Annotated in this window: 46 protein-coding genes (2 of these 46 cut by a window edge); 16 read left to right on the top strand and 30 right to left on the bottom strand. The window is 51.8% G+C overall.

The window, feature by feature from the left end:
• On the bottom strand, positions 1-170 hold the 5' portion of the coding sequence (locus tag ACYX4J_RS08020) for a helix-turn-helix transcriptional regulator (RefSeq protein WP_476178304.1). 784 nt of this gene lie to the left of the window's left edge; only the first 170 of its 954 coding nucleotides appear in the window; it begins with the start codon at positions 168-170; its stop codon lies off the left edge, out of view.
• A gap of 1,047 nt (positions 171-1,217) precedes the next feature.
• On the opposite strand from ACYX4J_RS08020, the gene ACYX4J_RS08015 reads away from it, so the two are divergent.
• Positions 1,218-1,553 carry a hypothetical protein gene (locus ACYX4J_RS08015; protein ID WP_413662424.1) on the top strand — a complete coding sequence of 112 codons (336 nt, stop codon included), beginning with the start codon at positions 1,218-1,220 and terminating at the stop codon, positions 1,551-1,553.
• A 99-nt stretch (positions 1,554-1,652) separates the two neighbouring features.
• On the opposite strand, the gene ACYX4J_RS08010 is transcribed toward ACYX4J_RS08015, so the two are convergent.
• From ACYX4J_RS08010 to ACYX4J_RS07945, 14 genes are all read right to left on the bottom strand, one after another.
• Positions 1,653-3,236, bottom strand: coding sequence for a bifunctional AfsR/SARP family transcriptional regulator/alpha/beta hydrolase (locus ACYX4J_RS08010; RefSeq protein ID WP_476178303.1), 1,584 nt, complete (start codon positions 3,234-3,236; stop codon positions 1,653-1,655).
• 656 nt (positions 3,237-3,892) lie between these two features.
• Positions 3,893-4,594 carry a YopT-type cysteine protease domain-containing protein gene (locus ACYX4J_RS08005; RefSeq protein ID WP_444907936.1) on the bottom strand — a complete coding sequence of 234 codons (702 nt, stop codon included), beginning with the start codon at positions 4,592-4,594 and terminating at the stop codon, positions 3,893-3,895.
• A gap of 775 nt (positions 4,595-5,369) precedes the next feature.
• Positions 5,370-6,008, bottom strand: a complete 639-nt coding sequence (locus tag ACYX4J_RS08000) for a LysE family translocator (RefSeq protein ID WP_444907935.1) — start codon at positions 6,006-6,008, stop codon at positions 5,370-5,372.
• A gap of 96 nt (positions 6,009-6,104) precedes the next feature.
• Positions 6,105-6,569 carry a thioesterase family protein gene (locus tag ACYX4J_RS07995; RefSeq protein WP_282932335.1) on the bottom strand — a complete coding sequence of 155 codons (465 nt, stop codon included), beginning with the start codon at positions 6,567-6,569 and terminating at the stop codon, positions 6,105-6,107.
• Positions 6,566-7,963, bottom strand: coding sequence for a Si-specific NAD(P)(+) transhydrogenase (gene sthA, locus ACYX4J_RS07990; RefSeq protein ID WP_476178302.1), 1,398 nt, complete (start codon positions 7,961-7,963; stop codon positions 6,566-6,568). The genes ACYX4J_RS07995 and sthA overlap by 4 nt, the downstream gene beginning before the upstream one ends.
• Before the next feature lie 147 nt (positions 7,964-8,110).
• Positions 8,111-8,353, bottom strand: coding sequence for a (Na+)-NQR maturation NqrM (gene nqrM, locus ACYX4J_RS07985; protein WP_282932334.1), 243 nt, complete (start codon positions 8,351-8,353; stop codon positions 8,111-8,113).
• Positions 8,350-9,411, bottom strand: a complete 1,062-nt coding sequence (locus tag ACYX4J_RS07980) for an FAD:protein FMN transferase (RefSeq protein WP_282932333.1) — start codon at positions 9,409-9,411, stop codon at positions 8,350-8,352. Before ACYX4J_RS07980 ends, nqrM begins: the two co-directional genes overlap by 4 nt.
• Positions 9,412-9,425: 14 nt before the next feature.
• Positions 9,426-10,649, bottom strand: a complete 1,224-nt coding sequence (gene nqrF, locus ACYX4J_RS07975; RefSeq protein WP_282932332.1) for an NADH:ubiquinone reductase (Na(+)-transporting) subunit F — start codon at positions 10,647-10,649, stop codon at positions 9,426-9,428.
• Positions 10,650-10,666: 17 nt separating this feature from the next.
• Positions 10,667-11,275: an NADH:ubiquinone reductase (Na(+)-transporting) subunit E gene (gene nqrE, locus ACYX4J_RS07970; RefSeq protein ID WP_020413086.1), complete on the bottom strand. Its 609-nt coding sequence runs from the start codon at positions 11,273-11,275 to the stop codon at positions 10,667-10,669.
• A gap of 3 nt (positions 11,276-11,278) precedes the next feature.
• On the bottom strand, positions 11,279-11,935 hold the full coding sequence (locus ACYX4J_RS07965) for an NADH:ubiquinone reductase (Na(+)-transporting) subunit D (protein WP_282932331.1): 657 nt from the start codon (positions 11,933-11,935) through the stop codon (positions 11,279-11,281).
• Positions 11,936-11,937: 2 nt separating this feature from the next.
• Positions 11,938-12,720: a Na(+)-translocating NADH-quinone reductase subunit C gene (locus ACYX4J_RS07960; RefSeq protein WP_282932330.1), complete on the bottom strand. Its 783-nt coding sequence runs from the start codon at positions 12,718-12,720 to the stop codon at positions 11,938-11,940.
• Complete coding sequence (locus ACYX4J_RS07955) at positions 12,713-13,924, bottom strand: NADH:ubiquinone reductase (Na(+)-transporting) subunit B (RefSeq protein ID WP_108733655.1); 1,212 nt, start codon at positions 13,922-13,924, stop codon at positions 12,713-12,715. Before ACYX4J_RS07955 ends, ACYX4J_RS07960 begins: the two co-directional genes overlap by 8 nt.
• Before the next feature lie 2 nt (positions 13,925-13,926).
• Positions 13,927-15,267 carry a Na(+)-translocating NADH-quinone reductase subunit A gene (locus ACYX4J_RS07950; protein WP_476178301.1) on the bottom strand — a complete coding sequence of 447 codons (1,341 nt, stop codon included), beginning with the start codon at positions 15,265-15,267 and terminating at the stop codon, positions 13,927-13,929.
• Positions 15,268-15,640: 373 nt separating this feature from the next.
• Complete coding sequence (locus ACYX4J_RS07945) at positions 15,641-17,101, bottom strand: glyceraldehyde-3-phosphate dehydrogenase (RefSeq protein WP_444916215.1); 1,461 nt, start codon at positions 17,099-17,101, stop codon at positions 15,641-15,643.
• A 304-nt stretch (positions 17,102-17,405) separates the two neighbouring features.
• On the opposite strand from ACYX4J_RS07945, the gene mfd reads away from it, so the two are divergent.
• Both mfd and ACYX4J_RS07935 read left to right on the top strand, forming a co-directional pair.
• On the top strand, positions 17,406-20,885 hold the full coding sequence (mfd, locus tag ACYX4J_RS07940; protein ID WP_476178300.1) for a transcription-repair coupling factor: 3,480 nt from the start codon (positions 17,406-17,408) through the stop codon (positions 20,883-20,885).
• A 123-nt stretch (positions 20,886-21,008) separates the two neighbouring features.
• Positions 21,009-22,004 (top strand): CsiV family protein, encoded by a 996-nt coding sequence (locus ACYX4J_RS07935; protein WP_476178299.1) that lies wholly within the window; start codon positions 21,009-21,011, stop codon positions 22,002-22,004.
• A gap of 513 nt (positions 22,005-22,517) precedes the next feature.
• On the opposite strand, the gene ACYX4J_RS07930 is transcribed toward ACYX4J_RS07935, so the two are convergent.
• From ACYX4J_RS07930 to ACYX4J_RS07910, 5 genes are all read right to left on the bottom strand, one after another.
• Positions 22,518-22,733 carry a cold-shock protein gene (locus ACYX4J_RS07930; RefSeq protein ID WP_020413094.1) on the bottom strand — a complete coding sequence of 72 codons (216 nt, stop codon included), beginning with the start codon at positions 22,731-22,733 and terminating at the stop codon, positions 22,518-22,520.
• Between the two features lie 299 nt (positions 22,734-23,032).
• Positions 23,033-24,139: a mechanosensitive ion channel family protein gene (locus ACYX4J_RS07925; RefSeq protein ID WP_413662432.1), complete on the bottom strand. Its 1,107-nt coding sequence runs from the start codon at positions 24,137-24,139 to the stop codon at positions 23,033-23,035.
• A gap of 81 nt (positions 24,140-24,220) precedes the next feature.
• Positions 24,221-25,237, bottom strand: coding sequence for a beta-N-acetylhexosaminidase (gene nagZ / locus ACYX4J_RS07920; RefSeq protein ID WP_476178298.1), 1,017 nt, complete (start codon positions 25,235-25,237; stop codon positions 24,221-24,223).
• A gap of 33 nt (positions 25,238-25,270) precedes the next feature.
• Positions 25,271-25,900, bottom strand: coding sequence for a TetR/AcrR family transcriptional regulator (locus tag ACYX4J_RS07915; protein WP_282932323.1), 630 nt, complete (start codon positions 25,898-25,900; stop codon positions 25,271-25,273).
• Between the two features lie 283 nt (positions 25,901-26,183).
• Positions 26,184-26,822: an LOG family protein gene (locus ACYX4J_RS07910; protein WP_282932322.1), complete on the bottom strand. Its 639-nt coding sequence runs from the start codon at positions 26,820-26,822 to the stop codon at positions 26,184-26,186.
• A 160-nt stretch (positions 26,823-26,982) separates the two neighbouring features.
• Between ACYX4J_RS07910 and lexA the strand changes: the two genes are divergently transcribed.
• The gene (lexA, locus tag ACYX4J_RS07905; RefSeq protein ID WP_444893501.1) at positions 26,983-27,588 is read left to right on the top strand and encodes a transcriptional repressor LexA; all 606 of its coding nucleotides are present in this window, start codon (positions 26,983-26,985) and stop codon (positions 27,586-27,588) included.
• A 63-nt stretch (positions 27,589-27,651) separates the two neighbouring features.
• Here the strand turns inward: lexA and ACYX4J_RS07900 are convergent, their stop codons facing one another.
• The 4 genes from ACYX4J_RS07900 to ACYX4J_RS07885 form a co-directional block, all read right to left on the bottom strand.
• On the bottom strand, positions 27,652-27,909 hold the full coding sequence (locus ACYX4J_RS07900; RefSeq protein ID WP_282932320.1) for a hypothetical protein: 258 nt from the start codon (positions 27,907-27,909) through the stop codon (positions 27,652-27,654).
• Between the two features lie 354 nt (positions 27,910-28,263).
• Positions 28,264-28,755, bottom strand: coding sequence for a DUF6586 family protein (locus ACYX4J_RS07895; protein WP_444911030.1), 492 nt, complete (start codon positions 28,753-28,755; stop codon positions 28,264-28,266).
• Positions 28,756-28,758: 3 nt separating this feature from the next.
• Positions 28,759-31,446, bottom strand: a complete 2,688-nt coding sequence (topA, locus tag ACYX4J_RS07890; RefSeq protein WP_444917564.1) for a type I DNA topoisomerase — start codon at positions 31,444-31,446, stop codon at positions 28,759-28,761.
• 207 nt (positions 31,447-31,653) lie between these two features.
• Positions 31,654-32,184, bottom strand: coding sequence for a hypothetical protein (locus ACYX4J_RS07885; RefSeq protein WP_444907928.1), 531 nt, complete (start codon positions 32,182-32,184; stop codon positions 31,654-31,656).
• Positions 32,185-32,329: 145 nt separating this feature from the next.
• Between ACYX4J_RS07885 and ACYX4J_RS07880 the strand changes: the two genes are divergently transcribed.
• Entirely contained in the window at positions 32,330-32,773 is a 444-nt protein-coding gene (locus ACYX4J_RS07880) for a universal stress protein (protein WP_282932316.1), read from the top strand.
• A 53-nt stretch (positions 32,774-32,826) separates the two neighbouring features.
• Here ACYX4J_RS07880 and ACYX4J_RS07875 read toward each other — a convergent pair whose 3' ends face one another.
• Positions 32,827-34,692, bottom strand: coding sequence for an ATP-binding cassette domain-containing protein (locus tag ACYX4J_RS07875; RefSeq protein ID WP_476178297.1), 1,866 nt, complete (start codon positions 34,690-34,692; stop codon positions 32,827-32,829).
• 156 nt (positions 34,693-34,848) lie between these two features.
• Here ACYX4J_RS07875 and ACYX4J_RS07870 point away from each other — a divergent pair, with 156 nt between their 5' ends.
• On the top strand, positions 34,849-36,855 hold the full coding sequence (locus ACYX4J_RS07870) for a transglycosylase SLT domain-containing protein (protein WP_476178296.1): 2,007 nt from the start codon (positions 34,849-34,851) through the stop codon (positions 36,853-36,855).
• A 1-nt stretch (position 36,856) separates the two neighbouring features.
• Here ACYX4J_RS07870 and ACYX4J_RS07865 read toward each other — a convergent pair whose 3' ends face one another.
• Positions 36,857-37,111 (bottom strand): glutaredoxin family protein, encoded by a 255-nt coding sequence (locus ACYX4J_RS07865; protein WP_413662439.1) that lies wholly within the window; start codon positions 37,109-37,111, stop codon positions 36,857-36,859.
• Entirely contained in the window at positions 37,108-37,968 is an 861-nt protein-coding gene (locus ACYX4J_RS07860) for an FHA domain-containing protein (RefSeq protein ID WP_476178295.1), read from the bottom strand. Before ACYX4J_RS07860 ends, ACYX4J_RS07865 begins: the two co-directional genes overlap by 4 nt.
• 319 nt (positions 37,969-38,287) lie before the next feature.
• Here ACYX4J_RS07860 and ACYX4J_RS07855 point away from each other — a divergent pair, with 319 nt between their 5' ends.
• From ACYX4J_RS07855 to rcsF, 3 genes are read left to right on the top strand one after another with little or no spacing between them, the layout of a single operon-like run.
• Positions 38,288-39,205, top strand: coding sequence for a PP2C family protein-serine/threonine phosphatase (locus tag ACYX4J_RS07855; protein WP_476178294.1), 918 nt, complete (start codon positions 38,288-38,290; stop codon positions 39,203-39,205).
• A gap of 17 nt (positions 39,206-39,222) precedes the next feature.
• Entirely contained in the window at positions 39,223-41,613 is a 2,391-nt protein-coding gene (locus ACYX4J_RS07850) for an SUMF1/EgtB/PvdO family nonheme iron enzyme (protein WP_476178293.1), read from the top strand.
• Positions 41,614-41,638: 25 nt separating this feature from the next.
• Positions 41,639-42,055 (top strand): Rcs stress response system protein RcsF, encoded by a 417-nt coding sequence (gene rcsF, locus ACYX4J_RS07845; protein WP_476178292.1) that lies wholly within the window; start codon positions 41,639-41,641, stop codon positions 42,053-42,055.
• A 145-nt stretch (positions 42,056-42,200) separates the two neighbouring features.
• Here rcsF and rlmKL read toward each other — a convergent pair whose 3' ends face one another.
• Positions 42,201-44,399 (bottom strand): bifunctional 23S rRNA (guanine(2069)-N(7))-methyltransferase RlmK/23S rRNA (guanine(2445)-N(2))-methyltransferase RlmL, encoded by a 2,199-nt coding sequence (gene rlmKL, locus ACYX4J_RS07840; RefSeq protein ID WP_476178291.1) that lies wholly within the window; start codon positions 44,397-44,399, stop codon positions 42,201-42,203.
• A gap of 434 nt (positions 44,400-44,833) precedes the next feature.
• Between rlmKL and rmf the strand changes: the two genes are divergently transcribed.
• Positions 44,834-45,085 (top strand): ribosome modulation factor, encoded by a 252-nt coding sequence (gene rmf / locus ACYX4J_RS07835; protein WP_108733677.1) that lies wholly within the window; start codon positions 44,834-44,836, stop codon positions 45,083-45,085.
• A gap of 63 nt (positions 45,086-45,148) precedes the next feature.
• On the opposite strand, the gene ACYX4J_RS07830 is transcribed toward rmf, so the two are convergent.
• Together ACYX4J_RS07830 and ACYX4J_RS07825 are read right to left on the bottom strand one after the other, a co-directional pair.
• A complete protein-coding gene (locus ACYX4J_RS07830) occupies positions 45,149-46,186 on the bottom strand; it encodes a quinone-dependent dihydroorotate dehydrogenase (protein ID WP_413662444.1) in 1,038 nt (345 codons plus the stop codon).
• A 104-nt stretch (positions 46,187-46,290) separates the two neighbouring features.
• Complete coding sequence (locus ACYX4J_RS07825; RefSeq protein ID WP_476178290.1) at positions 46,291-51,186, bottom strand: NAD-glutamate dehydrogenase; 4,896 nt, start codon at positions 51,184-51,186, stop codon at positions 46,291-46,293.
• A gap of 309 nt (positions 51,187-51,495) precedes the next feature.
• On the opposite strand from ACYX4J_RS07825, the gene ACYX4J_RS07820 reads away from it, so the two are divergent.
• The 6 genes from ACYX4J_RS07820 to ACYX4J_RS07795 all read left to right on the top strand — a co-directional run.
• The gene (locus ACYX4J_RS07820) at positions 51,496-52,467 is read left to right on the top strand and encodes an AAA family ATPase (RefSeq protein WP_282932305.1); all 972 of its coding nucleotides are present in this window, start codon (positions 51,496-51,498) and stop codon (positions 52,465-52,467) included.
• Positions 52,467-53,444 (top strand): DUF58 domain-containing protein, encoded by a 978-nt coding sequence (locus ACYX4J_RS07815; protein WP_444907919.1) that lies wholly within the window; start codon positions 52,467-52,469, stop codon positions 53,442-53,444. Before ACYX4J_RS07820 ends, ACYX4J_RS07815 begins: the two co-directional genes overlap by 1 nt.
• Positions 53,445-53,571: 127 nt before the next feature.
• Complete coding sequence (locus ACYX4J_RS07810; protein WP_444907918.1) at positions 53,572-54,117, top strand: DUF4381 domain-containing protein; 546 nt, start codon at positions 53,572-53,574, stop codon at positions 54,115-54,117.
• Positions 54,110-55,150 (top strand): vWA domain-containing protein, encoded by a 1,041-nt coding sequence (locus ACYX4J_RS07805; protein ID WP_444914134.1) that lies wholly within the window; start codon positions 54,110-54,112, stop codon positions 55,148-55,150. Before ACYX4J_RS07810 ends, ACYX4J_RS07805 begins: the two co-directional genes overlap by 8 nt.
• A 2-nt stretch (positions 55,151-55,152) precedes the next feature.
• On the top strand, positions 55,153-57,036 hold the full coding sequence (locus ACYX4J_RS07800) for a VWA domain-containing protein (RefSeq protein ID WP_476178653.1): 1,884 nt from the start codon (positions 55,153-55,155) through the stop codon (positions 57,034-57,036).
• Positions 57,030-57,671, top strand: partial view of a BatD family protein gene (locus tag ACYX4J_RS07795; RefSeq protein WP_476178289.1) — the beginning only. 1,128 nt of this gene lie beyond the right edge of the window; only the first 642 of its 1,770 coding nucleotides appear in the window; its start codon is at positions 57,030-57,032; the stop codon falls past the right edge of the window. Before ACYX4J_RS07800 ends, ACYX4J_RS07795 begins: the two co-directional genes overlap by 7 nt.

Below are 57,671 nucleotides of genomic sequence, written 5' to 3'. Positions count from 1 at the left end.
GAAACATTTCCATTTGGAGAAACAAGTATCTTTTGAAACCGAAACAAGTCACCTAAATACTGACTTTCAAATAAGACATTTTGCCTTATGTGAGTGTCCAAATCCTTTTGGCGAGGGGCAATCATGGAATTCACCACTAAATTTACTTCTTCTGTATCTTTACGCTTCACCTGGCTCAGCTGAAGCCAAGCTCCAATCACGACACTTTTGTTTCCACTGTGCCCAGGGAGCACTCATCAAGAGATCCGTGCACGGGGTGCGTGGTCACCAAGGGGGAGACAAAGCCGCTTTCGAGTTCAGTCATTAAAACTCACAATCGTTGAATTGAGCGTTTGAAGAATCATTTGAAATGCGGATACAGTGAAACTATTTGCAGGACCAAAGTGCCAACCTCTTTAGGAAGGGCAACTTTATTAGCCAGGATAAGGGGAAGGTCTCATAAATTAACCTATAAACAGGAACATACAATCCTGCACTACTTAGCGGGCCCTTCCAAAATTCAATTATTCTTCATGCGCGACAAAGCAAGTAGACACCCCAATGCACCCTTTACATTTATTTACACTACCTTAAACGGAACAAGAGGAGTCTCTGAGAGTGAGGGATTGTGAGGTTTAAGCATCGCCTATTCTATTAGAAATAGTGTCACCATATGAAAATTACTGACTTAAAAACCCTAAGTATTCATTAGCAGCCCGGTGGTAATGAGAGACCTCAGGTATTTGGCAAAAGATATCTAAAACAGGCCCCATAACCATCTACTGGCTTTGTAAATTATGGAAAACCCAAACAATTTGCCTGATTAAGCCCCTCACTCTGGTGTAATCACCCAAAAACCGCTAGGTAATCACAAAGATACTGCCGGGTAATGCAGCTGTTAACTTAACTACCTTTAAACTTAATAAACATTTGATTTGTACCAGGTATGATTTTTTTCTAAAATGTGAGAAGATAGCTTTTAACAATATCCCTCGGCTCGTCATGACGGACTCTGCACCAAATAGGTGCCATGGAACCAAGTGGAATATTTATTGATAAATTGAGAGAAGTTTTATATATAAACTATGCAAGCGGATAAGGTCATACCCATACTTAACTTCTATTTTTCAATTATAGATTAGTATTTATTAAGATCTTTTCTGTTAACTCTTTAATTTGCCAGTATTAGTAATCAGCAAAACACCCTAAACCAATAAACTCTTAAGCCTTTGAGATTTATGTCAACTAGTTACTCTAAAGAATTAAATCGGCTTGCCCAACTTATGTGGGAGCAAGAAGCGGAGTTGGAGCTTAAGCCCCAGGAAGAGAAAGAAGCAGCCCCTGAAAAGTCCTCAGTCAACAACGCTCCTAATGACGTTTTTTGGGGCAAATGGAAAGGGCGATATATCGTGGTAATGCGCTATATATCTGGTAGAACAACCTCCAATGTTAAGCTCCCCAATATATATGCCGATGAGGCCGATGCCCGCTCTGCCGCCCTCGATATCATTCGAAAATTTCCAGAAGCATCTATTCGCTATCTTTCAGCTAAAGAACTGGCTGTTTACCTATAGCCAACCCTTAAGAGCTTTAGTTGTTGGTTTTTGAGCAGGGTGGCTGCACTGCAGAACCGCCCTCCCTCATATTATTTTTATAGGTCACACTATCGGCGATTAATGCTTTGATATAAATTGACGAACTTCCTCCACAAATACATTGGAGGCAGGCTCACGCCCCAGGAGTAAGTGACCGTCGCTATTGAGACCAACAAATCGAGCGCCAGGTATAGCAGAAGCAATTTCACAGCCCGTTTGAACAGGAATACGCTGGTCCCCTAGTGAATGGATCACTAAAGTGGGCACATTAATCTCTTTGAGCTTGTCCCGCACATCAATACTGCCAAAAACCGATAGGAAGCGAACAGCATTTTCCGGCGAAGTAGTCAGCCGCTGAAACTCATTAAACCACTCTAATTCGCTGGCATTCGCGCTTGGCATAAATGTCGTGGAAAAAATCTGCCGATAAGCAGGGTTATCCTGCCCCCAGCCCGTCGCTGTCAGGGTCATTACTGCTTCACGCTCTTTTATCGTGGCCTCACTGGCACCTATTCGCCAACCTGCGTGATAACCCCCAAACAAAATCAGCTGCCTAACACGCTCTGGGTGTCTTACTGCATATTCAATAGATACTGCCGCTCCTTGCGATATACCTAGCAAAGTAAAGTTATCAACTTCACAGGCATCGACAACTGTCTCAAGGTCTGTAACAAACGACTCAAAAGAGATATTTTCAACTTCCCAATCCGACAGGCCATTCCCACGCTCATCGTAACGAATAAACTGGTGGTCGACAGAAAGCTCCCGAAACAATGGACTCCATATGGGAGAGTCCCAGTCATGCTCTAAATGACTCAACCAGTTTGCGGCTTTAACTATAGGAAGCCCCTCTCCCATCTTGGCATAGGCAATACGCACACCATCGCTGGCCGTACAAAACTCAACCTTCTGTTGAGTTAGCAGTTTACGCCCCGTAGCTAAATCATCACCGGATTTCTGAACTACCGACTCACCAAGCCTGCAGGGCGACCATGTAATGCCTGCTTTGCGGAATCGGTCAGCAAGCCTTGTCCGTTCGAACTCCACTTCACTACTCAATCCCAATGAGCTCAACAAATGAAGTAACTGCGTTGCAGCGTTTGGGTTAAAGGGCTCCAATGCCACCCAGCTGCGGGCCCAAGTTAACTGGTCCGGTATAGGAACGCCCGGGTGAGAGGACAAGCGGGACAGCACCCTCCCTTGCAATTGAACAATCTCTTGACGTTCAGACAGCAACCACCGTTGAAATAGCTCTTGATCGGGCAGATCGATCCCATCCAGGAAAGGCTCCTGCAGCTGTCGACGGATATCTTCCAGCTCTGCTGCCAAAACGCCGGGGGAATCAAGCTTAAGTGCTATTTCGGCAACATCAATACAAATGCCTTCCGTATCCAAGCTGACACGCTCTCTATCAGCAATGAGGCGCTCTATTTCTGGGTCGTTGACAATGGATCGAATTTTACTCAAAGACCAGCGCAGGGAGGCACGCGGATCATCGGGCAGCTCCCAAAATATCTCACATAAGCGATCTCTCCTGTGAGGTCTCGCAGCCAACAGTAAGAAAGCCAAAAGTGCTCGAGTTTTTCTTGAAGGTGGTAGATTAACTGGGCTGCCATCTCGGGAGACCAGCAGGTCGCCCAGCATTTGGATTGAGATTCCCATTGATAAGTTATTAACCCCTGAAATGTAAGGTACTAGCAGTTCTCAGAGAAAGGCGCCGGTGATTTTCTCAAGGATAATTGTTAGCTGCAAACACCGCTCGCGAAAGATGTGAAACCCTCTGCCAAAACCCCTTATTCCGAGTCGCTTGGCAATGACAGTATAAACGCCGCTGTGAGGCTTATCCCTACCCCAAAAAGCGTACTCCGCTAGGTTTCTTTGAGGGCCTAGACTGAAATTGAAAGATTGGTCTAATCCGATAGCCTCTTCAAGAGATACTGAGAACGCCAAAAATAGACCCAAGAAAAGGGCTGAATACACCTGAGCCAGGCGAACATATCATCGGCAATTATAAAAAAATAAAAAGTATTGAGAGGCCAAGTGACCATATTGAAAGTGAGTTAAAAACCTATTTTTACAAACTCAAAACCATGTCACCGCAAGCCTTATAATTCAGGCCAATAGTCGGAGCTTTGACTCACAAAGGCCCTTCAAGGTTTATACTAAGACACGCCCGAAAAACGGAAGGTCAAAATAAAAACTGTATAAGCCTAAAGTAGAAGGGAGAGCGGCTCCTCTAGGTTTACAACCCGTAGACACCCTACCCAACTACCCAAAGTGCTCTTCAAATGCGCAAGCGCTAACTCACAAACCCTAATTTATCTGTCGCTATGCACAAAGATATCAAACCCCAAAGCCCTTGAAGTTCTATACAATCTAGAATCACTGTGATAATGCTCATACCACTTTCTAAATTGTGCATATTTCAGAAACTTAAACTCACCCTTATTGGGGTCAAAAAAGTAGCTTACCTTATCCGCAGATGGCTCAATGCGAAATGCCATCGCATGCCCCCACCCAGTACCTGCAGTTCTCAACATACAGTGGATGGTATTAGACTGCTGCTTGAAGCAATCTTTGGATTCAAGAGCATCAAAAGACGCAGCAAACTGATCTTTCAACGAAGGACTTTTCTTCTTCTGTGCAATACCGCTACCCGCCTGCCCAATATTGCGAAACCCCTGAGATTCCAAATATTGTTTAGTCTCCTTAATCATCTCAAAAGATGTGCTAGGCCTACCCTCAGTTCCATTTGCAAACTTAAATCGATACATAGAGGCAAATCTCTGAGCGACCACGGCTATTTTTGTATCATCAATACTGCCACCGGTAGTTAACGCATCCTGAAGCCCCGACTGAAGGGCTTTACTGACCCAGCTAACTGACAGAGCCTCACAAATCCCACCCTTGGTATGCGGATGCTTTTTGGTAATTTTTGAATAGCTTCCCTGACTGAACTTCCAGGTTAACTGCCCACCGTAATTGGACGCACTTGCATCACTATTCAGTAAACTTGGCATTTTTTATCCTCACATCACAACCGAATATTCGGCTTTATTTATATTATCCGGGCTTTATGCAAGCAATGTGCAAATTTAGTGATTAATTATTATTAGAAAAAATATCACCCGAACATTTCCTTTAAAAACCACGACAAAATTCAAAGAATGCACCTCAACCGATCAACTCATCACAAGAAAGTGACAAACAAAACACTGAGGTATCACCCACCTTTAAGAGAACCTTAAAATTAAAACGCAGCTTAGCAATGACTATATTAGTTTGAATGGTCGAAAATATAACGTTTTCAACATGCTATATTTTTACAGACTACAAGTCCACGACAAGCGATCAATGTCGCCATCAGGCAAAACAACCACAAAATAATTACTGTTATTTAAAATTCACTATAGGCAACAAGGTATTTCGGTTTACTTAAGGGGCCTCTGAATAGAGACTGGTTTTAAATATACTTATCAGTACAGCAATTTGACTAAACACCCAGTTAATTTTAAATCAACACATTGATTTAATTACCCTCGGTAAACAGGCACCAATCCGTACCTTTCGCTACACCGCATAACGTACTCAAAAGAGACATAAACAAACGATCAGAAGTAAGAATCAATGAACTTGGATCAAAAAGGCTAAAGAGCCACTACATCGTGGCTCTTTTTTGTCTCGGAGGGATATTGCTACTGTTGTGCTCCATACCCGCCAGGGGAAGTTTTAACCTAGGGCGGAAGGAGTAAATACTGGAAGCTCTGGAAGCAACATCAGTTACACGAGAGAATCTTAAGTATCCTGGCGAACCACTAAACTGCCAAAACCAATCAATAGGCCACCACTAAAACGCTGAACCCATCTTTGCATATTCCCACCAATGGAAGCCACTTTCCACTTCGACAACATAGTCGCAAGTGCCAGAAACCACAGGAATATTATTGATGCATGAAGTGAGACCAGCAGGAAAGCCTCATAGTAACTAGAGCTGCCAACTGAGATAAACTGCGGAAAGGCCGCGAGATAAAACATCGATACCTTGGGGTTAAGAATCTGGGTTAGAAAGCCCTCACCAAAATTTCGATACGAGCTCCCAGGAGCTGCTGTAATTGGTGACAATTCATCCCCGGTATCCTTCACGGACGATTTTGACAGCGTGGCTAATATCGTTTTCACACCCAAATAAACCAGGTAGGCAGCCCCAAGATATTTGATAATTGTATAAACCTCAGACGACTGCAATATAATCGCCGACAAGCCCAAAATTGAAATGGCACCATGGGCAAATGTTGCTGAAACCAGCCCAAAAATATTCTCTACTCCCGGCCTCAGCCCCCTACTAGCTACTGTTTTAAGAATCAGGACGCTGTTCGGCCCTGGTGAAATAACCAACAAAAGAGAGATTGCAGCAAATGCGAGGATTTCACTCATAACAATAAACACCTTAAAGAAAGCCAGTGGATAAGGGGTACATCTAAGGGGTATATCTAAGGAGGTCTCCGAGCCAAGGGTTGGCTTGGACTAAGGTCAATACAGGTAAGTTGCCGTACCGGTAGCAATCAATTCATCCGTGTCGTTAATCAACTCCATTCTCGTTACAACCAGCTTGTTACCGGTGCGCAGAATTGAGCCATGGCAGAGAAAGTGTTCTCCCCTGCCCGGCTTTAGGTAGTCAACACGCATGTCGACCGTACCCAGCTTTAATAGGCGGTCCACTTTTTCTTTCCAGTGCACATCTCCCAGATGCTGGTAGGCGGCGACCATTGCGGTCAAACCACCAACCGTATCCAGGGCGGTGGCAATTACGCCACCGTGCAGGATGTTCTTCCACACATTGCCGATCAACTGTGGGTTCAGTTCAAAGCCTGCGGAAAGTGTGAGCGCCTCCAGGTCCAGGTCGCGCATCTCAAGTCCAATTTGTTGATTAAAAGGAATCTGCTCAAAAAACTCCTTTACCAACGCCTGAAACTCACTGGGTGAGGGTTCTGTCATAGGCGGGCAACCCGGTTGAGCCCATCCAGCGCAGCACTGCGATATGCCTCTGCCATGGTGGGGTAGTTAAAGGTGGTATTAACGAAATAATCGATTGAATTATTCGGTGCTGGCTGTTTCATAATGGCCTGGCCAATATGCACAATCTCAGCTGCCTCTGCCCCAAAGCAGTGAATGCCCAGGATTTCGTGAGTCTCGATATGGAACAAAATCTTGAGCATGCCTACGCGCTCACCAGAAATCTGCGCCCGCGCAGTGTGCTTGAACAGTGCGCGGCCCACTTCGTAGGGTACTTTGGCTGCGGTTAGCTCTGATTCGGTTTTACCTACAGAGGAAATCTCTGGAAGGGTATAAATCCCGGTAGGCGCATCTTCAATTACTCGATGGCCACGGCCCGCAATCGCTGCTGCAACCGCACGCCCCTGGTCATAAGAGGCACTGGCAAGGCTCGGCCACCCAATCACATCACCTACCGCAAAGATATTTTCAATTTCGGTACAGTAGTGATCGTCAACGCTCAATTGTCCGCGATGGTTCGCTTCCAGGCCGACATTCTCCAGGCCGAGGGAGCTGGTGTTGCCAGTACGGCCATTACACCAGAGCAGTGCATCCGCATGAATACGTTTGCCAGACTGCATCTCCATAATTACGCCCTGCTCATTGGGCAGTACCCGCGCATACTCCTCCTGGTGGCGAACAGTCACGCCCATATCGCGCAGGTGATAGCTCAGTGCATCAGAAATCTCATCATCAAGAAATTCCAGCAGGCTGTTACGGGTATTAATCAAATCCACCTTAACGCCGAGGCCAGCGAAGATAGACGCGTATTCACAGCCGATAACACCAGCACCATAGATCATAATGGAGTGAGGGGTGTGCTGCATGTCCAGGATCATATCGCTGTCGTAGACCCGTTCGTGATCAAAGTCTACATCGGCGGGGCGATAAGGGCGTGAGCCAGTAGCAATAATAAATTTCTTCGCTGTAATAGTTTCCGCCGCACCATCGGGCATAAGCACCTCGACAGTATGTTCATCGCGGAACTTAGCTTCGCCGACGATCAGCTCAACCCGGTTGCGGGCATAAATTGAAGTGTGCATTTCCACCTGATAGGAAATGACTTTATTCACCGTCTGCATTACCTGGGGGAAAGTAAGGCGGCGGGGTTCACCCAATGCGCGAAAAACGCTCTGGGTGTTATAACGCATCAACTGTTTGACAGAGTGGCGCAGCGCCTTGGAGGGAATGGTACCTTTGTGAGTACAATTACCACCAACCACTTGGCGCTTTTCAATAACCGCAACGCGCATGCCCTTTTTTGCTGCGCTCATTGCGGCGGCCTCTCCAGCCGGGCCAGAACCAATTACTACCAGGTCAAACTTTTGCTCTGCCATGAAATGCTCTAATTCTATTTTCCAAACGGAGTCCACAGCGCGCTAACACCATTTACTCAATACTAAATATACGGTTATCGACACCACTTGTGCCAATGACATAAAACAACAAGCCCGTTGATCACGGGCTTGTTGGAGAAGGAAAGCTTACTTGCGTTTAGATGCGTCATAAGCGAGATCTTCGGCAGTCATCTGCTGCTGTCTTTGCCTCTCCTGTTCCTTTTCACACTCATCGTCATCGCCACCACAGACTGTGCAATCCTGCTTCATGCCGATATTGTTGAGCCCGCCACAAGTTCCTTTTAACGGTTTGTTCTGAACCATGGCCCCGATCGCCATACCGGCAACAACGAGCAACATGGCCACAAAGGCAAATATGAAAATTGTCACTTCTCAGACCTCTCTACATAAGGTTTAAAGCCAGAGCTAGAACGCTCTTCGAAACCTGAATCAGTTTTTACCACCATAAAGACGGCTAGATTATCTCTTTCTGCCAGCGCCATGCCGGCATCAGCACCGAGGACATTGATCGCGGTAGCCAGACCATCGGCTTCAGCACAGGTTTCCGCAATAACGGTTACCGATGCCAACTTGTGCTTGATGGACCGCCCGGAGCGTGGGTCAATGCTATGGGAGTAACGAACACCATCCCTTTCGTAGTAGTTGCGATAGTCTCCACTCGTAGCTACTGCCTTCCCACTCACCGCAATTGGCTCCTGCACCATCTGACCTGCCACGCTGGGTACTTCAATGCCAATTACCCAGGTCTTACCCTTTGGATTCACACCCTTAGTTCGCAGTTCACCGCCAATTTCGACCAAGTAGTTTCGAATACCCAGGTCTTCCAATAGCTCGGCAACCCGATCAACGCCATGGCCCTTGGCAATCGCTGAAAGATCCACCTCAACGGGGCGGCTCTTGATAACAGTGTCTGGCTTACGGGTCAGGGTTAACGCATCGGAACCGACGACGGTTAGCAGATCGGCAATGTCTTTATCTGAGGGGATATGCTCCGGTTCGGGCTGGGGACCAAAACCCCACAAGTTGACCAGAGGGCCGACCGTCACCTCGAAAGCGCCCTCACTGCGGCGATAAATATCCAGGGACATTTCCAGTACATCTGCCAAGTGTTGGCTAACCGGGATCGCCTGCCCTACCGGGCTTTGGTTAAAGCGCATTAACTCAGAGTCGTCGATATAGGTCGACATCTCCTGGTTGACCTGCTGCAACTCATCGTCGATCAACTGCTGCAACTCACCCTGCTCCAGCCCAGAGGGCACCTGAACGACGGTGATGTGATAGCTGGTTCCCATGGTGCGGCCAGCCAACTGCCAGGACTCCGGCGAAGGAGCGCAAGCCGATAAAATTACAGCCGCCCAAAGCAAAAACAGGGCCGTAAAGACGGGCCCTGTTTTTGAGTTTGTCGGGCCTGTGATTGCTTTTAGCAAGCTAAGCCCTCCAATTATCCGCCGAAGTCATCCAGCAGGATATTTTCATCTTCTACACCCAAGTCCTTGAGCATATTGATGACTGCCGCGTTCATCATGGGCGGCCCACACATGTAGTACTCACAATCTTCCGGAGCCGGGTGGTCCTTCAGGTAGTTTTCATATACCACGTTGTGGATGAATCCGGTGTAACCCGTCCAATTGTCTTCCGGCTGTGGGTCGGACAGAGCCACATGCCACTGGAAGTTATCGAACTCGGAAGCCAGACCGTTGTAGTCATCTTCGTAGAACATCTCGCGCAGGGAGCGCGCACCGTACCAGAAGCTGATCTTACGGGTGGAATTCAGGCGCTTGAGCTGATCAAAGATGTGTGAACGCATTGGCGCCATACCGGCACCACCACCGATAAATACCATCTCGTTGTCAGTTTCCTTGGCGAAGAACTCACCAAAGGGACCGTACACCTTAATCTTGTCACCTGCCTTCAGGCTGAAAACGTAGGAAGACATCTGACCCGGCGGAATGCCCTCAGTACGGGGCGGCGGAGTCGCGATACGGATGTTGAACTTAACAACACCTTTCTCTTCCGGGTAGTTAGCCATGGAGTAAGCGCGAACCACAGGCTCGGTCACTTTGGACTCCAGCCTGAAGAAGCCAAAGTGCTCCCAGTCGCCACGGTACTGCTCTTCGACATCGAAGTCAGCAAACTTGACATGGTGAGCCGGAGCTTCCAGCTGTACGTAACCACCAGCGCGGAAGTCAACGTTTTCACCTTCGGGCAGACGCAGGGTCAGCTCCTTAATAAAGGTGGCCACGTTCGGGTTGGATTCCACAGTGCACTCCCACTGCTTAACACCAAACACCTCTTCCGGCACTTCGATTTCCATGTCTTGCTTAACCGCAACCTGACAGGAAAGACGCTTGCCTTCTTTTGCATCGCGCGGGGTAAAGTGAGCCGCTTCAGTCGGCAGCATATCGCCACCACCGGAATTCACCTTACAGATACACTGCGCACAGCTGCCGCCGCCACCACAGGCGGAGGCCAGGAACAGGTTGTTGGCAGCCAGGGTTTGCAGCAGCTTGCCACCGGCCGGTACGGTGAGAGTCTTCTCACCGTTAACCAGGATGTTGACGTTGCCGGTGTTTACCAGGCGCGAGCGGGCCGCAAGGATCACCGCTACCAGCGCCAAAACGATGACGGTAAACATCGCTACGCCGAGGATAATTTCAATACTCATTCTATTGTTTTCCCCGCTTAGATATCGATGCCGCCGAAGGACATGAAGCCCAGGGACATCAGACCAACAGTTACGAAGGTGATACCCAGACCTTTCAGGCCATCCGGAACGTCACTGTACTTCAGCTTTTCACGAATACCGGCCAGAGCGGTAATCGCCAGTGCCCAGCCGAGGCCGGCACCGAAGCCATAGGCAACACTCTCGCCAAACGCGTACTCGCGCTCAACCATGAACAAGGAAGCACCCATGATGGCGCAGTTCACGGTAATCAGCGGCAGGAATACACCCAGCGCGTTGTAGAGAGCCGGTACATATTTATCCAGGAACATCTCCAGGATCTGTACCAGTGCCGCAATTACGCCGATGTAGGACAACAGGCCGAGGAAGCTCAGGTCCACGTCGGGGTAACCGGCCCAGGCCAGTGCACCGTCTTTCAGCAGGTAGGTGTAGATCAGGTTGTTCACAGGTACTGTCAGAGTCAGCACCACGATAACCGCAACACCCAGGCCAATAGCGGCCTCAATCTTCTTCGATACCGCCAGGAAGGTACACATACCGAGGAAGAAGGCCAGCGCCATGTTTTCAACGAAAACGGCGCGGATAATCAAAGAAATATAATGTTCCACGGATTAGGCCTCCTGCGCTTGGGAATTAGGCGCAATCTTGAACTCATCTTCTTCCACCTGTGCCGGTTTCCAGGCACGGATCGCCCAGATGAACAGGCCGATCAGGAAGAATGCACTCGGCGGCAACAGCAGCAGGCCGTTGGGGATATACCAACCACCGTTGCTCACGGTAGTCAGGATATCTACACCGAACAGTTTGCCGGCGCCGAAGAGTTCACGAACCACCGCGAGACCGATCAGGATCACACTGTATCCCAGACCGTTACCAAGACCGTCGAAGAAGCTGGGCAGCGGCGGGTTCTTCATAGCGAAGGCTTCCGCACGGCCCATTACGATACAGTTGGTAATGATCAGACCAACGAATACAGACAGCTGCTTGGAGATGTCGTAAGCCAGGGCCTTGATCAGCTGGTCCACCAGGATTACCAAAGAGGCAATCACGGTCATCTGTACAATGATACGGATGCTGTTCGGGATCTGTTTGCGGATCAGGGATACCGCAACGTTGGAACAGGCCACAACCGAGGTCAGTGCGATACACATTACCAGGGTAACCTGCAGCGAGCTGGTAACAGCCAGTGCAGAACAGATACCCAGGATCTGCAGCGCGATCGGGTTGTTGTTAAAAATCGGCTCTAGCAGAGTATCTTTAATTTTCATGCTTATGCCTCCCCTGCTTTCAGGTTTTTCAGGAAGGGACCATAACCCTGGTTACCCAACCAGAAGTTCACCAGGTTGCTAACGCCCTTACTGGTCAGAGTTGCACCAGACAGACCATCTACTTCGTGAATCGCGTCTGGGCTGTTGGGGTTAACCTGACCCTTGATCACTGCGATATCCACGTCGCCCTGGTTGTTGAAGACTTTCTTACCAATCCACTGGGCCTTCCAGTTGGGGTTGTCAACTTCACCACCCAGTCCCGGAGTTTCCTTGTGCTCGTAGAAGCCGAGGCCCGCTACGGTGTCGAGGTTGCTCTCCAGAGCGAGGAAGCCGTACAGGGTGCCCCACAGGCCATAACCGCGAATCGGCAGAATGATCTTGTCCAGCTTGCCGTCTTTCTCTACCAGGTATACCTCTTTGGTATTTTCCCGGCGGATAATTTTGGCAGTGTCCTCGTCAGCCGGCAGTTTTTCACTGTCAGACGGGATCTTGGCAGCAGCGCGACCGCTGCCACCAGCCGGAGCCTGATCGGTAAACTTACCGGTATTCAGGTCGACGTATTTGATTTTTACGTCGGCGAAGGCCTTTTCGACTTCCGCTTTATCAGCGTGAGAGTCTTTCAACAGGCCGCCAGCCATCAGTACGTTGCGCTTCATGTCCAGCTCGGCATTCGCCTGCTGGGCAGGCTTCAGCATTACCGCAGCGGTGGATACCACTACGGAGCACACCAGGCACATTACCAGCGCGACAATCAGAGTACCGGTTACGGAATCTTTATTAGCCACGTGCCAACCTCCGTTTGATATTGGACTGCACCACAAAGTGGTCAAACAGCGGAGCGAACAGGTTGGCGAACAGGATCGCCAGCATCATGCCTTCCGGGAAGGCCGGGTTCACCACACGAATCAGGACAACCATCACCCCGATCAGGATGCCGTACCACCAGCGACCGGTGTTGGTCATCGCAGCGGATACAGGGTCCGTAGTCATAAAGATCAGACCGAAGGCAAAACCGCCCACTACCAGGTGCCAGTACCAGGGTACCTGGAACATCGGGTTGGTCTCGGAACCAATCATGTTAAACATGAAAGAGGTGGCCATCATGCCCAGCAGAGTGCCGGCTACGATGCGCCAGCTGGCGATCTTCATGCCCATCAGGATTACGCCGGCAATCAGGATAGCCAGGGTAGAAGTTTCACCAATGGAACCATGGATCTGACCGAAGAAAGCGTCGAACCAGGTTACCTGGCCAACAGCAGCATTGACGATACCGTTCTGGATACCTTCGCTGGCCATAACAGACAGCGCAGTAGCACCGGTATAACCGTCAACCGCAGTCCAAACCGCATCTCCAGACATTGCTGCCGGATAGGCAAAGAATACGAAGGCACGGCCGGTAAGAGCCGGGTTGAGGAAGTTCTTGCCGGTACCACCGAATACTTCCTTACCGATAACCACACCGAAGCTGATGCCCATAGCCACCATCCACAGAGGCAGATCCGGCGGACAGGTCAAGGCGAACAGGATGGAGGTTACAAAGAAGCCTTCGTTGACTTCGTGACCGCGCACCGCAGCAAACAGGACTTCCCAGATACCGCCCACAATAAAAGTGACCGCATAAATAGGCAGGAAGTACATAGCGCCGTAGACAAAGTTGTCCCACAGGCTAGCTGGGTTGTAGGAAGTCAGAGCGCCGATAATGGCGTGACGCCAGCCGGACAGATCCGGGTTGGTCATACCTTCCAGAATGGTGTTGGACTGGAAACCGATATTCCACATACCGTAGAACGCCGGGATCATGGCACAAGCCCAAACGGTGATCATAATACGCTTCAGGTCGATACCGTCGCGCACGTGAGCAGTGGTTTTGGTCTTGTCTGCTGGCTGGAACAGACCGGTGTCAATCGCTTCAAACAGGGCGTAGAACTTTTCGAACTTACCGCCTTTGTGAAACTTGGGTTCGATCGAATCGAGGAATTTACGCAACATACTTACCCCTCCTTCTCAATACGGGTCAGGTTGTCCCGTAAAATGGGGCCGTACTCGTACTTGCCCGGACACACAAAGGTGCACAACGCCAGATCTTCTTCGTCCAGCTCCAGTGCGCCCAGCTTCTGCGCCATTGCAGTATCGCCAACGATCAGGGAGCGCAGCAACTGAGTGGGCAGTACATCCAGCGGCATGACTTTCTCATAACTACCGACCGGTACCATGGCACGCTCAGAACCGTTGGTGCTGGTGGTGAAGTTGAACAGCTTGTTCTTCACCAGGCGCGACAGATAAATCGGGAATACAGAGAAACGCTTATTACCAGCACGCAGATAGTGCAGGAACGGACGCTCATCGCCCTCTTCCAGTACAGAAATCTGGTTGTGGTAGCGACCCAGGTAAGCCATCGGGCCAGCAGCGGTGCGGCCACCGAATACAGAGCCGGAGATGATGCGATCATTATCGCCTTTCAGCTCATCAGAAGTCAGGGTTTCCAGACTGGCACCGAGGCGGGTGCGCAGCAGACGCGGCTGCTTGACCTGAGGGCCGGCCAGGGAAATGACGCGATCGGTATACAGCTTACCGGTGGTAAACAGTTTGCCTACGGCGATCACATCCTGGTAATTAATGGTAAATACACTGCGGTTGCCAGAAACTGGCTTCAGGTAGTGGATGTGGGTACCGGACAGGCCTGCCGGATGGGGGCCGGCAAAGGTTTCGCGGCGAATATTCGCTGCGCTCGGTACTGGAATATCCGCATCTGGAGCAGTACAGACGTAAGTGGTTTCTGCCAGTTTGGAAAGAATCTCAACGCCCTGAGAAAAGGCTTTGGGATTCTCAGCAATCACTACTTCTGGATTGGCTGCCAGAGGGTTGGTGTCCATCGCATTGATAAACACTGCTACCGGCTCAGCGTCCAGGGCGGGAACACGGCTGAACGGGCGGGTGCGCAGTGCCGTCCACATGCCGGACTCAACCAGGTTTTCAACGACCTGTTCGCGAGTCAGACCAGACAGTTTATCTGCGCTGTAGCTTTGGAACTGTTCCGCTGCATCGCCGTCTATGCCAATCACGACGGATTGCAGAACACGACGAGCGCCACGGTTAATCGCAACAACACGACCGGCAGCAGGCGCTGTGTAGCGCACGCCTTCAGTTTTTTTGTCGCTAAACAACAGCTGACCAAGATTGACGCGATCCCCTACAGCCACTGCCATTGTCGGCTTCATCCCGTGATAATCGGGGCCGAGAACAGCAACGGTCTTGATCGCAGGTCCTTTTTGAATGACCTGCTCGGGCGCGCCGGATATGGGTAAGTCCAATCCCCGACGGATCTTTCTCATACGCCTATGCCTAAGTTTCTAGTTTAAAAAAATTGCAATAGGACCCACCGTCCCATGCCTGGGATGACGGGTCCTATTGTGGAATTCCGTGCTGCGAGGGCTTATGCCGTATCACCCGTGAACCGGGAGGAAGGAAGCTGACTAATTGGTTGTGCGCGCTAACTTCTCGGCGCACGGCCGCCCCGCAAAATCGCGCGCATTATAAAGACGGGCCAGAGTCATTACCAGCCTGGAAAGTCGTTAAGTGGCACTAAGATCGGAAATTTCTGTTGAAAAAACAGGGATTTGGGGAGGCATGGCGCGGCGACTGGGACAGTCGCCGGAACCCCGCAGTCGGCTCTGGGTACCGACTGCGGCAAGGAGGCTTGACGCCTTAGTCTTCTTTGGGGAACTGCTTATAACGAACGCCAGCCATATCTTCCAGGCAGCGAACTACCTGACAGCTATAACCAAACTCGTTGTCATACCAGCAGTAGAGCACAGCGTTCTTGCCATCCACGATAGTCGCAGTGGAATCGAATACGCAGGCAACGCGGGAGCCCACAAAATCGCTGGACACCACTTCCGGGGAGTTGGTGAAATCGATCTGCTGACGCAGCGGCGAGTGCAGTGCCACATCGCGCATATATTCGTTCAGCTCTTCCTTGGTGGTCTCTTTACCCAGGTTCAGGTTAAGGATCGCCATGGAAACATTAGGGGTCGGAACGCGAATTGCGTTGCCGGTGAGCTTACCTTTCAACTCGGGCAGCGCTTTGGCAACCGCCTTGGCAGCACCAGTTTCAGTCAGAACCATATTCAGCGCTGCTGCGCGACCGCGACGCTCACCTTTGTGGTAGTTGTCGATCAGGTTCTGGTCGTTGGTGTAGGCGTGTACGGTTTCTACGTGGCCGTGCTCAACGCCGTAGCCATCCATCATCGCTTTCAGGACAGGCACGATGGCGTTAGTGGTACAGGAAGCGGCGGACAGTACCTTGTCTTCCGGCTTGATGTCGCTGCTGTTGATACCGTAAACGATATTCTTGATATCGCCCTTGCCCGGTGCAGTCAGCAGCACCTTGGAAGCGCCTGGGCTCTGCAGGTGCTGGCTCAGACCTTCTTCATCACGCCATACACCGGTGCTGTCAACGATAATCGCATCGTCGATACCGTGCTGGGTGTAATCCACTTCCTGAGGGGAGTTGGCGTAGATGATCTTGATTTCGTTACCGTTACAGATCAGGGAGTTGGTCTCCTCGTCCACACGGATAGTGCCCTGGAAGGCGCCATGTACGGAGTCGCGGCGCAGCAGAGAAGCGCGCTTCACCAAATCATTGGGGGCCTTGCCCTTGCGCAGTACGATAGCGCGCAGACGCAGAACATCACCACTACCAGCCTTGTCGATCAGCAGGCGGGCAACCAGACGGCCGATACGACCAAAACCGTAGATCACAACATCTTTGGATTCGGGCAGAGGCTTGCCGGCACCCGCTGCGTCGGACAGCTCTTCACGTACAAACTCGTCCACAGACAAGCCGCGATCGTCGCGCATGTACTTGTTGGTCATGGTTCCCAGGTCGATATGTACGGGACCCAGCTCCATCTTGCAGATGGCTTCCAATACAGGGAAGGTTTCAAACTCGGAGAGTTCATTTTCCTCAACCTGACGCACGAAACGGTGCGCTTTCATAATGCTCAGAACTGAGCGATTAACCAGGTTGCGGCCGTACATATAAATACCGACGTTGCTCTCACGGTTGAGCTTTCCAATCATCGGGATCATGGATTCAGCCAGTGCTTCACGCTGTTTCCAGTCCTTGAAAAAGTCCGCGGGCTTCGGTCGCTTCTGAGTCACTATCGGACACCTCTGCAATGTATTTAGTAGGCAAGAAATACGGCCTTGAAACCACTCAGGACCGCATGGCTGCGCATTATAGTGTTCGCTTTACACTGCGCAACTGAGCAAAAAAGAGCCAAAAAAATGTAGTAAAACTACCTTTTTGTAGTCCACCCGAGCGACATTGCGCAATCCATAAAAAAGCGTAGTTGTTCCCGACTGGAAACACAGGCAGGGTTAACATTCCCTGCAAGCAAAACTGTTCGCGGCTACAATAGCCGACCTCGAAGACATCTCGAATGAATGCGCGGATATATAAGGAAAGATGACAGAAATACAGCCCCTGACCCCACCGAAGTTTCGCTCCTCCAGTGACCGACAATTTTGGGGACAACTGCATGGCGCAGCTGCCGCGCTCGCCATCCTCAACGCGGCACGCAATAACAAAGCGCCCACCCTGTTAATCACAAAGGACAGTCTCGAAGCGCACCGTTTAGAGGTGCAATTGAAATTTTTTAACAAAGCGCGGCGAGATAAGGGGGAAAACGGGGAGCTGGAAATTTTCCATTTTCCCGACTGGGAAATTCTCCCCTACGACACCTTCTCTCCCCACCAGGACATCATCTCGGATCGCCTCGCCACCCTTTACCAGCTGCCGAAAATGGGGGCCGGGATCGTCATAATCCCAGTCAGCACCCTGATGCACCGGTTACCACCCTGCAATTATATTGCTGGCAATGCGCTCATATTGGAGGAGGGGCAGCAGTTTGATATCGATATCCAGCGGAGACTGCTGGAGCAGGCCGGCTACCACTGCGTAGACACCGTCTACGAACACGGCGAATTCGCTGTGCGCGGCTCACTGATGGATATTTTTCCAATGGGCAGCCCCCTGCCCTACCGCATCGATCTTTTCGACGATGAAATTGAATCCCTGCGCACCTTTGACCCGGAAACCCAACGCACCATCGACAAGGTGAAAACCATTCACCTTTTACCTGCGCGGGAATTCCCTTTGCACAAGGCTGCCCTATCAGGGTTTCTGCAAAATTGGCACGGTGAATTCGATAGCGATCCCAGCCAAGTGCCAATTTACCAGGATATCAGTGCAGGAATTGCCCCGGCGGGCATTGAGTACTACCTGCCCCTGTTCTTCGATGGGAACTGCTCAAGCCTGTTCGACTATCTGCCCGAGGGCAGCCAGGCATTTTTACAGGGAGATATCCAACAGCCGCTGGACAATTTTTGGCGCGAAGTCAGCAATCGCTATGAAAGTCGTCGCGGTGACCTGACCCGCCCCATATTGCCACCGCGCCAGATTTTACTGGAAATTGATGAGCTTAACGGTGCCCTGAAGTCCATGCCCCGGGCAATCTTCTCTGCGGAGAGTCTTCCGGAAGCCCAGGGCAACTGTAATTTTGACACTTCCGTACCCCCCTCACTGCCAGTAGATGGCAAGTCCGAACAACCCCTGGCCGCACTGGAAAGCTACCTGATGGAATACTCCGGTCGGGTGCTATTTTGTGCTGAAAGTAGCGGGCGTCGCGAAGCGCTGCTGGAGCTATTAAAGGGCATACGGCTCAACCCTCCCAGCTTCCAAAGTTGGCAGGACTTCCTCGCCGCAAAGGACACTATCGGCATTACCGTAGCCCCCATCGATCAAGGGCTGCTGCTTCAGGACCCGCAAATCAACTTGATCGCGGAACCGCAGTTATTTGGTGAGCGGGTACTGCAGCAACGCCGCCGTAAAAAAGCCAAAGATGAAGCGGACAACGCGGTTAAAAACCTGGCTGAACTGCGCATGGGCACTCCCGTCGTTCACATTGATCACGGCGTAGGTCGTTATCGCGGCCTACAGCACCTGGAGATCGACGGGCAACCGGCAGAATTCCTGACCCTTGAATATGCTGACGATGCCAAACTCTACGTGCCGGTGGCCAGCCTGCACTTGATCAGCCGCTACTCCGGTGCCGATGAAGCCCTGGCCCCACTGCACAGAATGGGCAGTGAACAGTGGCAAAAAGCCAAACGCAAAGCCGCCGAGAAAGTCCGCGATGCAGCTGCGGAGCTCCTGGATATCTACGCCCGCCGCGAAGCCCGTATTGGCCATGCCTTCGATAACCCTCAATTGGCCTACCGGGAGTTTTCCGCAGGTTTCCCCTTCGAGGAAACTCCAGATCAACAACAAGCCATCGAGGCAGTTCTGGGGGATATGCTCTCAGATAAGCCGATGGACCGACTGGTTTGCGGCGACGTGGGATTCGGTAAGACAGAAGTGGCCATGCGGGCTGCATTTGTCTCGGCCCACGCAGGTATGCAAGTGGCCATGCTGGTTCCCACCACCCTGTTGGCCCAGCAACACTATCAATCCTTCCAGGATCGCTTTGCCGATTGGCCGATCAATATCGAGGTGATCTCCCGCTTCCGCTCCGGCAAGGAAGTGGACAGCGTGAAAGAGAAGGTTGCCAGTGGCAAGGTGGATATCCTGGTTGGCACCCACAAACTGCTGCAAAGCGATCTGGACTTTAAAAATCTCGGCCTGCTGATTATCGACGAAGAGCACCGCTTTGGCGTCCGGCAGAAGGAGCGTCTGAAGAGCCTGCGCTCTGAGGTGGATATCCTCAACCTTACCGCTACCCCTATTCCCCGCACCCTTAATATGGCCATGGCCGGTATTCGCGATCTATCGGTGATCGCCACCCCACCAGCACGGCGTCTCTCCGTGAAAACCTTCGTGCGCGAGCGCGATGATGCCCTGGTAAAAGAAGCTATCCTGCGGGAAATCCTGCGCGGTGGTCAGGTGTATTTCCTGCACAACGAAGTCAAAAGCATTGAGCGAATCGCGCGGGAGCTACAGGAGATGATCCCCGAGGCCCGTATCGGCATAGGCCACGGCCAGATGCGCGAACGGGAGCTGGAACAGGTGATGAGCGACTTCTATCACAAGCGCTTCAATGTCCTGGTCTGTACCACCATTATCGAAACCGGTATCGACGTCCCCACAGCCAACACGATACTGATCGAGCGCGCAGACAAGTTCGGCCTGGCCCAGCTTCACCAGTTGCGCGGTCGCGTGGGGCGCTCGCACCACCAGGCCTACGCCTATCTACTGACCCCCAACAAGCGCTCCATGACCAGTGACGCCGTGAAGCGCCTGGAGGCGATTAGCGAGGCCCAGGATTTAGGGGCAGGCTTTACCCTGGCTACCCACGACCTGGAAATTCGCGGTGCAGGCGAACTGCTAGGTGAGGAACAAAGCGGGCAGATTCAGAGTGTCGGCTTCAACTTGTATATGGAGATGCTCGACAAGGCAGTGAAGGCCATTCGCGAGGGCCGCACACCGAATATTGACGAACCCCTCGAATCCCCTGCGGTGGACGTCAATCTGCGGGTTGCTGCGCTGATTCCCGAGGACTACCTGCCCGATGTCCACGGCCGTCTGATCATGTACAAACGCATTGCCAATGCCACCGACGGGCAGCAACTGAAAGAGCTCCAGGTGGAGATGATCGACCGTTTCGGGCTACTGCCGGAATCGGTAAAACACTTGTTCCGCACCACGGAGATCAAGTTAAAGGCCGAGAATATGGGCATCCGCAAACTTGAGGCCTCTGCGGCAAGAGGGCGTATCGAATTTGCGGAGAATACCCGTGTAGATCCGCTCACTTTGGTTAAGATGGTGCAAACCCAGCCGGGACGCTACCAGCTGGCCGGCGCAAATCAACTGAATTTCAGTCTCGATGAGGAGGGTACTGATCGCAAGCTCCAGGAAATTAACGAAGTTCTGGAAAAGCTTGCACAGTGATACCATCCGGCAGGCAGCAGCGGGAGCTGGCGGCAAAACTAATTTGTCTCCTACTCCCGCTTAAACGGCCTGTCGGCAATGACACCCTCGGCACCCAAATAGAATTGTTTAAGTGGTAAACCCATGAAAAGGATAATTAGCCTCTGCTCAACCCTGGCGCTCACGCTGGCAGCAACCAGTGCCCAGGCCGTCAACTACGCTGGCAATACTTTCGAAATAGAAATGATCGTATTCGAGCGCCCCCAGGGGATGGAAAGAACCGCAGAGACCTGGCCGACGGCACCCCGTCTTCAGTATCCATCAAAGTGGATCGACTTTGACACCCTGCGCACCCCAAATCAGCCAACAGAGGATGAGGTGCTATCGCTTGAAGACATCATCTCGAGCCCAGAAACGAGCGGCCCAGCCGATATTGAATCATCGGAGCTTGAGGGCGACGCATCTACTAGTTCGCAGAACTCTGAGCAAGCACAAAGAAACTTGCTGCTAAGACCTGTACCCAGGCTGCTGGACAACAAAGCCGCCGCAATTTCCAGGGCTGGTGACAGGGTCCTGTTTCACAAGGCCTGGCGCCAGGTTTTAAAAACCAAGAGAAACTCCCCGGCCATTCTGATTGATGGCGGCAGCCAGCTCAGCGGCCACAGCCAGCTTGAGGGATCTATCACCCTGAGTGTCGCCCGCTATTTACATATCAGTACTAATTTGTGGCTTAGCGATTTTTATACGCAACCCGGGGAACACAGCATTCTTCTTCCTCAGCGCCCACAAAATAAAATCGAAAAGCCGCTACAAATCCTAACCGGCAATTACAGTGATATTGAAAATTCATATTCACAAAATAACGGGTTTGATATCGAAAATAGTCAGGGTGCAATTAACACAACTGAGCCACTCACACTGGGCGAGCCGGAATTTATAAAAGAAGAGCCATTATATGTAGCCCATGCTGCGAGACTGCAACACGAGAGACGTTTGCGTAGCGGACAACTTCATTATATCGACCACCCTGCATTTGGAATTCTTATTGAAGTGCGCACTGTAGCCAAACCCAAAGAAGATTCGCAAAATATGGATATGCTTAATTCCGACCAAGAAAAAGATAACCGCACGGAAAGTTAATTTATTTAAATAATCGACTTTCGCCAAAAGCCCCAGCAAATCTTGCCGGGGCTGTTATTTTAAATATACCTTTAAAACTCTTCACCTCAAACGAATTAATTTCACCATCACTGCAAGCACACCCCACCCAACCGATATTTAATCAATTTATCTTTAATCAAAATACAGCCAGCAAACAAGCAAATACCGCCACCCCACAACAACAAAAAAATTACTATCAGTAGGCCAATATTCTGGGAGTATTAAAGTAATAATTAGCACAGGGTATTGAGCACAATAAACTCACTCATATACACACAATTACATTGGGGACTTTAGGCGGGGCGGGATATGACCAAACCTACAAAGAGGGACACAAATGCAACTTAAAGAAGAAAAGCCTATATCCACTGCAAAGTAGCAAACAAAAAAGCGGATCAAAAAGATCCGCTTTTCAGAGGCGCTGACAGGGCCGGCGTCAATGAGCCGCAGGACCCTACACGACAACAGTTCTTTCAACGAGTGATCTATAAATCACTCACAGGGAACAACATCTTCCGCCAGCAGTCCTTTGTCACCTTGTTGCATTTCGAACTCTACCGCCTGCCCCTCATTAAGGGTTTTGTAGCCCTCGCCGCGAATGCTGCGATAGTGAACGAAAATATCTTCAGTTCCTTCTCCACAGGTGATGAAGCCATAACCCCGTGCGTTATTAAACCACTTCACTGTACCTGTAACGCGATCACTCATTGAGAAAACCTCATTATTGTTATTGCGCCTACCTCTTTTACCTCACTGCTCAATTCGGCAAGAGGGGCAAACGCCACCCCATTGTTAACAAACTGCTCCATGCAGAATGCTATCTTGCTTAATCCGATGAGCATATACTCAAAGGACGTACCCTGATTCTTAGATAAAACAGCGCCAGTGTCTAGTTTTCTATGTGAAATAAATACTACGTTTTTCCCAATATGCGTAATTAACCGTCAAAATCTTCAATAGTGCTCAATTAGAAACTAATCATTTGTACCTTATTGCACTCCCATTCCTCAACTGTCTAACGCGGCCTCTCGCGTTAATGAAGGTATATCGGCAATATGTAATGTTGAGGTTGGGAATGCACAGGATGCCCCATATCCCTCAATTATTTTAAGAATCGTTAATAGAACATCCTGTTTTACTTCATGATAACGAACCCAATCGGTAGTGCGGGTAAACGTATATATAAAGAAATCCAAAGAAGAGGAAGCAAAACTATTAAAATTAACAATAAGCGTACGATTAGAATCAATTTCCGGATGTTCCTGTAACATATTTTTAACATCCGCCACGATTGCCGCCATATGATGGGCATCTTCATAACGAATACCAATCGTTTCAAAAATCCTACGATTTAACATACGGGAAGGATTTTCTACCGCAATCTGGGTGAAGATACCATTGGGAACATAGACGGGTCGCATATCAAAAGTGCGGATTCTAGTCAGGCGCCAACCGATATCTTCCACGGTCCCCTCAATCTCCTTATCGGGGGAGCGAATCCAGTCGCCCACCGCAAAGGGCCGATCCAGATAGATCATCAGGCCACCGAAAAAGTTTGCCAGCAGGTCCTTGGCCGCAAAACCGACAGCCAGTCCGCCAATACCACCAAATGCCAAAACACCGCTGACGCTGTAACCCAGGAACTGCATGACCACAATTCCCGCCGTGATCACGATTGAGGCCCTGACCAGTTTGCCGATCGCACGTACCGTAGTGGCATCCATCGGCTTGCCCATATAGCGCGGATCGCACAGGTTATGTTCCACGCTGTGTGAGAATCGCCAGGCAAACCAAGCCATCACCAGGATCAAGCCTATTTCCCGAGTCGGTGCAGCCAGGGAGAATATCTCGGCACCAGTGGCGTCCCCCGCTCGCTGGGCAGCGACAGTCAGGCCCAACAGCCATACCAATACCTGCCCGGGAGGGGAGAGCGCCCCAACCAAGGCATCATCCCAGGGGTTAACCGTTTTTTCCGCCTTAATGGCCATGCGCTGCACAAAGCGGCCAAATAACCAGGCCAACACCCCAGACGCAAGTACTATGAGGAAAACAGAAACTATCCAAACCCGGTTCTCACCAAGCCAGGACAACAGCACGCTCTCAACGGACTCCACTCGAACCCCTCCGCTTTAACCAACAATCAATAATATTCGTACAGCGCCTTCTCAATAGACGACGGATTTAAACAACTTATCTCAGCGCATTATGGAAGCTAACCACTCCCTGGTTCTGTGCCACCGCGCACTCTTCTCAAGCTCCTCCCAGGAGCCGATCACCGGCCTGCCACCCATGGCCGACAACCGATGAGTGGACTCCGGTTTGGGCACAAAGGTATCCAGTGCCGCCAGCGCCTCAAAAGCGCCGACACGATTGTTGCATACGATACCCATATCACAACCGGCTTCCAGGGCTGCGCGAATCCTATCGCCATAGCCTCCGGCCGCACCCGCCCCCTCCATAGACAGATCATCACTAAAAATCACTCCATTGAATCCCAGCTGTCGCCGCAATACATCCTGCAGCCAATAGCGGGAGAATCCCACCGGCTGGCTATCAATGTTGATGAAGTGGATATGGGCCGGCATCACCGCAGTAAGTTCCTGGGTTCCAATACAATCGATAAACGGAAGTGCATCGGTTGCCAAGACCTGATCCAACGAGCGCTTATCCTCTGGCAACTCCACATGACTGTCTTCCAGCACGTGGCCATGCCCCGGAAAATGCTTGCCTGTCGTGGCCATTCCCGCTTCGCGCATCCCTTGGATAAAGGGGCGAGCCAGTGCGGTTAATTGGGCGGGGTCGGGACAAAAACTCCGATCGCCGATCACCCTGCTGTGACTGTCATCCGCATCCAAAACCGGCGCGAAGCTAAAATCCACTCCTACAGCCAGCAACTCTGCGGCCAGCAGCCACCCCACATCCTGCAACTGCTCGTTACTGGCGACAGCACTGAGAGCCTGCATTGAGGGTATTCGCGTAAAGTCATCGCGAAACCGCTGAACCCTGCCACCCTCCTGATCTACCGCTAGCAGGATCTCTGGTCGCACCGCACGGATGGAGTTAACCAATTGGATAAGCTGCTGGCGATCCCGATAGTTTCTCGCAAAAAAGATCAGCCCGCCCACCATCGGATGCCGAAGTAACTCACAGTCTTCCTCGGTGAGTTCAAGCCCCTCGATATCCACCATGACCGGTCCGGGTGGTAAAGACATATTAAGTTCCTTATCGATTTAAGAGTGCGCCCACTAATTATCAACCTTCAACATGGCCGAAGCAGCGGGTACCAATCGCTCAAGAGTCTGGGTCAGGGTACTGTCAGAACCGAAATCCTCCCGCAGGATAGCCTCAATCGCATCGTGGCTCGACAGTGTGAAAATGGTCGCTCCCAGCATAAAGTAGAGGCGCCAATAGAAAGTTTCTGGGTCCAAGCCCGGTAACGCTTCAGCCAGCAGTCCGGCAAAACGGCGGTAAGTATCCCCGTATCGAGATACGATAAATCGACGCAAATGCCCCTGGAACTGGGTATAGGCCAACCCTAAAAGACGCATAAATCGCTGTGGATCCTTTCCCTCCAGCCCAAGGCTTCCCAACCCAACTCGATACAGGCATTCGATCAGCTCCTCCACCCCCAGGGGCTGCCCCAGGGCAATACGGCGATCAAGCTCTTCTTCCAGAGCGTTAGTGAAAGGCGTTAAAAAGCGTTCAAATACCGCCTGTATCAATTCTTTCTTGGAGCCGAAATGGTAGTTAACTGCCGCCAGATTAACCCCGGCCGTGCTCGTAATTGTTCTCAATGAGGTTTCAGGAAAACCCCGTTCGGCAAACAGCACTTCCGCTGCATCGAGTATCCGGCTGACCGTATCTATCTGGCTCATAAGTATCAAACCACCATTTAAAACATACGTTTAATCGACGCCAGAGTAGCACATTCTCGTTGATCTAGAGCCCGCCAGCTAAGCTCTCCACTCAGCAAGGTACAAGAGTAAAAATAACAGGGAAAAGTATGTCAGGCGGTAAGATCAATACTGCTGGAGTTGATCTCCCGCCAACTTGAGCAAGTACGCCACCCCACCAGCCGACATAGCCTTTTAGTCCGGGGGCAGCTTTAACAAAAATAACTTTGAAAATTTTTTCGGTATTTTAAGATCACCCGAATAATTATTCTTTCACCTGCATATATTTCATAATCAGGGCCGCAGCCTCCTCCACACTATCAACGATATGAAAAAGGTCGAGATCACTGGCATCGATACAATCGCGCTCTAACACTGTATCTACCAACCAATCGTACAACCCACTCCAGTAACGCTTACCTACCAACACAATTGGGAAACGCCGCACTTTCTGCGTTTGCACCAAGGTAAGAGCTTCAAACAACTCATCCAACGTGCCGTAGCCACCGGGAAGTCCAACGAATCCAAGTGCGTGTTTTACAAACATAAATTTCCGTACAAAAAAATATCGGAAGTTCAAACTGATGTCCTGATATGGATTTGCCGCCTGTTCAAAAGGCAGTTCTATGTTTAGCCCAATTGATGCGCCGGGCTGCCCGAAAGCCCCTCGGTTACAAGCCTCCATCAGCCCCGGCCCACCACCGGTAATCACGGGGATCCCTTCAGCCGCGAGCAACTCTCCCAACTTTACCCCCTGCTGATATTCAGGACTATCCTCTGTAAATCTCGCCCCTCCAAACACTGTCACTGCACCACCTAAGGCTATCAGCCGCTCTATCCCATCTACCAATTCAGACTGAATACGAAGCACTCTCCAGGCTTCCGGCATTTTTGCATCCAACATTATTTTTCCCTCTTTGTCAGTTCCTTCAACGCTTTCTTCTCTCCTTGCTTTCTCCATCAATGTAGCAGCTCACAAAGACTAAAACCTGAGGATTGCGCGAACAATAAATCTGTATATAATTCCAGCAACTGTATATAAATACAGAAAACTAGGTAAATCTATGACCAATCTCACCGCTCGTCAGTCCCAGGTTCTCGACCTGATCAAGTCCTACCTGGATGAAACAGGCTACCCGCCAACGCGGGCAGAAATTGCCCAGGAGCTCGGCTTCCGCTCACCCAATGCCGCCGAGGAACACCTGAAAGCGCTCGCCAGAAAAGGCGCCATTGAGATGGTTGCCGGCGCTTCCCGAGGCATTCGAATTCCGGATCACCAATCCGGCTTGCCGATTGTGGGTAGAGTAGCTGCGGGGAATCCCATACTCGCCAGCGAACATATTGAAGATTATTGCGACTTGCCCGCGAGCTTCTTCCATCCCCCCGCAGATTATTTGTTGAGGGTACACGGTATGAGTATGCGAGATGCGGGCATTCTCGATGGAGACTTGCTGGCAGTGCAAAAGACCGAGCAGGTGCGCAATGGCCAAATCGTGGTTGCCCGTATCGATGATGAAGTCACTGTGAAGCGCTTTCGCCGCAAGGGAAATCAGGCAACCGTTCAGTTGCTACCTGAAAATGATGACTTTGAGTTAATTCAAGTCGATATGAGAGATAAGAACTTTGTGATTGAGGGATTAGCCGTAGGGGTTATTCGCCAAACGCCTTAAGCCCCTAAAAACGACAACAGCGGCCATTGGCCGCTGTTGATAAGACTCGAACTAACGCTGATGTTAGTGAATAGTATGATTTACCGGCATTAAATCATCTTCTTCCTCGAAGTAACCAGCCTCAAGATCGTCTAGATTTTGTACGGCTTCAATGCCCGCTTCCAACATAGCCCTTGCCACAGCAACCTTGTTCTTGCGCAGAAACTGAAGGCTTTCTGCAGAAAAAGAAATGCTTACCAAAGGGTCCTCTTTATGGCCAGCACGACGCAAAGCTACATCGCCATTAGCCAGCTCGATTATTTCAAAAGTTTCGGAGGACATTCGCTTTTCCTTCACGGCACAACAGTTTGCGCCCAGTGTACCACAGGCTTGCGATAAGTTTCATTCATCCAATTTGAGGGCTTCTGGCTCCTGACTTTCGAGGCAGTCTATTACCAGTACGCTATATCAAAGAATTACCTAAACCACTCAAGAGATCACAAGAGAAAAGTGAATTGCTTTGCACGTTGCACCTGTTGCGGGTTATGTCGAGTGGGCCACAACTACTCTATTGTGACTCACTCAAAGGACAGCGGACTTTCCCGCAGAGGTGCGCCTAATATCAACAACCTTCAAAATTCGCAGGAATATTACGAATCTATTCAGAAGTTCACCGAGGTCGAGTAAGCGTATTAGTTAACACTCATCCAAGTGAGCGCGCTGCCTCACCACCAACTCACTCAGAGAACGATGCCACTGAAGCAATAACTCTTTGGACAAAGGTGCAAACTCGGGCTTGGCAACTTCGTTGTGTAGCGGGATTAAATTAACCTGTTGCTGTTTTTCATCAGCACCCACAGATATTTTCTGCTGCTCTTCCCAGGCGTAAAGCATATGGGATAACCAACTCTGCGGATCGCCGACCAGGCCGGACAGCTCATTGGCCTCCGCACTAGCCCTACCCTGAACGCCCAGCGCATCAATGATCAACTGCGGAGACTCCGGTTCAAATCCCAGCTGAAGCTGGGCGGCCTGCTCTGCAAGAAAAGCCCGATAGGCCTTGCACAACTGCATCAACGCTGCCTCTTCCAGCGCATCGCGCTGGAGAGGCAAGTCCCACGGCTGTTGCAGCAACAGCTGGCTCTTGCGTAGAGCCGAAGTGACATGAATCGTGTAAGAGTTACTCATTACCTACTTCTTTGCCGCTGTCTTTTTAGCTGCCGGTTTCTTGCGCTTGGCAGCAGTGCTCTTGGTGGAGGCCTCTACTTTCCAACCACCATCGCGATAAAAAGCACGCCAACCGGTCGCCTTGCCCTCTTCCTCAGATTGAACATATTGCTCCTGGGTTTTGCGGCTAAATCGAACTACGGTATCCCGCCCACTGTCATCTTGAGTCGGTGCAGAGAATAGGAAGCTGTATTTTGGATCGATCTCACTCTGGTGAGGCAGCAGCTCTTTAACCAGGGGCGCACGGGTCTCACGGTTTTTCGGGAACTGGCTGGCAGCCAGGAATAGACCCGAGGCACCATCGCGTAGGATATAGTGATCCTCCACTTTGATACAGGCCAATTCCGGCATGGGAACCGGATCCATTTTCGGTGGCGCCGGCTGCCCATTTTTCAGCAGCTTGCGGGTGTTTTTACAGTCTTCATTGGTACAGCCGAAGTACTTGCCAAAGCGACCAGACTTCAACTGCATATCACTGCCACACTTATCGCACTCAATAATGGGGCCGTCATAGCCTTTAATTTTAAAAGTGCCCTGCTCAATCTCGTAGCCATTGCAATCCGGGTTATTGCCACAGATATGCAATTTACGCTGCTCATCTAACAGGTAGCTATCCATAGCCGTGCCGCACTTGCCGCAGCGGCGCTTCTCCCGCAGCAACCTGGATTCAGCTTCCTCGTCCTTATCCGCATCGACCGCCTCATCACCAGAAACCAGGTTCATGGTATTGGTACAACGCTCTTTTGGCGGCAGTGCATATCCAGAGCACCCCAGGAATACACCGGTGGAGCCAGTGCGGATCTGCATATGGCGGCCACATTTGGTGCACTCGATATCCGTGTCTGTCGGCGTATTGCGACGCATACCTGCATCGGCAGACTGGGCTTTTTCCAGGCGCCCGGAAAAGTCCTGATAAAACTCATCGAGCAGTTGCTTCCAACCCTTATCGCCGTCGGCAACCGCATCCAGGGATTCCTCCAGGTTTGCGGTAAATCCGTAGTCCATCAGGTTCTTGAAACTTTCGCTGAGACGGTCGGTAACAATATCCCCCATTTTCTCAGCGTAAAAACGACGGTTTTCCAAGCGGACATAACCGCGATCCTGGATCGTGGAAATAATGGAAGCATAGGTGGAGGGGCGGCCGATACCGCGCTTCTCCAGCTCCTTAACCAGGGCCGCTTCACTAAACCGCGCAGGCGGCTTGGTAAAGTGCTGCTTGGGATCCAGCTGTTGCAGGGATAGCTTTTCACCTACCTTCACATCTGGAAGCACCAGATCTTCATCTTTTTTGCCGCTCGGTGGCGCAACTTTCAGGAAACCATCGAAACGAATTACTCGACCCCGCGCACGCAACTCAAAGTCACCAGCGCTGACCACGATTGAAGAGGAAGTAAATTGGGCGGGCGTCATCTGACAGGCCACGAACTGCTGCCAAATCAGGTTGTATAACCTCTCCGCATCCCGCTCAACCCCGGACAACATATTTGGGGCGATACGAACATCGGACGGGCGAATCGCTTCGTGCGCCTCTTGAGCGCCCTCTTTACTGCTGTAGCTATTGGAGCTTTCTGGAAGATACTTATCGCCGTAATTCTCGGCAATATAATCCCGTGCAGATTCCACAGCTTCTTTACTGAGGTTGGTGGAATCTGTACGCATGTAGGTGATATGACCGGCTTCATACAAGCGCTGGGCCAGGGTCATGGTCTTCTTCACACTGAAGCCGAGGCGGTTACTGGCCGCCTGCTGCAAAGTGGAAGTAATAAATGGTGCGCTGGGCTTGGAGCTGGTTGGCTTATCGTCACGGGCGGAAACAACAAACTCACTGGACTGAAGCTGCTTGGCAGCACTCATTGCCAGCTCTTCGTTGGTAGGACGGAAAGCCTCACCAGCCTGCTTTTTCACCTCGAGGCGCAGCTTGGAAGCCTTTGCCGTCGCCGTATCGGCAAACAAGGTCCAGTACTCTTCCGGGATAAACGCGCGAATCTCCCGCTCCCGCTCAACTACGAGGCGGACCGCAACAGATTGCACACGACCCGCAGACAGGCCCCTGGCCACTTTTTCCCACAGTAGAGGGGACACCATATAGCCAACGATTCGATCGAGGAAACGGCGCGCTTGCTGGGCGTTTACCCGATTAATATTCAGACGGCCGGGATCTTTAAAGGCCTCCTGAATCGCAGACTTGGTAATTTCATTAAACACTACCCGGCGGTAGCGATCGTTATCGCCACCAATTGCTTCACGCAAATGCCAGGCAATTGCCTCTCCCTCGCGATCCAAGTCCGTTGCGAGATAGATATGATCGGCGCCTTCGGCGAGTTTTTGTAACTCACTCACCACTTTCTCTTTACCCGGCAGTATCTCGTAGTGGGCTTGCCACTCGTGATCCGGGTCGATCCCCATACGCTTAATCAGCTGATCGCGGTTTTTCTTCCGCTTGTAAGCCTCTTTCGCCTCGGGGGAAAGCTTGCGTGTTTCCGCTGCACGACGGGCGCGCTCCTTTGCGTCAACCGGCTGTTTATTGCCCCCACCTGTGGGCAAATCGCGAATATGGCCGACACTGGACTTCACAACAAAGTCCTTGCCGAGATATTTATTGATGGTTTTCGCTTTGGCCGGTGATTCGACGATGACCAGTGATTTACCCATAAGCCTTTGATTTCAAATGAAAATTTACTGCTATTGCAAGTCTTTCAAGCCCTCTTATCGGGCTTGTGCTGCGCGAATATATAAGCCTCACTTCAAGCGCGGTCAAGCAAAGCTGACAATTTTCCACTCACAGTCACCAAATTTGGCACTGGGCAGTCCGCCTAAATGCGACTCAGTAGACGCTCTTTTACACCGCTAATACGGCAATCAAGACAGCCCCTCAGTCGCCGCGCGTGAACTCACTTTTCGAATAGCTTCTTCTATTAAGGGGGTGTACTCATCGAGCGACGCCATCAGTTTCTGGAAGGCTTGATTGCCTCCTGACTCCGGCCACTGAATACCGAGACCCACTGGTGTTGCAGTAATCGCACAGGCGTCCCGAGGGATTCTCTCCAGTAGCTCGCGCAAATATTTCCATGCCCCTTGCGGAGCTGGCTGGCCATCAGCCCAATCCCAAACACCGGAAAAATTCAGTTCGTGCTCAATCCGTTGCTTATCCAAAACCCACCCCACACTCAGGCCTTTACGGTTCTGCCAGCGGTGATAATAGACAGCCGCAGTCCCATCACCCAACGCCGCAGGCAGCGCTTGGATTTGTACGGTAATGCCAGCCTGAGCCGCCCGGCTACGCAAATCTGCAAGACGGCTGTCACGGGCATTGGGCTTGAGCCACATCACCGGCCCCAGCACCAAAGCGATGGCAAATCCGACGATAATCACCGGCAACCAATCAGACATAACCACTCCTCATCAGTGGAAAAAAGTGACTATTGTGCGGTGTTCCGCGTGATCTATGTCAATCGGTTTTTTTTGCGGTAGACTCAAAATAGGTGTCACAAGGGTGTTTTTCACAGTCAATAAAAGGGATAGGAGCAGGTAAATTATGGCGAAATACCGACACATCCTCGTGGGCTTGGACCTGTCAAAAGAATCTTCCCAGGTGCTTGATAGGGCCGCTGATATGGCTGAAGCATTTGGTGCAGAGCTAAGCTTACTTCACGCCATTGAGCCCCTGACTTTTGCCTATGGCGGCGACATCCCAATGGACCTCTCCGAGGTACAGGACCAACTACAATCCCAGGCCAAGGAGCAATTGCAAAAAGCCGCCGATCGGCTGGATATCCCCGCAGATCGCCAGCACGTAATACTCGGCCAGCCATCTACTGAGATTCATCGCTTAGCCAAAGATATCGAAGCCGACTTAATCATTATTGGCAGCCACGGTCGTCACGGCTTAGCACTACTACTCGGCTCCACCGCCAACGGCGTTCTCCATGGCGCCAAATGCGATGTTCTGGCGATTCGGGTACATATGGAAGACGAATAATCCTTCAAAACTGGGGAGGGGAAAGCAGCAATAATTGCAGCTTCCCCTTCAACTTAGTCGTCTCCCCCCTCCAGCTCTGACCAGCGTTCAAATGCCTCTTCGAGCTGGGCTTGTCTTTCCGTCAGGGTGTTCAGCTTAGCCTGCACCAACGCCTGCTCCTGCTGATAAAAACTGGGGTCAGCAACCTCTTGCTCAATAGCCCCTATCTCTTCTTCCAAAGACTCAATCAAGGCGGGCAGGCTATCCAGCTCTCTTTGAAGCTTATAGCTCAGTTTCTTTTTCTTCGCCGGAGCCGCCTCCTGGGACTGGGGCTTTTCCTTTGGTTTACTAGCAGCTGGCTTAACTTCTTTCAGCTCAGCGACAAAGCTGCCACCTTGGCGCACAAAATCCCCATAACCGCCCACGTATTCACGGATGCGGCCATCCCCCTCAAATGCGAGGCATGAGCCCACCACATTATCCAGGAAAGCACGGTCATGGCTCACCAGCAGAACCGTTCCGCCAAAGTCCAGGAGTAACTGCTCAAGCAGCTCCAGGGTTTCTACATCCAGGTCATTGGTGGGCTCGTCGAGCACCAAAATATTGGCGGGCTGGCTAAACAATTTTGCCAGCAAGGCGCGATTTCGCTCTCCACCACTCAAGGCGCTGACTTTAGTACGGGCTTTAACACCACTAAAAAGAAAATCGGCCAAATAAGACATTACGTGGCGGCTTTTACCACCAATAGTCACTGAGTCGCGCCCTTCGGCGACATTATCGAGCACAGTCAAATCGGGATTCAGCTGATCCCGGCGCTGATCGAAATAGGCCACTTGCTGCTTGGTACCCAGGCGCACACTCCCCCCCTGGGACTTTAGCTCTCCCAGCAGCAATTTGATCAGGGTACTTTTGCCGACACCATTGGGGCCTATTAAGCCAACGCGGTCTCCACGCATCAGCGTGAATGATAAATCCCTAATCAACGGTTGCTCATCGGGATAAGCAAAAGTGACGCCCTTCAACTCAGCAACCAATTTGCCGGACATCTCACCGCTATCCAGGGCCATCTTGGCTATACCCTGCTGGGACCGGCGCGCTTCCCTTTGGCGACGCAGTGCTTGAAGCGCTCTTACCCGTCCCTCATTACGGGTTCGGCGAGCCTTGATGCCCTGGCGAATCCAGGCCTCTTCCTGTGCTAACTTCTTGTCGAAAAGAGCTTCATTTTTTGCCTCTTCTTCAAGAAGCCTCTCTTTTTCTTCCTGATAACGGTCGAACTTGCAGCGAAATGTCCGCAGGTGTCCACGATCCAAATCCCATACGCTGGTGGCCAAACGTTGTGCCAATGCACGATCATGGCTCACGAACAAAAGAGCGCCACGATAGCTGGCGAGGAAATTCTCAAGCCATTCGACCGCAGCAATATCCAGGTGGTTGGTTGGCTCATCCAGTATCAGCAGATCAGGCTCCACCACCAAAGCGCGAGCCAGAGCAGCACGGCGCTGCCAGCCACCGGAAAGGTCGGCAACCTTTTCGTCTGCATCGAGCCCCAAACGATCTAATACACTGTCCACTTTCGGTAGCAGCTCCCAACCGTGAGCCGCTTCGATTTTGGCTTGTAGCTCTGCTGTGGGGGAGTCCCTGTACGCCGACAAAACAGCGCCTATTTCGCCCAATCCCATAGCCACATATCCGTAGACAGAATCGGGGCAATCGGCAGGTAACTCCTGCTCCAAAACCGCTTGAACCATACCGCTGGCACGAACAATCTCGCCGCTATCCGCGTCAACTTGCCCCGCTATCAAGCGCAACAGGCTGGATTTCCCCTCCCCATTACGCCCCACAAGGCATATACGATCTCCACGCTCAACTTTTGCGCTGACATTGTCTGCCAGTACCTGGGTCCCGTAACGAAGACTGACCCCATCCAATAGAAGCAACATAAATAGGCACTACAATTATCAAACCCGAACCTCAATCCCGCTGATGAAAGAAGCGAAGTCGGCTCTTTCGGGTTCTGTGAAAAATCAGCTATTTTACGCGTTTTTACCGTATAGTCAGTCATAGCTGGAAACACACGTCCAACTGAGGTAATTGAGATGTCAGCTGACGCAAAAGGAATCGCGCTTCTTTCTGCCCTAATCATCACCTGTCTCTGCACAGCCGTGCCCACTAATGCACAATCTGTTCGGGCAACCGCTATCGCACCGGAAGTATCCGAAGATGATCGTGCGGCGCAGAGAGAAAAGCTGCGCCAGGCCCGGCAGGCGATAAAATACAAGGATCGACGGCAACTTCGAGCACTTAAAGCTGAGCTCAAAGATTATCCCCTCGCTGCTTATATTGACTATTGGGCGCTCAGTGAAAAACTGCACCAGCTGCCCTTAAAAGAAGTTGATCAATTCCTGGAGAGCAACAGAGGCACGGCTATTGGCGACTGGATGATGGTCAGGTTGTTGCGCCAACTCGGTAGTCAAAAAAAGTTCTCGACTTACCTGCGCTATTACCAACCTTCGCAACACAGTCGCACCTCCCTCCGCTGCTATTACGCCGATGCCCTATCGCGACAGGGCGGTTTCCAGGGAGAAACTCAGCAGTTAGTATCAGAACTCTGGCTTGTTGGGCGATCCCAAGTCGAAGAGTGTGATCCCGTCTTTGCCCGCTGGATGAAAAACGGCGGCTTGACGCAGGAACTCGCTTGGAAGCGGCACCTGCTGGCAGTCGAAGAAGGCAACCTCGATTTGGCACGCTATATCGCCAAAAAAATGACTCCAGCCCAAGCAGAGAAAGCCAAACTTTTACGCTCGGTCCATCGCAACCCACAGAAGCTTCTCACTGACACCAAGTTCGCCTACAACCCACTGGAATATCGCGATATCCTGTTACACGGATTGCACCAATTGGCGAAAAAAGACGCGATCAAAGCTGAAACTGCCTGGCACCGCTATCAGGCCAGCTACTTGTTTTCCGATGCCCAGCAAGAAGCCATGTTCAAGCACTTGGCACGTCAATTTGCTCGCCAGGATAATATGCAACGCTTGCAACAGCTGGTTGAACATCACACCGTGACCGATGGCCGCACCATCGAGTGGCTAGCCAGACAATCCCTACGTGAATTAAATTGGCAACAGGTCGCGTTCTGGATTGACCGCCTGCCTGAGGAGAAACAACAACTCGACCGGTGGATATATTGGAAAGCCCGCTCACTGGAAGAACTTTATGGCACAGGAAGTTCCGAAGCTTCCTCTCACCTTTACCGCAAAGCCGCCCGCAATCGCAGTTACTACGGTTTCCTTGCCGCTGATACCTTGGGGCAACAGTACAGCTTTGAGCACCGGCCGGCACCAATCACCCCCATTCAAGTACAGGAGATGGCAAAGCGCCCCGAACTGCTGAGGGCCCGAGAATTACAAGCAATAGGCGAACTCTTCCATGCCCGAAGGGAATGGAGCTATGCCACAAGAGCTATGGACCACCAGGAATTGCTTGCGGCCGGCAAAGTAGCTAGCGCCTGGGGCTGGTACCATAAATCAATCCAGTCAGTGCTTGCGGCTGACTACCTCGACGACTTGGAACTGCGATTCCCACTCGCTTTTTCCGATATTGTTCACGATGTAAGTAAACAGGTCGGCGCCCAGAGCTCGGCTCTAGAACCTTATCTGATTTACGCTGTAGCACGACAAGAGAGCCACTTTAGCCACGATGCAAAATCCAGCTCCGGGGCCCTGGGACTTATGCAATTGCTCCCATCGACCGCAAAAGCTACTGCACGCAGAACGGGGGTACGCTATCGACGCAGCTGGGACCTTTTGAGCCCCAACACCAATATTGCGCTGGGCAGCTTTTACTTAAGTAGCTTACTTAACCGCTTTGACAATAACCGCTTTCTGGCAGCCGCCGCCTATAATGCCGGGCCAACCCGCGTAGCGGGATGGCTAAAAGAGACCCGAAAACAGCTGCCCTATGATGTGTGGATTGAAACCATTCCATTCCGGGAAACGCGTAATTATGTGCAAAATGTACTCGCCTACTCTGTAATTTACGCCTACCGAAGCGGCACCAAGCTGCAACTATTAAGGGAGAGTGAAGCTGCGAGCCGGCTGTAATTTAAAGCCGCTCCTTCAGCCAATCTTGCAATTGCACCTGGTCAAACGGCCAACCGCAAACATCGTCGGGGTCTCCAAGGCCAACCACCGGAATGCGGATAGAAAAGCGCTCCATTAACGCTTCATCCTCGGCGATATCCACCTCGCGAAGACGCAAGTTGAATTTTTCCAGCGCAGGCCAAATTTCAATTTTGGCTTTTTCGCACAGGCCGCAACCCAAAGTGGTGTAGAGCAAAAGCTCTTTTATATCGCTCATCCAAAAACCCCCTGGCTGCTGCCCCAGAGATATCCCGCAACACTTAGCGCAAGCCCCGCTATTAAAAGCCACGTTTTACTTTTAGCCTTTGGCTTATCGACTTCCTCAGGTACCTCCTCGGACAAACTGGGTTGCACTGCGTAGGGGACTGTATCGGCTTCTCCAGAGACAGAGGTAGAACTGGGCAATTCGAACTCCGGCAAAGCCGGGCGTACAGCCGTGCGGTTGTTATCGTCAGCTGGGCCGACAATTGAAAAACTTAAAGTGTCGAGCCGGAGCTCATCTCCCCTGCGCACCCGACTCTCACTAACCTTTCTATTATTGACAAAAGTCCCATTTGCCGAACCTAAGTCAATAACGAACAGTAAGCCCTCCCTTACTTCGAGACGAGCGTGCCTACGCGAAAGATGAGAAAGCGAAAAAGTGATATCACACTCATCGGAGCGCCCAATTACCGCACTCTCTTTCACAGGGAACACCTTTCCTGCAATAGCCCGGTGATTGGCTCTTAGCGCCCAGGCAACGCCCTGATTCGAAGCAGCCTTAGGGGGGCCAGACTTGAGCTTAGTTAGCTTCGGGTCGATTACCTGAAGTAAACGGCTGCCCACTTTGACCTGATCGTTTATTTTTAACTGGCACGGTGTACCAGTTGGCTGACCATTAAGCAAGACACGGGCCGCGCCCGACAAGTTGTGCAAAGTCAGAACATCGCCATTAACTGCAATTTTAAGGTGCGACTTCGCTACGGAATCATCGGCAATACACAAGTCACTACTCTGTGCCCGCCCCACAGTTACTCCCGGCGATACCAACCATACACTCTGGCTGAGATCATTGACATCACAAAGTTTGAGCATCGAAATCGCTCCTAAAGCCAAAATGGCCGTGTGAAATTGGCCAATTATTGAAGACAGTGAGCTTAACTAATGTTAAAAAGCAGCCGAAACACTCACTTTTATTGATAAAGTTGAGTTTATCATGGGCGATATCATTAGCGTGTGATTCGGTTTGCAGCTTAAAATGGCCCAAAGGTCTAGTATTTAACAGATTCAGCGATGACCTACAAAGTGATCGGCAACTTGAATAAGCCGAGAACACAACAGGGAAGAGGCGTGTGATTACCGGAGGGTTATCACCGTTAGAAAGATTAAATAAATTACAGGTAGTTGCACGCCAGTGAGTGAAGCCAAAGTACGCGAAGTATCACGGCACAGCGAGATAGTTCAGCTTAGCAATGACGCTACACGCAGTGCCGGAGCAACCCATACCGGCTATAAGCGTGAACAGAACGAAGATGCCTATTGGGCTGCGGAAGACAAAGGTATCTGGGTTGTAGCCGATGGCCTTGGCGGTCACCACGCAGGTGAACTCGCGAGCAAAACTGTTGTTGAAGAAATCCAAAAGTCAGCGGAAACTGACAAGCACTACGAGCGTGCCTTGCAAAAAGCGCATGCCCTTTTACTGGGCGATGAACAAACCACAGCCAATATGGGCTCTACTGCGGTCGTTGTTGCTGAAGAGGGTGACTACTTTCATATCTACTGGGTTGGAGACAGCCGCGCTTACCTCTGGGCTCCCGAAGGCACAACAGGGAAACTCACCCAGCTAACCAGCGACCACTCCTACGTACAGATGTTGATGGATTCAGGCGCGATCAACTCCGAAGAAGCCGCGATTCACCCCAACCGGCATGTAATTACCCGATGTATCGGCGGTAGTACCAACCCCAAACTTGAAGTGGACCGAGTCTCCTATCGCTGGGCGGCAGGACAGAGACTACTCATCTGCAGTGATGGACTTAGCTCGGAAGTACCAGCAAATTTAATCAACCAGATATTGACGGAAAACAGTGATACCCACAGAGCAACAGAACTTCTAATCGCTGCAGCATTGGATGCAGGAGGCAAAGATAATGTCACTGTACAGGTCATAGATGCCCCATCCACAGCGCAACCTTCTTCTACCGCATCCCTCAACCCGATTAGCGAGCCCACCCTGCCCGGCTCCACACTCAGAAAGTATCGCCCCTTCATTTTTCTCTTCACAGTCGCCTTAGCCACCGCAGTTGCCTACGGACTTTCAACTCTGCTTTAAGATAGGGAAAGCACTTCATGGAAGTCGTCAATAGCGGCACCTCTTCACTGCAGATACCGGGCTACCGCATCCTCAAGAAAATTAATCAGGGGGGAATGTCCTCAGTCTACCTGGCTATACAGCGCAGTGTGGGCCGGCAGGTGGCACTAAAAGTTATGTCGCCAGTACTGAACGCTGATCCAATCTTCAGTGAGCGGTTCCAGCGGGAAGCAAATATCGTTGGGCAGCTGTCACACCCAAATATCGTCGGTATTCACGATATTGGCCGCTACCGCAGCCTGAACTATATCGCCATGGACTACATGCCTGGGGGCTCGGTTGCAGAGCGTTTAAGCAAAGGTGGGCTTGAGCCTCTTGAGGCGCTTAATGTTGTGCGCCAGATAGCCATGGCCCTAGACCACTCCCACAGCAAGGGGTATGTACACCGAGACCTGAAACCGGAGAATATCCTGTTTCGCGAAGACGGATCGGCCGTACTCAGTGATTTTGGGGTTGCCCGGGCTATCGCGAGAACCACCCGTATGACTAACAGCGGGATGGTTGTGGGAACCCCTCACTATATGAGCCCGGAACAAGCTCGCGGAGCAGCGGTTGACGGTCGTGCCGACCTGTATAGCCTTGGAGTTGTTTTCTATGAAATGCTCACGGGAGCCGTGCCCTATCAGGCAGACGAAGCCGTCGCCATAGCAATAAAGCACCTCACCGACCCAATTCCGCGACTGCCAGCCCGCTACGCACTTTATCAGGCTCTACTTGATCACTTCCTGGCCAAAGATCCGGATAAGCGATTTCAACGCGGCCTGGATATCGCCGATGCCGCAGATGATTTGGTTGCAGCCCTCGCTGGAAAGCCGGCCAATCAAATCAGCCAGCTCAACAATTCAACTTTAAAAACTTCCAGCTTGGCAAAAGCACTTGTACTGACCATTTACGGCAGTGTGGCAGACCAACTCGGGAGAGTTGCTTCCAGTTGGAAACGGAAGGAAACGCCCGAGAAGCCAGAGCGTAAGGAGCAGGATACTGTTGTACGCCTGCGGCAGTTCCTCGCTGAGCCAACAAAACACAAGCGCTCCTGGCTTATGAGCAGCTTTATCGCTGTTGGCCTTACCTCAACCTGGGGCCTGTATAGCATCGTTGATCACAAGGCCGGCTGGCAACTTGGACTACCTATATTGGACGGCGCTGCCGATTTTACAGCTGCCACCCTACTAGGTACTGCGGAGCAGCCTGCCAATATTGCTCCAAATTCAAATACAGAGCCTGCGCCAACTGGATCAGCAGCAGATGCCCTAGATTCACAGATACAAGTTACCCAGCTAAATCTACCCTCCACGCCCAATGCAGATGAACAACTACCCCTCAGTGGTAATCAGGCACTGATTGCCAAGAGTAATATTGAGCCCCCAAAAGTACTCACGCCTGAGCCTGCAGAGCCAAGAGCAGAGAACCAGCCGAAGCTGTACAGCTTAACGATTAACACAAAGCCTTCTGATGCCCGTGTGCGGATTATGAACATAGCCCCCCGCTACCAGCCGGGGCTTGAATTGAGCCCAGGCAAATATGATGTGGAAGTGAGCAAGCGCGGCTTTAGTAAAGTTCGCCAGTGGGTCTTGCTGGAAGAACAAAACCTCGAAGTGGAGGTCGAGCTGGAACCTGCCTACTTTATCGGCAAGCGATTTCAATCAGAGTTGTCCTCTGGTGGCCTGGGCCCGAAAATGGTCGCCGTGGGGGCAGGCAGCTTTACCATGGGCAATAACCAGCGGCGATTAGCCAGCCCTGCGCACAGGGTAAATGTAGAGCAGGACTTTGCTATATCCATCTACGAGGTCACCTTTGCCGAGTACGATCGTTTTGCCGAGGCCACCGGAAGCGCCAAACCCAGCGATGCAGGCTGGGGGCGCGGAGATAGGCCGGTTGTTAATGTCTCCTGGCGGGATGCACAAAAGTACATAAAGTGGCTATCAAAGGAGTCTGGCAAGCAGTACCGGCTGGCCAGTGAAGCCGAGTGGGAATACGCTGCTCGGGGAGGCAATTCACACCAATACTGGTGGGCTTCCAGCGACGCCCGAGGAAAAGCCAATTGTCGCAGAGGTTGCTCTAGCGAATTCACAAAGCTGTTCAGCATCAGTACAGCTCCCGTAGGTCATTATCAGGCGAACCCTTTTGGCCTTTTTGACACTGCAGGGAACGTGGCTGAGTGGGTGGAAGACTGTTACCAAGCTGGCTACGACCCCGCAAAAACCACATCAGCACCGGTGAAGATTAGCGGCTGCCAACTTCACACCGTGAGGGGTGGGTCGATGCGTGATAGCTCTAACAAGATATCTTCTGACTATCGAAAAGGCCTGAATGAAACAGCGCTCACCAAGGATGTTGGGATACGTGTTGTGATGGAACTTGATCAATAAAACCAAAATATTAGAAGGAACTTCAGTGCAACGATTACTACTCACCACCTCTTTAATCTTACTTACCGGCTGCAACGGCATAGAGATACGAACAAACGCAGGCACATATATGTCTGACAAGGTTAAATCCGCATTGATTGAAGAGTATTCTTTAGCTGAAGTTCGCCGAAGCAACGGAACATTACTCGGCAGCGTATCAGCCAATAGCTGCCAAGCATTGCCCTCCGATGCAAAACCCGAGCCGGCAAGCATCAAAAAGTTACTAAAAATCAAAACCCATAATCTAGGTGGGAACGCCATAGTTTTTGAGAATTGCACTACACAAAACTCTGCTGGCTGCCTGAAATTTATCGAGTGCGACGGCCTCGCTTATATTGTTCCAAAGCACAACGAACAACAAGAAGCAGATACCCCACCATACACTCCCAATCACGCATTTTGATTTTGCACCGGCAAACCGACTAATTATAGAAGCTATTAGAGAGCCCCCATAATATCTGCAGACCTGAGGTCTGCAGATATTACTTGCTGTGAATACGCTTAAACTAAAGCGCCAAAGCAAGTGTAGTCAGATTATTCAAGCCAGTTTATTTTACCCGTAGCTCCCAAACATTGTGAATTTTTGGGTTGCGCTGAAAGTCCTTATCCAAAAGGTTCAGCTTCTCTACCGAATATTCACTGGAAACGTCCTCGTCCATCTTAAAGCTGCGCAAGTTGTTGGAAAACACCAAGCGACCTTGAGGCGACAACAGGGACATACACTGACGAATCAATTTCCCGTGGTCCCTCTGAATATCTAATACCCCGCTCATCTTGGCGGAATTGGAGAAACTCGGGGGGTCCATGAATATTAAATCGTAATGGCCTTTCCTGTTCTGTTGAGCAGATTCAAGCCACTGTAAACAATCGGCCTCGACCAACTGATGGCGATAAGGATCCATGTTATTAGCACGGAAATTTTGTCCCGCCCAGTTTTGATAGGTTCGCGACATATCGACACTAGTGCTCTGCTTGCAACCTCCCAGAGCCGCTTGGACCGTCGCACTGGCGGTATAGCAGAAAAGGTTTAGGAATGTTTTACCGGCAGAAATCTCTCGCAGATATTTGCGCACCGGGCGATGATCCAGGAAAAGTCCTGTATCCAGGTAGCTCCACAGATCTACCGCCAACTCAGCACCACACTCCCCAACCCAGAGTTCCTTTCTGGATTCCGTCTGCTTCTGGTACTGACTTCCACCCTTACCTCCGCCCTTGTGGCTGTGGCGACGGCGTTCTTTAATACTGATATTCGCGCGAGGCAATTCGAGCACGGACTGAAGGGCCCTTAACAAATCGCGCAAGCGTCCCCGAGCTTTCTCCTCCTCGATAGTGGCCGGCGGACGATACTCCTGTAAATGCGCGTACACGGCGCCATCCAGGGTTTTATAGATATCGATAGCCGCAGCATACTCAGGCAAGTCCGCATCGTAGAGGCGATAACAATCCACGCCACTCCTCGCGGCCCATTTGCCCGTAGTGCGCAGATTTTTGCGCAAGCGATTCGCTACCATCTCCGCCTGGGGTGACAACTTCGGCCCAGTGGCTTCACTCGCCGCCGCCCCACTTTGCGCACGAACCTCAAACATCAGCAACTGACTGGGGATACTGCCATTGTATAGCTGGTACTGCTTATGAGAGCGTAAACCGGTGGCATAACCCAGTTCCGGATTGCCGGTAAACACACCGACCAACCAGCCCGGGAACTCCGCCTTTAACTGCCGCCCCAGTTCAAAATAGGTCTCCCGCAGAGCTTCCTGCTCACCCAAGCGCTCACCGTAGGGCGGGTTTGTCAAAACCAATCCCGCTTTGACTTCTCTATGGCTCGGTACCCTAAACCCTGCTACTGGGCGGCAACTCACTCGCACCTGGCGCTCCAGACCGGCCCGGGCAATATTAGCCTCAGCCGCAAACAAGACTTTCGCATCGGCATCGTAACCGCGAATCTCTGGCAGTTCGCGCGCCAGGCCAACGCCTTGACGCTGCAATGCCTCTTCGCGAAGCTCGTTCCAAATATCGCTTTGATGGTTCAGCCAGCGCTCAAAACCAAAGCTATCCCGCATTAATCCCGGTGCCATATCCGCAGCGATCATCGCCGCCTCCACCAGAATAGTGCCCGAGCCACACATCGGGTCGAGCAAGGCTCCACCCTGCTCAGCAATCTTTGGCCAGCCGGCTCGCAGCAACAGTGCTGCCGCAAGGTTCTCTTTCAGTGGGGCTGCACCGATATGGGTTCGGTAGCCACGGCGATGTAGGCTATCACCGCTTAGGTCGATGGCAATATCCAGCTTATCCCGGTGCAAGCGCAGGGCAACCGTCAAATCTGGATGATGTTTATCAATACTTGGACGGGCTCCCGACTGGCGGCGAAGGCGGTCGACAATGGCATCTTTTGCTTTTTGAGCACCGAACTGACTATTGCGGATCTCTCGATTGGTCCCAGAGAATTGCATCCACAGTTTGCCCGAGGGGCGAATGTGGAACTCCCAGGGTTGCTCGGCAACTGCTTTGTAGAGGTCTTCAGCGGTGGCTACATGCACCTGCGCCAAACGCAACATAATGCGGTTTGCCAAGCGACTCCACAGACAGCAGCGGTAAGCCAGCTTCAGGGAGCCGGAAAAATACACTGCCGCCGGCTGCTCCCTTACAGACCCTGCACCCAGGTCGCGTAATTCATTAGCGAGCAGTCCCTCTATTCCCTTGGGACACGTAGCCGTAAACTCAAATTCTTCGGTTTGTAAATCTGTCAAAATACTTACTCATTAAGCTCCTCCTGTGGAGGAAGTTTTGTGCGCCAATAAAGACCGCCCACTTAAAGCTGCCGGCAACGTCTGCGCCGCCAGTACGCACAAATAAAACTTGGAGGCAAAACCTTTACCGCCCCCAACTAGGGAAATTGAGCATTATCGCCTTGCCCAAAAGAGGACGATTATCCCATTTTGTGGCAGAAGAGAATACGCCCTGCCGTTAATTACTACCTGCCCCATAAGTCATACTGTCAACTAGAGATGTTTTCCGATTCCCACGCAGCCACTTTACTCTTACTAATAAGGTGGATTGGGTCGGTCCGTTCAAAGACTTATTTCCTTCACTAAAATTCATTGAGAGACACCCCAAAATAGAGCCGTTTGCGAACCTGCCGACAAACTGTCCACAGACCGACAAAGTAGAGGTGCCGTATACGATGAAACGCCAAAAACGAAATCACGCCGACAGGGCATTTTACAAGGGCTATTTGGCAGCCCTGAACAACAAGTCTATGGATAGCTGCCCATTTGTCGAAGAGGATCCTCATCAGGAGTGGATCAATGGTTGGCGTGAGGGGCGGGAAGATTACTGGAATGGCTTCGACAGAGTGACCAAGGCCCAAAAACTGGAGATTTATGGCGCCGTTTCTACCGACATCCAATACCCTGACGGGTGGAGCACCATTTAGAGATGGCGAGGGGGCTTATCGTCAAAAGCCCCCATTTTCCTAGCAGTCAGCAACTGATACAGCTTACCCTTGCTCTGTTCGGCGACGCTCCAAAGCAATTGCCTCTGCCGCCTCACGAATCAATTCAGGCCCCCGATAGATAAAACCGGTGTACATCTGTACGGCAGTCGCCCCAGCACGAATTTTTTCAGCCGCACTGTCACCATCAAAAATACCGCCAACCCCGATAATCGGGATCTGCTTGCTCAACTCTTTCGATAACAGCTCGATGACCTTGGTGGATTGCGCTCTCAGGGGTTTTCCGCTCAAACCGCCCTCTTCGCTACCATGGGGCAGCTTGGCGACTGAAGACTTATCGATCGTCGTATTGGTAGCGATCACCCCATCGATATCGTACTCACACAGCGCCTCGGCTATCTGCGCCACCGCATCGCCTTCCATATCCGGGGCAATCTTGACGGCAACAGGGACGTAGCGATCACTCTTTTGAGCCAGCTCCATCTGCTTGTCCTTGATGCTGCCCAGCAAGCGATTGAGACTGTCACCAAACTGGAGGTCACGTAGCCCTTTGGTATTGGGAGAAGAAACGTTGGCAGTGATGTAGTCGGCGTAGCGGTACACCTTCTCCATACACAGGCAGTAGTCATCGGCGGCCTTTTCCACTGGAGTATCAAAGTTCTTACCCACATTGATCCCCAAAACACCGCTATAACGGCGCTTTTTCACTCTTTCAATCAGGTAGTCAACACCGAGGTTGTTAAAACCCATACGGTTAATAATCGCATCGGCCTCTTCCACCCTAAACAGCCTTGGCAGCGGATTGCCGGGTTGGGGGCGCGGTGTCACGGTGCCCACTTCAACAAACCCGAATCCCAGGGCTCCGAAACCATTAAAGGCCTGCGCATTCTTATCCAGACCAGCGGCCAAACCAACCGGGTTGGGTAGAGTGAGCCCCATCAACTCGACCGGATCATCCGGGACCGACTTTTTGTACAGGGACATCAAACCGAGGCGCTCTGCAGCGCCAATGGCATCAATCGACAAATGGTGGGCCCGCTCAGGGTCAAGCGCAAACAAGGCTTTACGCAGTGTTGAATACATACCTTTCCTTACGTGGGGAGGCGAACCCTTCAGAAAAACGAAGGGCTCTATCTTGTGATGACGATACTACAGGGGCCTTTGAGCGGCCCCTGGGCTCTATTCCGCTACTGTTCTGCCAGAGTTTCCCGGTCCGCAGTGGCGTGGGCGAGATACATTAGCTCGCGCAAAGCCACAGTGAACATGGCAAAGTCACCGACAGAGGTAGACTTCAACTCGGCAATCATATTGTGCCAGCGTTGAATTGCGGGCGCCATGATAGCGCTCCAGCGGGACATTGCACCCTCTACATCAAGATTTTCAGCCTTGCCTAAGCGGAGAATGTTCACCGCCAGTGTCGACAACTGGCTGTCCAGGTCATCCATACTGGTCTCCCGGGCCTGCGCCTGCCAGAAGCTGTCTACCGGCAAGTCGACGATCAGATTGCCAAACCAATGCAGGTTCAACTCATCCGACAGCCTGAAGTAAACCGTGGCAACTTCCTCTACGGGCGTATCGCTAGCTCGCGCCGACTCGGAAATACCCAGTGCCGAGTAGAGGTAGGTGGGCGACGCCGACAGCAGGGCCAGGGCCTCTGGCACCCCTGCTTCCAGGAGCTTCTGGTAGCGCTGTTCCCATTCGTTAAGGGGCTCGCCACTTAAGACCTGCGGCAACGCTGTAATAACCCGCTGTACCGGCTCCTGGAACAGCTCGCAGTTGGTAGCTGGCTCCAACTCATTGCGGCGATTGCGCAGGAACCACCGGGTTGCCCGGCGCACACGGCCTATCATCGAGTTCAGCAGTTCTGTTTGCAGCTCTGCTGGCACCTTGTAGTCCAGCGCAGCCAGCTGCTCCTGGAAGTCGTGCATCTCGTACACATCACGAGCGCTGACATAAGCGGCAGTTACATCGTTCACATCGGCGCCAGTGGCTGTACCGATACGGTTGTAGAAGGTGATACCCATACTGTTAACCATCTCATTGGCGACCTGGGTAGCCACAATCTGGCGCAACAGCGGATGGTCATAGACTTGGTCGCGATAACGCTCGACCAATTTTTCCGGGAATGCAGACTCAACCGCAAAACGCACCCGCTCATTGTCGGTGATTTGTGCATTTTGCAGCTCTTCTTTCAACTTGACCTTCACGTATGAGATTAGAACCGATAATTCAGGGCGGGTCAGGGACTGCCCTTTGTGCTCGCGTTCAGAAATCTGCTCGTTATCAGGAATAAACTCCAGCGCGCGGTTCAATCGGCCGTCGTCTTCCAAAGTGTTGATGGTTCTGCGGTACTCGTCCAGGCGCTTGGCAACCTGATATTCCGCCACACTGAGGGCAAAAGTCTGCTCATAGTTATTGTGCAGCACCAATTCACCGACAGCATCGGTCATCCCATCCAGCAGCTCATTGCGCTGCTTTTCAGTCAAATCACCCTGGGCAACAACTTTATCCAGAAGGATCTTGATATTTACCTCGTGGTCAGAACAATCCACACCGGCCGCATTATCGATAAAGTCGGTGTTACAACGCCCGCCATTGAGAGCAAACTCAATACGCCCACGCTGGGTCATACCCAGGTTGCCGCCCTCGCCAAAGACTTTGGCACGCAACTCCCTACCATCAACGCGCAAGTGATCATTGGACTTGTCACCAACTTCGGAGTCCGTCTCGGCAGTAGCCTTAACATAAGTGCCAATACCGCCATTCCAGATCAGATCCACCGGCGCTCTGAGCAAGGCACTAATCAGCTCGTTGGGGTTCAGTTGATCCTGTTTGATATCAAACGCTTCTTTCATTTCAGGCGTTATAGCAATGGCCTTGGCGCGACGCTCGAAGATACCGCCACCTTTGGAAATTAATTTACGCTCGTAATCCCTCCAGCTCGACCGGGGCAAGTCGAACAAACGCTGGCGCTCTTTAAAGCTGGATTCTGCATCCGGATTGGGGTCCACAAAAATATGCAGGTGGTTAAAGGCTGCTTTCAGGCAGATATGCTCAGACAACAGCATGCCGTTACCAAAAACATCTCCGCCCATATCGCCAATACCGACAACAGAGAAGTTTTCTTTCTGGACATCCACCCCCATCTCACGGAAGTGGCGCTGCACCGATACCCAGGCTCCACGGGCTGTAATGCCCATTTTCTTATGGTCGTATCCCTGGCTGCCACCGGAGGCGAAAGCGTCGCCCATCCAGAAGCCATACTCCCCGGCAATGCCGTTGGCAATATCTGAGAAAGTTGCCGTCCCTTTATCCGCAGCTACTACCAGGTAGGGGTCATCCTCATCCCGACGAACAACATATTTGGGCGGTACAACTTCGCCATCTTTTAGATTGTCAGTGATATCCAAAAGGCCACGAATAAAGGTTTTGTAGCAGGAGACTCCCTCTTCCATCATGGCTTCGCGGCTGCCATCGGTAGGCGGACGTCGAACGACAAATCCACCTTTTGCACCACTGGGTACAATAACTGCATTTTTCACCGCTTGGGCTTTTACCAGGCCCAGAACTTCTGTGCGGAAATCTTCCAGTCGGTCAGACCAACGCAGGCCTCCACGAGCGACTTTACTGCCGCGCAAGTGCACACCTTCCACGCGAGGGGAGTAAACAAAAATCTCAAACTCCGGGCGGGGTTCGGGAATGCCGGGAATATCCCGGGGACTGAATTTGATCGAAATATAATCCTTGGGCTGCCCTTCATCATCCACCTGGAAGAAGTTAGTGCGCAGGGTCGCCAGGATTAATTCCAAATAACGGCGCAGAACCAAATCTTCATTCAGGTTATCAACCGTATCCAAACCATCGTGAATTTTAGCGATCAAGCGCTCGACACGGGGCTGCTCCTGCTTACCAGTGCTTAAACGGGGATCGAACATCGCCCTAAACAAGGCTACCAGGTTGCGGGTGATATCCACGTGGCTGGCCAGGGTAGCGGCAATATAGCTCTGGCTGGCACCGGACTTGGTTTGCTTCAGGTAACGGGCGTAGGCACGAAGCATGGATACTTCGCGCCAGTTAAGGCGGGCGGCCAGCACTAGGCGATTGAAGGCATCGCTTTCCGCCGTGTGATTCCAGATCGCCGCGAACGCATCCTGGAACAGGCCACGGGATGCTTGCGCATCAATTTTGGTGGGCAGACCAAATTCCAGATGGAATTCGTGCATCCACACATCGGTATAGCCACGGGGGCGAATCGTATAGGGGAATTCACCAATAACCCGCAAGCCCAGATTTTCCAGCACGGGAATCACGTCGGAGAGCGTCAGGCCGCTGCCCCAGTTGAATACCTTGAACCGCAGGCTGCCCTGGGCGGCCCCCACCGGCTGGTAGAAACTCATTGCTACCCGGTTATCTTCACTGAGACTCTGAACGGCTGCTACATCCTGCACCGCAATACGAGGCTCAAAGTCTTCACGGTACCCCGCCGGGAAGGCGCGGCCAAAAGTACGATAGAGACGGCTGCCCTCTTCTTCCCCGCTATTTTCAATTAGTGATCTTTGGAAAACATCTTCCCAGGAGCGGGTAATATCCACAATTTGCGCCTCCAGCAGCGCGACATCAAAATCAACAGGCTCATCGGGGGACACGCGGAAAACAAAATGAACCCGCGCAAGAATGGATTCGGAGAAGAAAGTGGTGAAGTCCGAGTCCTTCGCATTAATCGCTTTGGCAATATGCGCGCAAATCACCTCGCGCACATCACTGTTAAACAGCTCACGGGGAACGTATACCGTGGCAGTAACGAATTTACCAAAGGGGTCGCGACGCATAAACAGACGAAGGTGAGCCCGCTCATTTAACTGCAGCACACCAATTACCACGTCAAACAGCTCTTTGGTGCTGCCCTGGAAAAGTTCATCCCTTGGGAAGGTATCGAGAATCCGGCGCAGGGCTTTGCCATCGTGCCCCTGCCCGGAGAGACCGCTAGACTCTATGATCGAGGCCATCTTGCGGCGAATAATCGGAATTTTCGCCGGGCTCTCGGTGTAAACCGGCGAGGTATAAAGCCCCATAAACGCCGCTTCACCAATCACCTCGCCCTCGGTGTTGTAGCGCTTAATCATCACGTAGTCCGAATAGGCCGTGCGGTGCACCCGGGACTTAACGGAGGACTTGGCAAATGTCAGGTAATTGGGCCCTTGGTAGAAACGCTGCTTGCCCTCACTAAAAGAGGTTTCCAGCATCGGCGCGGCTTCTTCCAGCTTTTTGAAAATACCGAGCCTGCGGTCTTCAACTTCATTGAGGATTTTTTTATCCCCGACAACACTGAACTCGTATTCGCGATACCCCAGGAAGGTGAAGTTACCGTCGCGCATCCACTGCAAAAATGCACTGGCTTCCAATAGGTTGGTGTCTTCGTCTGGAAGTCCCGCCTGTAACTGTCCCTCCATTGCGCTGCAGGTTTCCAGCATCGGGACATAGTCGTCCACTACCAGCTCCACATCGCCGAGTACGTCTTTTAAGCCAGTCATCATGCCTGAAGCGAACTCAGATGAAGTGTCGTGATTAATCTCGACATAAATCATCGCTTCGTTAGTAATGCGCTTCCCTTTTGCCTGCGGCTTTTCACCCAGTAACTCTTCCTCTGGCGGCAACAGGCGAGTCAGTTTCCCCTTGGCATCGCGCTCGACTCGAACTACCGTACTCTTTATCGAATGAGTCACTGTATTTCGGCGATTGATCTCCATGCGAATGGAGTCCACCAGGAATGGCATATCCCGCTGCAGCACACCAATGACCGTATGCGAGCACTCCCAACCATCGTCTTCGAGGCGGGGGTTAAAAACCTTCACCTTGGGTAGGCCGCCCGGGCGTTGTTGAATAAAGTTCCACCAGGTGTATATGCAGCCATAGACGTCAACAAGACGACGACCGGCCAGATCCTCTAATGGGTACTGATTGAGGAACTGCTGGGCAAAAGCCACAACGGGTTCGGCTTCGCTGGTCAGCTTGTCACGAATCAGCTCGCAAATCTGCGCAACTAATTCTTCACGGCTGTCGGTAATAACCGTCGCCATATTCACGGGGAACCTCCCAATCTCATTTTTGTCACATCGAATCCAAACACTGTAGATCCGAAAAGGTCATCATCTCAGCCCATACGCAGCTGCAGGGTCGAGTCCTAAAAATTACACTTTCAGTCAGACAGTGAGGAGAAGTCCATTCCACCTCAGAATCTAGTCGGCTCGGCAGAGGCCTACGTCTCAAGAGTTGCCTCTTCATTTGGTGCCGCTAAAATCATCAGTCGCCACCTTCTCGGCGGCGACTATATATAGATGGTAGAAAGCCAGCCAGGTCCGTGCGGCGGCTAAATTCTCAGAAGAAGAGATACTATGGAAGCAAACCAGACTATTAGGGATCATATCGCCGCTTTGGGCGATTGGTTGGAAGAGCAGATTATCGGTCAAGAGAGATTGGTTAACCGATTGCTGATCGCCATGCTGGCCGATGGCCACCTTTTGGTGGAGGGAGCGCCAGGCCTGGCCAAAACCAAGGCCATTAAAACACTGGGCGAAGCTATTGAGGGTGACTTCCATCGCGTTCAATTTACGCCAGATCTGCTTCCGGCGGATATTACCGGCACCGACATTTACCGGCCGGAAACCGGAGAGTTCCATTTTCAACCAGGTCCAGTGTTTCACAACCTGATACTGGCCGATGAGATTAACCGCGCGCCAGCCAAAGTTCAGTCGGCGCTGCTCGAAGCTATGGCAGAACGGCAGATCAGTGTCGGCCGAAAAACTTATCCCCTTCCCCAGTTATTTTTGGTAATGGCTACCCAAAACCCTATTGAGCAGGAAGGGACTTATCCTCTGCCAGAGGCACAATTAGATAGATTCCTAATGCAGGTAAATCTTGCCTATCCCAATGCGGAGGCGGAAGCAAAAATCCTGCGCCTGGCCAGATCCGAGGCTAGCCTTGGCGAAAATCGCCCCACTGAAATTATCAGCCAAGAAACCATTCTTCAGGCGCGCAACCAAATTCTGGAAATGCAGATGGTTGAGGCCGTGGAAACCTATACTGTCCAACTTGTCATTGCTACTCGCGAGCCGGCGAAGTATGACAGCGAGCTGGCGTCATGGCTAGATTTTGGTGCAAGTCCGAGAGCAACAATTGCATTGGATCGCTGCGCGCGCGCTCACGCTTGGCTCGCCGGGCGCGATTATGTCACCCCAGATGATGTGATGAATGTCGCTCCCGATATTTTACGCCACCGACTCCTGTTGAGTTTTGAGGCGGAAGCGGCGGGAATTACTACCGACCAGGTAATTGAGCGATTACTTCAACAGGTGCCTGCGATCTGATGTCCGCTGAAGCATCCCCAACTGAGCTCGAACTGCGCGGGGCTTATCCCGAAGTAACGCCGTTGGTACAAATGCGCTACGCCGCACGGCAGTTGCAATTATTCAAACCGCGCCTGGCCCGCAGTGATCAGGCCGGCAGCCTGCTCACTCGCTACCGCGGCCGCGGCATGAATTTTGAGGAAGTGCGGAACTACCAGGCCGGCGATGATGTACGCTCCATTGACTGGCGCGTAACAGCTCGAACCGGCCAAACCCACACCAAACTTTACCAAGAGGAGCGCGAACGCCCGGTAGTTATCCTGTTGGATTTGCGCTCGCCGATGTTTTTTGGCAGCCAAAGAGCATTTAAATCGGTGACGGCAAGCGGCATCGCTGCGGCGCTGGGTTGGGCTGGTTTACAGCACAGCGATCGGATCGGGGCGCTACTTTTCTCCGACCGGGAAATAGACACAGTGCGCCCGCGCCGCAGCCACCACGCCGTACTTTCGATGATTCACAGTACGGTTGCCCGCGCTGCGGAACTGAGCAGCCCCGTCCCCGAACAGGGCAGCCAAACACTAAAAACATTGCTGGAGGAAGCGCGAAGAATCGCACGCCCTGGAAGTGCGCTCTTTTTAATCAGTGATTGCCATGATCTCGACGAGAGCTGCTCGCAGCCACTCTACCTTTTATCCCGTCATGCCGACCTGCAGGTGCTGAGGGTATCGGACCCGCTGGAGCAACATCTGCCCGGCCAATCCCTCACTATATCTGACGGTCGCCAGCGCACATTCCTTCATGCCGGCAATCGGCCGGTTCACGAACATTTTGCCGAAAAGCAAGCCCGAGCCCGCGCCGAGGTTGAACAACTGTGCCGACGTTATCGGCTGCCGTTGCTGGACTTTGATAACACCCAACCGCTTATTCCAGCACTGATGTCCGTCTACGGCTCGCGGCAAAGAAATAATGGCTGGCAAAATACGAGAAGGCCCAAGTAGTAATGAGTTTGAAAGTGCAGAAAAAGCTAGTCGCCAATGTTTTGGCGAACCAAGGAGCGAAGGCAAAACGCACTGGCAATTTAATTGAGGGCCAGTCGTGATAAAAGGAAGTCTTCTGGCAAAACAAATGCAATCCCCAACACCGCAAGCGCCTTCGCCCGAGGCCCAGGAATTGTTATCGCAACTCCGCGATATACAAGAGCCCAATGCGGTTAATTGGTGGCCACCCGCTCCAGGCTGGTGGATGTTGGCCGTATTAATTCTTGTCTGTGTGGCCGCCGCTGTCCTATGGTGGCGGCAGCGGCGCAAAAAAGTTGAACGCAATCGCTATCGTGTCGAAGCAGCTTCACTGCTCGCCGCAGTAAATACTGAGGAGGCGGATGCAGTACCAGAAATTAATGAAATACTTAAGCGAGTGGCAGTTACAACCTATAGCCGTACAGAGTGCGGCAATCTTATCGGCACAGCATGGGTCGAATTCCTGAAAAAGTCAGCCCCACTCGAGTGCCCCTCTGATGCGCAACAAGCACTCGTCGAAAACCTCTATCGCGGCAGCTGTGACCCAGACAAAAACCGAGTGCTACAGGAATATGCCATTTTATGGGTGAAGCAGCACGGACAACCCACAAAAAACAGCCCACAACACCAGGGCGGGGAGGCCGCGCATGTTTGAATTCGCCTGGCCATGGGTTTTCTTTTTAGCCCCATTCCCGCTACTCGCCCGCTGGCTGCTACCCCGCTCCAAACCCATGAGCAGCGCCCTGAAGGTACCATTTTATTCGGAGCTATCCCAACGCGGCGGCGGCGAACAAAGCAATCTGCTCAATCTGTTTTTGCTGATTCTGATCTGGCTGCTTTTAATTAGCGCCGCAGCCCGCCCCCGGTGGTATGGGGAGCCGATATCTCAACCCAGCAGCGCAAGGGATCTCCTTATTGCCGTAGATATTTCAGGCAGCATGGAAACGCCCGATATGGTAATTAATGGCCGACCGGCGATGCGTATCAATGCAGTAAAACAAGTGGTTGGTGACTTTGTTGAACGGCGCAAAGGTGACCGTTTGGGGCTGGTACTGTTTGGTACTCGCGCCTACCTGCAAGCCCCACTTACCTACGACAGAGAGACGGTAGAAACTCTACTAAAAGAGGCCCAGATCGGCTTTGCTGGACAGGGAACTGCCATCGGCGATGCCATTGGGTTATCGGTCAAACGCCTGACCCAACGCCCCGCAGAGCAACGCGTGCTGATACTCCTCACCGATGGGGCCAACACTGCGGGGGAAGTCTCCCCGCTCAAAGCTGCCGAGCTGGCACAACAAGCGGGCATTACGGTTTACACCATCGGTGTAGGTGCCGACGAAATGGTTCAACCTGGCCTTCTGGGGAGCCGTTTTGGCAGCCGTAGAATTAACCCTTCGCGAGATCTCGACAGCAAGACACTCAAGGAAATTGCCGACAAAACCGGAGGCCGCTATTTCCGCGCCCACAATCCGCAGGAGCTGGCAGAAATCTATGCCGAACTGGATAAATTAGAACCTGTCGAACAAGAAGCGGAAAGTTACCGCCCCATGAAGTCCCTGTTCACCTGGCCCCTTAGTATCGCCCTACTGCTGGCTGGAATTTGGGCCCTGATTCCCCTGGCAAGCAATTTTCAGCTCCCTGCCAGACGAGAAGAGGTAAGTCGTAACAATGGAGGTCAAGCCCAGTGAATATGCTCGACCTAATCCAATCCTTCCACTTCCTGCGCCCTGGGGTTCTGTGTCTGCTAATTCCCGCAGCACTACTCTGTTGGGGGTTAGCAAAGATGGTACTCAACAGCGCTCAACTGCAAAAGGTCATAGACCCAGATCTGCTGCCCCACCTTCGACTGCGCGGTGGCAGTAAAAGACCCTGGTTATTCGCATTAATATTTGCGCTGCTGGTCGCGATGATTATCGCTCTGGCCGGCCCTGCCTGGCGCAAGCTGCCAACCCCGGTGTACAGCAACCAGGATGCCCTGGTCATACTGCTAGACTTGTCACCGTCCATGATGGCGACAGATCTCTCACCCAATCGACTAACCCGCGCCCGCCTTAAAATTTTGGATATTTTGCGCCAGAGAAAAGACGGCCTCACCGCACTCGTCGCCTATGCTGGAGAAGCCCATGTCGTCACCCCTCTTACCGAGGACACGGCTACAATCGCCAATCTGGTACCCGCGTTATCGCCCTCAATCATGCCAGTCCCCGGCAGCAATATCGAAATGGCCGTCGATACCGGGATTCGCCTGTTAAAGGATGGAGCCGCAGGACGCGGGCAATTACTTGCCGTTACCGACGGCATAGACTCAATGGCCGCCGATGAGGTCGCCAAAGATCTGTCCAACGCAAAAGTTGAAATGAGCATACTCGCCGTGGGCAGCGGCGAGGGCAGCCCCATCCCACGGGGGAATACCGGTGGATTTGTGACTGATAGTAAAGGGGCCATCGTCATCTCCAATTTCGATGCCAGTGAGCTTCGCCAGCTCGCCCAGTCCAGCGGGGGGCGTTTTGCCAAAATTACGGTAAATGACAGCGATATCGACTATTTACTGCCTCAAACTGACAGCCCGCAACAAGCGCAGCTCACTGAAAGGGAGTTCGACCAATGGCGGGATGAAGGGCCGCTATTACTCCTTTTAATACTACCTTTTGCAGCCCTACTCTTCCGTCGGGGAGCTCTGGCATGCGCCCTGCCCTTACTACTACTAACTGGAATTTCAAGTGAAAGCCAGGCTATTGAGTGGCAGGATTTATGGCAACGCAAAGACCAGCAGGGCCAGCGCCTACTGGAAGAGGGACAGCCGGCAGAGGCCGCGCAAGAATTTCACAACCCCGAATGGAAAGGCACTGCCAACTATCGCGCAGGCAATTACGCAGAGGCCCAGGAGAATTTCGCCCAAAGTAATAATTCACAGAGCTTGTACAATCTTGGCAACAGCCTGGTGCAACAGGGGGACTACGATAAAGCTATCGAGGCTTACGATGAAGCCCTGCAAAAGCAGCCCGAGTTTGCCGATGCCGAGCACAATCGAGAAATTGCTGAAAAGCTGAAAGAGCTGCAAGAAAAACAGCAGCAATCCCAACAGCAGTCCGGTGAACAGCAGCAAAGCGAGCAGGAACAGAACCAGCAAGACCAGCAGCAGAGCCAGGAACAACAGCAAAACCAAGAGCAGCAAGCTGAGAACAACGAACAGCAGTCCAGCGAGCAGCAACAACAGGGCAATAATCAACAGCCCTCTGGTTCATCAGAGCCCTCTGAGCAACAGCCCCAAGGTGAGGAGCAGCAGGGCTCCCAAGAAAAGGGCCAGGAAGAGCAGGAGAGCGAACAACAACAGCAAGGCGAACAACAGGGTGAAGAACAGCCGCCGCAAGGGGAATCGCAACCTACTGGCGCTGAAGAAAGCCCTCTCGACCAGGAAACCCAACAAGCCCTGGACCAATGGCTCCGTCAAATTCCCGATGATCCAGCCGGCCTGATGCGCGAGAAGTTCAAATACGAGAGCCTGCAAAGGCGCCGTGCCTATCGCAGCGGAGAGTGGGAGCCACCGGAAAATGGGGCGACACAAAGATGGTAAAGAACAGTAGAACAATGTCGCTGGATTCAAGGACACTGATTTCAAAAATGCCTATGGACGCAATCATTAACAACCGAATAAAACTTTGGAGCCTCCCACTCAGCCACGCCTTCGCTTTGCTACTTCTTGCAATAGCACTTTGTCTGTCGACACCGGTTTTAGCAAGCGATCTCAGCGCAACGGTCGATAGAGATAAGATTGGAATTGATGAGACAGTCAATTTACGTGTGCGCTATTCAGGAGACAAAAGTGGTGGACAACCGGACTTTGACTTGTTGGAACAGGATTTCGATATTCTCTCACGCCAACAGTCCAACCAGTATCGCGTTATCAATGGCCGTGCAGAGAGTTTTGTCGAGTGGGTACTGGCGCTAGCCCCCAAACGGGAAGGCAAACTGTTTATCCCCTCTTTTAACTATCAAGGAGAGGTTTCCGATGCGGTTCCCGTCACGGTCACCGAGGCGCAAAGTGGACCTAACGGCGGTGAAAAGCAGGCTTTTCTGGAAGTAACACTCGACAAGGAAAAGGTCTATGTCCAAGAGCAACTGCTGGTAAAAATTCGCCTGTACACCACTATCGGCTTACACGATATCGCAACAGAACCTCTCAAGGTTGCCGGCGCTCATGCAGAAAAA

It is taken from the genome of Microbulbifer sp. ABM4_008, from assembly GCF_056311705.1.
This window is presented reverse-complemented; position numbering and strand designations above follow the sequence as displayed.

Excerpts from the sequence above, each read along its gene's own strand:
- ACYX4J_RS08015 (WP_413662424.1), top strand. The coding sequence starts at position 1,218 with ATGTCAACTAGTTACTCTAAAGAATTAAATCGGCTTGCCCAACTTATG.
- ACYX4J_RS08010 (WP_476178303.1), bottom strand. The coding sequence starts at position 3,236 with ATGGGAATCTCAATCCAAATGCTGGGCGACCTGCTGGTCTCCCGAGAT.
- ACYX4J_RS08005 (WP_444907936.1), bottom strand. The coding sequence starts at position 4,594 with ATGCCAAGTTTACTGAATAGTGATGCAAGTGCGTCCAATTACGGTGGG.
- ACYX4J_RS08000 (WP_444907935.1), bottom strand. The coding sequence starts at position 6,008 with ATGAGTGAAATCCTCGCATTTGCTGCAATCTCTCTTTTGTTGGTTATT.
- ACYX4J_RS07995 (WP_282932335.1), bottom strand. The coding sequence starts at position 6,569 with ATGACAGAACCCTCACCCAGTGAGTTTCAGGCGTTGGTAAAGGAGTTT.
- sthA (WP_476178302.1), bottom strand. The coding sequence starts at position 7,963 with ATGGCAGAGCAAAAGTTTGACCTGGTAGTAATTGGTTCTGGCCCGGCT.
- nqrF (WP_282932332.1), bottom strand. The coding sequence starts at position 10,649 with ATGAGTATTGAAATTATCCTCGGCGTAGCGATGTTTACCGTCATCGTT.
- ACYX4J_RS07965 (WP_282932331.1), bottom strand. The coding sequence starts at position 11,935 with ATGAAAATTAAAGATACTCTGCTAGAGCCGATTTTTAACAACAACCCG.
- ACYX4J_RS07955 (WP_108733655.1), bottom strand. The coding sequence starts at position 13,924 with ATGTTGCGTAAATTCCTCGATTCGATCGAACCCAAGTTTCACAAAGGC.
- ACYX4J_RS07950 (WP_476178301.1), bottom strand. The coding sequence starts at position 15,267 with ATGAGAAAGATCCGTCGGGGATTGGACTTACCCATATCCGGCGCGCCC.
- mfd (WP_476178300.1), top strand. The coding sequence starts at position 17,406 with ATGACAGAAATACAGCCCCTGACCCCACCGAAGTTTCGCTCCTCCAGT.
- ACYX4J_RS07935 (WP_476178299.1), top strand. The coding sequence starts at position 21,009 with ATGAAAAGGATAATTAGCCTCTGCTCAACCCTGGCGCTCACGCTGGCA.
- ACYX4J_RS07930 (WP_020413094.1), bottom strand. The coding sequence starts at position 22,733 with ATGAGTGATCGCGTTACAGGTACAGTGAAGTGGTTTAATAACGCACGG.
- nagZ (WP_476178298.1), bottom strand. The coding sequence starts at position 25,237 with ATGTCTTTACCACCCGGACCGGTCATGGTGGATATCGAGGGGCTTGAA.
- ACYX4J_RS07915 (WP_282932323.1), bottom strand. The coding sequence starts at position 25,900 with ATGAGCCAGATAGATACGGTCAGCCGGATACTCGATGCAGCGGAAGTG.
- ACYX4J_RS07910 (WP_282932322.1), bottom strand. The coding sequence starts at position 26,822 with ATGTTGGATGCAAAAATGCCGGAAGCCTGGAGAGTGCTTCGTATTCAG.
- lexA (WP_444893501.1), top strand. The coding sequence starts at position 26,983 with ATGACCAATCTCACCGCTCGTCAGTCCCAGGTTCTCGACCTGATCAAG.
- ACYX4J_RS07900 (WP_282932320.1), bottom strand. The coding sequence starts at position 27,909 with ATGTCCTCCGAAACTTTTGAAATAATCGAGCTGGCTAATGGCGATGTA.
- ACYX4J_RS07895 (WP_444911030.1), bottom strand. The coding sequence starts at position 28,755 with ATGAGTAACTCTTACACGATTCATGTCACTTCGGCTCTACGCAAGAGC.
- topA (WP_444917564.1), bottom strand. The coding sequence starts at position 31,446 with ATGGGTAAATCACTGGTCATCGTCGAATCACCGGCCAAAGCGAAAACC.
- ACYX4J_RS07885 (WP_444907928.1), bottom strand. The coding sequence starts at position 32,184 with ATGTCTGATTGGTTGCCGGTGATTATCGTCGGATTTGCCATCGCTTTG.
- ACYX4J_RS07880 (WP_282932316.1), top strand. The coding sequence starts at position 32,330 with ATGGCGAAATACCGACACATCCTCGTGGGCTTGGACCTGTCAAAAGAA.
- ACYX4J_RS07875 (WP_476178297.1), bottom strand. The coding sequence starts at position 34,692 with ATGTTGCTTCTATTGGATGGGGTCAGTCTTCGTTACGGGACCCAGGTA.
- ACYX4J_RS07870 (WP_476178296.1), top strand. The coding sequence starts at position 34,849 with ATGTCAGCTGACGCAAAAGGAATCGCGCTTCTTTCTGCCCTAATCATC.
- ACYX4J_RS07865 (WP_413662439.1), bottom strand. The coding sequence starts at position 37,111 with ATGAGCGATATAAAAGAGCTTTTGCTCTACACCACTTTGGGTTGCGGC.
- ACYX4J_RS07860 (WP_476178295.1), bottom strand. The coding sequence starts at position 37,968 with ATGCTCAAACTTTGTGATGTCAATGATCTCAGCCAGAGTGTATGGTTG.
- ACYX4J_RS07850 (WP_476178293.1), top strand. The coding sequence starts at position 39,223 with ATGGAAGTCGTCAATAGCGGCACCTCTTCACTGCAGATACCGGGCTAC.
- rmf (WP_108733677.1), top strand. The coding sequence starts at position 44,834 with ATGAAACGCCAAAAACGAAATCACGCCGACAGGGCATTTTACAAGGGC.
- ACYX4J_RS07830 (WP_413662444.1), bottom strand. The coding sequence starts at position 46,186 with ATGTATTCAACACTGCGTAAAGCCTTGTTTGCGCTTGACCCTGAGCGG.
- ACYX4J_RS07820 (WP_282932305.1), top strand. The coding sequence starts at position 51,496 with ATGGAAGCAAACCAGACTATTAGGGATCATATCGCCGCTTTGGGCGAT.
- ACYX4J_RS07815 (WP_444907919.1), top strand. The coding sequence starts at position 52,467 with ATGTCCGCTGAAGCATCCCCAACTGAGCTCGAACTGCGCGGGGCTTAT.
- ACYX4J_RS07810 (WP_444907918.1), top strand. The coding sequence starts at position 53,572 with ATGCAATCCCCAACACCGCAAGCGCCTTCGCCCGAGGCCCAGGAATTG.
- ACYX4J_RS07805 (WP_444914134.1), top strand. The coding sequence starts at position 54,110 with ATGTTTGAATTCGCCTGGCCATGGGTTTTCTTTTTAGCCCCATTCCCG.
- ACYX4J_RS07800 (WP_476178653.1), top strand. The coding sequence starts at position 55,153 with ATGCTCGACCTAATCCAATCCTTCCACTTCCTGCGCCCTGGGGTTCTG.